The organism is Streptomyces griseus, assembly GCF_900460065.1.
Lineage (GTDB): Bacteria > Actinomycetota > Actinomycetes > Streptomycetales > Streptomycetaceae > Streptomyces > Streptomyces griseus.
In genome coordinates this window covers 57672-115342 of the sequence record NZ_UAVD01000052.1, presented here as the reverse complement: position 1 = coordinate 115342, position 57671 = coordinate 57672, and the positions used below count along the sequence as shown (strand labels likewise).

48 protein-coding genes and 6 pseudogenes (1 of these 54 only partly in view) are annotated in these 57671 nt (G+C 67.9%); 26 read left to right on the top strand and 28 right to left on the bottom strand.

Features of this window, described 5'->3' with window-relative positions:
* Positions 1 to 26 precede the first annotated feature (26 nt).
* A complete protein-coding gene (locus tag DTB53_RS32595) occupies positions 27 to 893 on the bottom strand; it encodes an IS5 family transposase (RefSeq protein WP_042497977.1) in 867 nt (288 codons plus the stop codon).
* A 170-nt stretch (positions 894 to 1063) separates the two neighbouring features.
* Here DTB53_RS32595 and DTB53_RS32590 point away from each other — a divergent pair, with 170 nt between their 5' ends.
* The 4 genes from DTB53_RS32590 to DTB53_RS32575 all read left to right on the top strand — a co-directional run bounded on the left by DTB53_RS32590 (position 1064) and on the right by DTB53_RS32575 (position 5548).
* Positions 1064 to 1498 (top strand): hypothetical protein, encoded by a 435-nt coding sequence (locus DTB53_RS32590; RefSeq protein WP_012377533.1) that lies wholly within the window; start codon positions 1064 to 1066, stop codon positions 1496 to 1498.
* A 375-nt stretch (positions 1499 to 1873) separates the two neighbouring features.
* Positions 1874 to 3085 (top strand): ABC-three component system protein, encoded by a 1212-nt coding sequence (locus tag DTB53_RS32585; protein WP_042495252.1) that lies wholly within the window; start codon positions 1874 to 1876, stop codon positions 3083 to 3085.
* Positions 3082 to 3567: a three component ABC system middle component gene (locus DTB53_RS32580; protein ID WP_012377531.1), complete on the top strand. Its 486-nt coding sequence runs from the start codon at positions 3082 to 3084 to the stop codon at positions 3565 to 3567. Before DTB53_RS32585 ends, DTB53_RS32580 begins: the two co-directional genes overlap by 4 nt.
* A gap of 31 nt (positions 3568 to 3598) precedes the next feature.
* Positions 3599 to 5548 (top strand): DUF3732 domain-containing protein, encoded by a 1950-nt coding sequence (locus DTB53_RS32575; RefSeq protein ID WP_012377530.1) that lies wholly within the window; start codon positions 3599 to 3601, stop codon positions 5546 to 5548.
* 268 nt (positions 5549 to 5816) lie between these two features.
* Here DTB53_RS32575 and DTB53_RS32570 read toward each other — a convergent pair whose 3' ends face one another.
* The 12 genes from DTB53_RS32570 to DTB53_RS32515 form a co-directional block, all read right to left on the bottom strand.
* Positions 5817 to 9485, bottom strand: coding sequence for an AAA family ATPase (locus DTB53_RS32570; protein WP_236586289.1), 3669 nt, complete (start codon positions 9483 to 9485; stop codon positions 5817 to 5819).
* A 578-nt stretch (positions 9486 to 10063) separates the two neighbouring features.
* The gene (locus DTB53_RS32565) at positions 10064 to 10798 is read right to left on the bottom strand and encodes a hypothetical protein (RefSeq protein ID WP_012377527.1); all 735 of its coding nucleotides are present in this window, start codon (positions 10796 to 10798) and stop codon (positions 10064 to 10066) included.
* On the bottom strand, positions 10795 to 13089 hold the full coding sequence (locus tag DTB53_RS32560) for a hypothetical protein (protein ID WP_141727086.1): 2295 nt from the start codon (positions 13087 to 13089) through the stop codon (positions 10795 to 10797). Before DTB53_RS32560 ends, DTB53_RS32565 begins: the two co-directional genes overlap by 4 nt.
* A 57-nt stretch (positions 13090 to 13146) precedes the next feature.
* Positions 13147 to 13689, bottom strand: coding sequence for a hypothetical protein (locus tag DTB53_RS36715; RefSeq protein WP_042495246.1), 543 nt, complete (start codon positions 13687 to 13689; stop codon positions 13147 to 13149).
* A 421-nt stretch (positions 13690 to 14110) separates the two neighbouring features.
* Complete coding sequence (locus DTB53_RS32550) at positions 14111 to 15103, bottom strand: hypothetical protein (protein ID WP_012377524.1); 993 nt, start codon at positions 15101 to 15103, stop codon at positions 14111 to 14113.
* Between the two features lie 227 nt (positions 15104 to 15330).
* On the bottom strand, positions 15331 to 16515 hold the full coding sequence (locus tag DTB53_RS32545; protein WP_012377523.1) for an endonuclease domain-containing protein: 1185 nt from the start codon (positions 16513 to 16515) through the stop codon (positions 15331 to 15333).
* 259 nt (positions 16516 to 16774) lie between these two features.
* On the bottom strand, positions 16775 to 17890 hold the full coding sequence (locus DTB53_RS32540; RefSeq protein ID WP_042495240.1) for a TniQ family protein: 1116 nt from the start codon (positions 17888 to 17890) through the stop codon (positions 16775 to 16777).
* A gap of 181 nt (positions 17891 to 18071) precedes the next feature.
* A complete protein-coding gene (locus tag DTB53_RS32535) occupies positions 18072 to 19109 on the bottom strand; it encodes a TniB family NTP-binding protein (RefSeq protein ID WP_236586281.1) in 1038 nt (345 codons plus the stop codon).
* A complete protein-coding gene (locus DTB53_RS32530) occupies positions 19097 to 21169 on the bottom strand; it encodes a TnsB C-terminal domain-containing protein (protein ID WP_106431659.1) in 2073 nt (690 codons plus the stop codon). Before DTB53_RS32530 ends, DTB53_RS32535 begins: the two co-directional genes overlap by 13 nt.
* A gap of 56 nt (positions 21170 to 21225) precedes the next feature.
* Positions 21226 to 22008 carry a TnsA-like heteromeric transposase endonuclease subunit gene (locus DTB53_RS32525; RefSeq protein WP_106431746.1) on the bottom strand — a complete coding sequence of 261 codons (783 nt, stop codon included), beginning with the start codon at positions 22006 to 22008 and terminating at the stop codon, positions 21226 to 21228.
* A gap of 448 nt (positions 22009 to 22456) precedes the next feature.
* On the bottom strand, positions 22457 to 23134 hold the full coding sequence (locus tag DTB53_RS32520) for a hypothetical protein (protein WP_042495233.1): 678 nt from the start codon (positions 23132 to 23134) through the stop codon (positions 22457 to 22459).
* Positions 23135 to 23362: 228 nt separating this feature from the next.
* Positions 23363 to 23863, bottom strand: a complete 501-nt coding sequence (locus DTB53_RS32515; RefSeq protein ID WP_012377515.1) for a hypothetical protein — start codon at positions 23861 to 23863, stop codon at positions 23363 to 23365.
* A 642-nt stretch (positions 23864 to 24505) separates the two neighbouring features.
* On the opposite strand from DTB53_RS32515, the gene DTB53_RS32510 reads away from it, so the two are divergent.
* From DTB53_RS32510 to DTB53_RS32500, 3 genes are all read left to right on the top strand, one after another.
* Positions 24506 to 27019, top strand: coding sequence for a type II toxin-antitoxin system prevent-host-death family antitoxin (locus DTB53_RS32510; protein ID WP_012377514.1), 2514 nt, complete (start codon positions 24506 to 24508; stop codon positions 27017 to 27019).
* Complete coding sequence (locus DTB53_RS32505) at positions 27019 to 27576, top strand: hypothetical protein (protein ID WP_012377513.1); 558 nt, start codon at positions 27019 to 27021, stop codon at positions 27574 to 27576. The genes DTB53_RS32510 and DTB53_RS32505 overlap by 1 nt, the downstream gene beginning before the upstream one ends.
* Before the next feature lie 329 nt (positions 27577 to 27905).
* Positions 27906 to 28481 carry a hypothetical protein gene (locus DTB53_RS32500; protein WP_012377512.1) on the top strand — a complete coding sequence of 192 codons (576 nt, stop codon included), beginning with the start codon at positions 27906 to 27908 and terminating at the stop codon, positions 28479 to 28481.
* Between the two features lie 115 nt (positions 28482 to 28596).
* Here the strand turns inward: DTB53_RS32500 and DTB53_RS32495 are convergent, their stop codons facing one another.
* Positions 28597 to 29106 (bottom strand): ATP-binding protein, encoded by a 510-nt coding sequence (locus DTB53_RS32495; RefSeq protein WP_012377511.1) that lies wholly within the window; start codon positions 29104 to 29106, stop codon positions 28597 to 28599.
* 179 nt (positions 29107 to 29285) lie between these two features.
* Between DTB53_RS32495 and DTB53_RS32490 the strand changes: the two genes are divergently transcribed.
* Together DTB53_RS32490 and DTB53_RS32485 are read left to right on the top strand one after the other, a co-directional pair.
* Positions 29286 to 29519 carry a DUF397 domain-containing protein gene (locus DTB53_RS32490; RefSeq protein ID WP_012377510.1) on the top strand — a complete coding sequence of 78 codons (234 nt, stop codon included), beginning with the start codon at positions 29286 to 29288 and terminating at the stop codon, positions 29517 to 29519.
* Positions 29520 to 29611: 92 nt separating this feature from the next.
* Positions 29612 to 30541 carry a helix-turn-helix domain-containing protein gene (locus DTB53_RS32485; protein WP_012377509.1) on the top strand — a complete coding sequence of 310 codons (930 nt, stop codon included), beginning with the start codon at positions 29612 to 29614 and terminating at the stop codon, positions 30539 to 30541.
* An 18-nt stretch (positions 30542 to 30559) separates the two neighbouring features.
* On the opposite strand, the gene DTB53_RS32480 is transcribed toward DTB53_RS32485, so the two are convergent.
* The 3 genes from DTB53_RS32480 to DTB53_RS37700 form a co-directional block, all read right to left on the bottom strand.
* A complete protein-coding gene (locus DTB53_RS32480; RefSeq protein WP_012377508.1) occupies positions 30560 to 31381 on the bottom strand; it encodes an SAM-dependent methyltransferase in 822 nt (273 codons plus the stop codon).
* Positions 31382 to 31506: 125 nt separating this feature from the next.
* On the bottom strand, positions 31507 to 31911 hold the full coding sequence (locus tag DTB53_RS32475) for a hypothetical protein (RefSeq protein WP_042495230.1): 405 nt from the start codon (positions 31909 to 31911) through the stop codon (positions 31507 to 31509).
* A 93-nt stretch (positions 31912 to 32004) separates the two neighbouring features.
* Positions 32005 to 32550 (bottom strand): helix-turn-helix domain-containing protein, encoded by a 546-nt coding sequence (locus DTB53_RS37700; RefSeq protein WP_012377506.1) that lies wholly within the window; start codon positions 32548 to 32550, stop codon positions 32005 to 32007.
* 1880 nt (positions 32551 to 34430) lie between these two features.
* On the opposite strand from DTB53_RS37700, the pseudogene DTB53_RS32460 reads away from it, so the two are divergent.
* From DTB53_RS32460 to DTB53_RS32440, 5 genes and pseudogenes are all read left to right on the top strand, one after another.
* Positions 34431 to 35242: pseudogene (locus DTB53_RS32460) on the top strand (IS5 family transposase).
* Positions 35243 to 35338: 96 nt separating this feature from the next.
* Positions 35339 to 35794, top strand: a complete 456-nt coding sequence (locus DTB53_RS32455) for a hypothetical protein (RefSeq protein WP_012377501.1) — start codon at positions 35339 to 35341, stop codon at positions 35792 to 35794.
* A 187-nt stretch (positions 35795 to 35981) separates the two neighbouring features.
* Positions 35982 to 36653, top strand: a complete 672-nt coding sequence (locus DTB53_RS32450; protein ID WP_012377500.1) for an HNH endonuclease family protein — start codon at positions 35982 to 35984, stop codon at positions 36651 to 36653.
* Positions 36654 to 36812: 159 nt separating this feature from the next.
* The gene (locus DTB53_RS32445) at positions 36813 to 37070 is read left to right on the top strand and encodes a hypothetical protein (RefSeq protein ID WP_042495220.1); all 258 of its coding nucleotides are present in this window, start codon (positions 36813 to 36815) and stop codon (positions 37068 to 37070) included.
* Positions 37071 to 37267: 197 nt separating this feature from the next.
* Positions 37268 to 37888, top strand: a complete 621-nt coding sequence (locus DTB53_RS32440) for a hypothetical protein (protein ID WP_012377498.1) — start codon at positions 37268 to 37270, stop codon at positions 37886 to 37888.
* 90 nt (positions 37889 to 37978) lie between these two features.
* Here the strand turns inward: DTB53_RS32440 and DTB53_RS32435 are convergent, their stop codons facing one another.
* The 3 genes from DTB53_RS32435 to DTB53_RS37695 form a co-directional block, all read right to left on the bottom strand.
* Positions 37979 to 38272: a hypothetical protein gene (locus tag DTB53_RS32435; protein WP_012377497.1), complete on the bottom strand. Its 294-nt coding sequence runs from the start codon at positions 38270 to 38272 to the stop codon at positions 37979 to 37981.
* An 831-nt stretch (positions 38273 to 39103) separates the two neighbouring features.
* Positions 39104 to 39448 (bottom strand): RapZ C-terminal domain-containing protein, encoded by a 345-nt coding sequence (locus tag DTB53_RS32430; protein WP_106431657.1) that lies wholly within the window; start codon positions 39446 to 39448, stop codon positions 39104 to 39106.
* An 86-nt stretch (positions 39449 to 39534) separates the two neighbouring features.
* Positions 39535 to 40116 (bottom strand): winged helix-turn-helix domain-containing protein, encoded by a 582-nt coding sequence (locus DTB53_RS37695; RefSeq protein ID WP_236586303.1) that lies wholly within the window; start codon positions 40114 to 40116, stop codon positions 39535 to 39537.
* Between the two features lie 823 nt (positions 40117 to 40939).
* Here DTB53_RS37695 and DTB53_RS32420 point away from each other — a divergent pair.
* Positions 40940 to 41140, top strand: coding sequence for a hypothetical protein (locus tag DTB53_RS32420; protein ID WP_042495214.1), 201 nt, complete (start codon positions 40940 to 40942; stop codon positions 41138 to 41140).
* 598 nt (positions 41141 to 41738) lie between these two features.
* Here the strand turns inward: DTB53_RS32420 and DTB53_RS32415 are convergent.
* Entirely contained in the window at positions 41739 to 41849 is a 111-nt protein-coding gene (locus tag DTB53_RS32415) for a hypothetical protein (protein WP_236586302.1), read from the bottom strand.
* A gap of 191 nt (positions 41850 to 42040) precedes the next feature.
* Here DTB53_RS32415 and DTB53_RS32410 point away from each other — a divergent pair, with 191 nt between their 5' ends.
* Entirely contained in the window at positions 42041 to 43669 is a 1629-nt protein-coding gene (locus DTB53_RS32410) for a pentapeptide repeat-containing protein (RefSeq protein WP_012377493.1), read from the top strand.
* 12 nt (positions 43670 to 43681) lie between these two features.
* Here DTB53_RS32410 and DTB53_RS37165 read toward each other — a convergent pair whose 3' ends face one another.
* Entirely contained in the window at positions 43682 to 43852 is a 171-nt protein-coding gene (locus tag DTB53_RS37165; RefSeq protein ID WP_218106903.1) for a hypothetical protein, read from the bottom strand.
* A gap of 210 nt (positions 43853 to 44062) precedes the next feature.
* Between DTB53_RS37165 and DTB53_RS37020 the strand changes: the two genes are divergently transcribed.
* A complete protein-coding gene (locus DTB53_RS37020) occupies positions 44063 to 44227 on the top strand; it encodes a hypothetical protein (RefSeq protein WP_159402413.1) in 165 nt (54 codons plus the stop codon).
* Positions 44224 to 45027 (top strand): RNA polymerase sigma factor, encoded by an 804-nt coding sequence (locus DTB53_RS32400; RefSeq protein ID WP_042495211.1) that lies wholly within the window; start codon positions 44224 to 44226, stop codon positions 45025 to 45027. The genes DTB53_RS37020 and DTB53_RS32400 overlap by 4 nt, the downstream gene beginning before the upstream one ends.
* Before the next feature lie 209 nt (positions 45028 to 45236).
* On the opposite strand, the gene DTB53_RS32395 is transcribed toward DTB53_RS32400, so the two are convergent.
* Positions 45237 to 45596: a hypothetical protein gene (locus DTB53_RS32395; protein ID WP_012377489.1), complete on the bottom strand. Its 360-nt coding sequence runs from the start codon at positions 45594 to 45596 to the stop codon at positions 45237 to 45239.
* 121 nt (positions 45597 to 45717) lie between these two features.
* Positions 45718 to 45996, bottom strand: coding sequence for a hypothetical protein (locus tag DTB53_RS32390; protein ID WP_012377488.1), 279 nt, complete (start codon positions 45994 to 45996; stop codon positions 45718 to 45720).
* 98 nt (positions 45997 to 46094) lie between these two features.
* Between DTB53_RS32390 and DTB53_RS32385 the strand changes: the two genes are divergently transcribed.
* The 4 genes and pseudogenes from DTB53_RS32385 to DTB53_RS32365 form a co-directional block, all read left to right on the top strand.
* Positions 46095 to 46679 carry an NADPH-dependent FMN reductase gene (locus DTB53_RS32385; protein WP_012377487.1) on the top strand — a complete coding sequence of 195 codons (585 nt, stop codon included), beginning with the start codon at positions 46095 to 46097 and terminating at the stop codon, positions 46677 to 46679.
* A gap of 100 nt (positions 46680 to 46779) precedes the next feature.
* On the top strand, positions 46780 to 48366 hold the full coding sequence (locus DTB53_RS32380) for an MFS transporter (RefSeq protein ID WP_012377486.1): 1587 nt from the start codon (positions 46780 to 46782) through the stop codon (positions 48364 to 48366).
* Positions 48367 to 48603: 237 nt separating this feature from the next.
* A complete protein-coding gene (locus DTB53_RS32375; RefSeq protein ID WP_012377485.1) occupies positions 48604 to 51873 on the top strand; it encodes an ATP-binding protein in 3270 nt (1089 codons plus the stop codon).
* 608 nt (positions 51874 to 52481) lie between these two features.
* Positions 52482 to 52921, top strand: a pseudogene (locus DTB53_RS32365) (SDR family oxidoreductase); the annotation flags it as partial.
* Positions 52922 to 53104: 183 nt separating this feature from the next.
* Here DTB53_RS32365 and DTB53_RS32360 read toward each other — a convergent pair.
* Positions 53105 to 53389, bottom strand: a complete 285-nt coding sequence (locus DTB53_RS32360) for a hypothetical protein (RefSeq protein WP_012377482.1) — start codon at positions 53387 to 53389, stop codon at positions 53105 to 53107.
* Positions 53390 to 53589: 200 nt separating this feature from the next.
* Between DTB53_RS32360 and DTB53_RS32355 the strand changes: the two are divergent.
* Positions 53590 to 54132 (top strand): annotated as a pseudogene (locus tag DTB53_RS32355) (SMP-30/gluconolactonase/LRE family protein); the annotation flags it as partial.
* A gap of 101 nt (positions 54133 to 54233) precedes the next feature.
* Here the strand turns inward: DTB53_RS32355 and DTB53_RS32350 are convergent.
* A pseudogene (locus DTB53_RS32350) lies at positions 54234 to 54443 on the bottom strand (transposase); the annotation flags it as partial.
* Positions 54436 to 54540: pseudogene (locus tag DTB53_RS38060) on the bottom strand (IS5/IS1182 family transposase); the annotation flags it as partial. The pseudogenes DTB53_RS38060 and DTB53_RS32350, both read right to left, overlap by 8 nt.
* A 426-nt stretch (positions 54541 to 54966) precedes the next feature.
* Here DTB53_RS38060 and DTB53_RS32345 point away from each other — a divergent pair.
* Positions 54967 to 56055 (top strand): Dyp-type peroxidase, encoded by a 1089-nt coding sequence (locus DTB53_RS32345; protein WP_236586449.1) that lies wholly within the window; start codon positions 54967 to 54969, stop codon positions 56053 to 56055.
* A 128-nt stretch (positions 56056 to 56183) separates the two neighbouring features.
* A pseudogene (locus tag DTB53_RS32340) lies at positions 56184 to 56440 on the top strand (SRPBCC family protein); the annotation flags it as partial.
* A 227-nt stretch (positions 56441 to 56667) separates the two neighbouring features.
* On the opposite strand, the gene DTB53_RS32335 reads toward DTB53_RS32340, so the two are convergent.
* Positions 56668 to 56976 carry a hypothetical protein gene (locus DTB53_RS32335; protein WP_236586448.1) on the bottom strand — a complete coding sequence of 103 codons (309 nt, stop codon included), beginning with the start codon at positions 56974 to 56976 and terminating at the stop codon, positions 56668 to 56670.
* 402 nt (positions 56977 to 57378) lie between these two features.
* Here DTB53_RS32335 and DTB53_RS32330 point away from each other — a divergent pair, with 402 nt between their 5' ends.
* On the top strand, positions 57379 to 57671 hold the 5' end (the start) of the coding sequence (locus tag DTB53_RS32330; RefSeq protein ID WP_012377476.1) for a polyprenyl synthetase family protein. 916 nt of this gene lie beyond the right edge of the window; only the first 293 of its 1209 coding nucleotides appear in the window; it begins with the start codon at positions 57379 to 57381; its stop codon lies off the right edge, out of view.

The following is a 57671-nucleotide window of genomic DNA, read 5'->3' as shown; positions in this document are numbered from 1 at the left end:
AGTCGACGCCGCGTCCAGGCCCTGATTCAGTCATGCCCTGACGAGCAGTCGTCCTCGGCTTTCCGTGGTCGCGTCCAGATCAGGATGGCTGCGAGGTGAAGTGCACCCTCGTAGGCGATGGCGAGCTTGTCCGTTCGCATAGCGAGGCCGCGCCACTGCTTCATGCGGTTGATGCACCGCTCGACGGTGTTGCGTTGCTTGTATGCCTCGGTGTCGAAACTGGGCGGACGACCGCCGGCCCGGCCTCGCCGAAGACGGTGCCCGACCTGGTCAGAGGGCTGCGGAATGACGGCCTGAATGCCTCGGCGGCGAAGATGCCGACGGATTGCCCGAGATGAATAGGCCCGGTCTGCAAGGACGACGTCGGGCCGCGTTCGTGGCCTGCCCAGGCCAGCGCGCGGGACCCTGATGCGGGCCATGACCGTCTCGAAGGCCGGCGCGTCGCCAGCCTGGCCCGCAGTGACATGCAAGGCCAATGGCCGTCCATGACCGTCAGCGGCGAGGTGAACCTTCGTGCTCAAGCCGCCCCGTGAGCGTCCGAGTGCGTGATCGGCGGGCTCAATCTCGTCGAGTGCCCCCCTTTTCCTGGCCCCGGCCGCGTGCTGGTGAGCCCGACAGACAGTGGAGTCCACCGACACGGCCCATCCCACCTCGTCAGCAGCGTCCGCCTGGGCGAGGACGGCAGCGAAGATCCGTCGCCAGGTGCCGTCGGCAGCCCACCTGATCAGGCGTTTGTGAGCGGTCTGGAACGCACCGAACTCGTGGGGCAGGTCCCGCCAGGGTGAGCACGTGCGGTACTTCCACGCGATGGCCTCCAGGGTCTGGCGGTGGTCAGCCCACCGCCTTCCACGGACCGGATCGGCCGGCGTCAGCGGCTCGATCCGGTCCCACATCGCATCAGTGATCACTAACCGGACAGACACATTCGATCAACTGATCAGCCCATCAAGGAGACACGCCCTAGCCGAGCGACTGCCGCACACCGCATACGCGGATCGTCGTTACACCCCACGGCTGCTTTGTACGGAACGGGCCAAAGGTACAGGCGAGGAGAGGATGGGACGTGAAGGCACGGACGGGTAGCGCTGTCAGGGTCGATCCCTGGGCTGTGTGCGACTGGGTGGTCTGGAAGCTTGAGGTCGATGATCCCGAGCAGAGGATCAGCGAGTCCTATCACGAGGCCGGTATGGGGCTTCTCCTGGCGGCGGACAGCCGAGAAACGATGGTGGGCTTTGCCTCCCGGCTCGGGTGCGTTTATGAGGGCTGTAAGGACGACGGAAGCTATGGAAGCGACAACGATTCCTGCTACGCCTGGTGGATCCGGGTGCCGCAGGCTGCACACACCCAGCGCACCGCCCGCGGGTGGCCCCTTGTCGTGGAGGAGTGCCGGCAACAACTCGACCGCATGTTCGCTGACGGCCATCACTGGCACGGATGGGTCGACGAGGGCCGCACCCGGGCTCTGTCGACGGGGGAGATGATGCCACCGCTGCTGTAACCGGGCAGCGGGCACACTCATGGCGCAGCCGTGGGACTACGCGCAGGAAGCCCGCAGTGACTTGCCGAGCCAAGCCGACCTCAACGAGAGGCGACAGAACGGGTCAAGGCCGGCCGGCGGACCAGCACTGCCGGCCGCCACGCCAACTGGCCCCAGAGATCACTGACAGCGATCCTCCCGGGGCTGACGGTGATGGCTGGGTAGGTGCTACGTTGTGGCCCAGGGGAGCGGAACAGCGCATCGCACCAGACCGAGCAGCCTAGAGCTGCATTCCTGGTACGGCCGGTCGCAGGGGTGGGACTTGCGCCGCTCAGGCCAGCACGATCAGTAGTGGGGAACGTGGCGCGAGCAAGGTCGCATTCGGCGGCAGGGCAGATGACCGGATATCTCTACCAGGGCGAGCTGGCCCTGCTCGAGCTCGCCCGCCGCAGTTGGCAGGACCCCACCGTCGAGGTCCGCATGGAACTTCTCGACGACATCGAGTTCCTCGACCCGGACAAGACCCCACGCGAACTGCTGCAGGCCAAACACCGTGAAGCGGCCGGCCCGCTGAGCGAGACCGGCAAGGACTTCTGGCGTTCCGTCGCGTCCTGGATCGATGCCCTGAAGAAACTCTCCGACCCCGCAGATGCCGCCATGCCCATCCTGCGCCTGGTCTCGACCCAGACCGCACCGCCAGGCACGTTCTTCCAGTACCTCAGCGACGGCCCGGACCGGGACGAGACCAAGGCGCTGGAGCGTATGGAGGAGACCGCCGACGACGCGGACGGGCCGGTCACCACCGCCGAAGACCGTGAGCTGTTCATGCAGCTCGCCCCGGCCCGGCGCCAGCAGCTTGTCCGCGCCATCACCGTCAATGACGCGGCCCCCCTGATGTCAGACCTGGACTCTAGTCTCGCCAAGGAACTGGGGATCACGCCGAGCGACCACGCGCAGGCAGCCCTCGACGAGATCAAGGGGTGGTGGTACGGCATGGCGGTCAAACTGCTGGAACGCAAGAACCCCCAGCACATGCGAGCCTCCGTCAGCGCCCAGGAACTCATGTGCCGACGGGACGAAGTCACCGGCCGCTACATCGGCAAGAACCTGCCGATCACCGAGACACTGCGCCACCTCACCCAGGCAGAGATCGCCGACTACAACGACCGCCTGGTCGTCACCCAGATGCGGTGGATCGGCCTGCCCGACGACGAAGTGGCGATGCACCTGCGTGACTACCACTACGCACGGGCACAGCGCTCCGAATGGCTGCGCACCTTCAAGATCACCCCGGAACGGCTCGACGAATACGAAGGTGAACTTCACTACGAGTGGGAGACAGCCTTCCGCCGCCGTACGCGCCGCATCCGAGACGACATGAGTGAAGAGCAACGCCAGGACATCGGTCAGGAAATCCTGGACGCCACCATGGACCGGGTTGCTGACACCCAACTGCGACCCGGCAGCGTCACCGCCCCCTGGATCGGCACCGGAAGCGCCCACGGCCTGTCCGACCAGGCCGACACCGCGGAGCCCGACCGGCAACTCGGCTGGCACCCCAACTACCAAGACCTCTGTCAGAGCCCCGACGAATCGCAGGAACAGTGACGACCGACTCCCACCGCAACGTGTCGGAGGTACAGGCGCTGTTCAACCCCGCCTTCGGCGCCTACCTCCTGGCCAGTGCCGTCAACACCGCCACGAAGAAGGCGGAGCGGCCACTGCCCTGGCCCAGCGCGTTCCTGATCCTTCCTCTCGTGCTGCCCGCAGACACCCGCGACTCTCTCCCCGGCAAGTCCACCGTCACGCTCACAGCCTGGGCACACGAACACCCGCGCCTGCAGGCCGCATTCGCCGAACGCGCCGCAACACTGACCAACTACACCCGCACCAGCCTGCGTACCGCCATGCGCCACCAGGCCATAGACGTCACCCCCGGCGGACTCGTATGCCCCCGCACCCCCAAGCCTGCTTCCGCCGCCCCCGGCGAAGAGGTCGCCGACTGTGCCCGCGCAGCCGCACTGGTCGGCCGCTGGCTCGCCGTGACCGACCCCACCCGCGCCTTCACCACCCTCGGCGTCCGGCCCTGATCCGCCCTCATCAAGGAGTTCCAGAACCGTCATGCAACTGCTCGCCCTGGCCCTCTACCACCGAGACGGCAGGAAGCCCCCAAGGATCCTGCGGTTTCGCCCCGGGGCGCTCAACATCCTCACCGGCGAGTCAGAGACCGGCAAGTCCGAGGTCCTCACCATCGTCGACTACTGCCTCGGGCGCCGCGCACCCAACCTGCCTGACGACCTGATCGACCAGACCGTCGGCTGGTACGCCCTCCTGGTCACGTTCGCCGACAACTCACGCATGGTCCTGGCCCGGCCCAGGCCGGCAGGAGCCTCCACCCAGCACGCGTACACCCGCACCGGCGGCGCCGGCCTGGACATCCCACGATCCGACGAACTCGTCAGCAACTCCAACGTCGCAGCGCTGCGCAGCGAGCTCAGCGCCCGCCTCGGCATCGAGGACTTCCACTTCCAGCCACCCACCGGCGCTGCCCGCAACGCCTTCGATGTCTCCATCGCCCAGGCGGCTCTGCTCTGCTTCCAGAGCCAGAACGAGATCGCCGACCAGACAGCCCTGTTTCACCGACAAACCGAATCCGGCATGGTCCAGGCGCTCAAGGACACCCTGCCGTACTTTCTCGGCGCCGCCGGCCCCGAGCAGGCACTGCGCCGCCACCGGCTCGGCGAATCCCAGCGCGCCCAGCGCGCGGCACAACGCAAGCTCGACGACGCACTGCGCCATCAGCAGGCCATGGATGCCAACGGCCTCGCCCTCGTACGCCTGGCGGAAGCCGAAGGCCTCCTGACTGAGGTGCCCGCAGCACCCGACACCACCCAGGTCCTCGACCTACTCCACCAGGCCCTGGCCGCAGCCCCGGAAACCGCCGCACCACTCGAACTGCGTGACAGGCGCCAGGAACTCAACGACGAACGCCGCGCCCTGCGTGAACAACTGCAGGAATTCGACGAGGCCCTGGCCGCGGTCGACCGTTGGCAGCAGCAGGGACGAGCTTTCACCGGCGAACTCCACCTCCAGCTCGACCGCCTCAAAACCCTCGACCTCCTCGGCCCCGAGCGCCGGCACGACACCAGCGTGTGCCCCATGTGCACCCAGCCCCTGGAACACCCGGACCCCAGCGCACACGACATCACCGAACTGACCGGGCACCTCGCAAGCGAACTCGCCAAGGCACAGACACTCCAGCCCGTCCGCGAGGAACACCGACGAGCCCTTCAGACCGGACGCACCGACGTCACCGAGCGCCTCAGGCTCAACGGCGCCCAGCTCAAAGAACTCCTGGCAAGCGACGAGCGCCTGCGCAACCTGCAAGAACAGAACCTACGAGTCGCCCACATCCAGGGCCGAGTCTCCGAAGCACTAACCCGCACAGGCACAGACAGCGACATTGCCCGGCTGCGCCAGAACCTCGTCCTCGCCCAGGACCAAGCAGCCACACTGGAACAGCTCGTCGATGAAGACGACGTCGCGGCCGAGACGGAGCGCCGGCTCGCCGACATCGCCGTCGGTATGACGGCCTGGGCCAAGCGACTCAACCTCGGAGGAGCAGCCGACGCCACCGAGGTAGCCATCAGTCTCAAGCTCCTCAACGTCGTCCTCAGGCGACCCTCCGGACGGCTGCCCCTCACCCGCATCGGCAGTGCCAAGAACCACATCGGCTATCACTTGGTCGCCCACCTCGCGCTGCACACCTACCTGCGACGCAACAACCGACCCGTCCCAGGCTTCCTGATGCTCGACCAGCCCACCCAGGCATTCTTCCCGGAAAAGCCCCGTGACGCATCCACCATCCAGGACGCCGACTGGGCCACCGTCACCGCCTACTTCCAACTCCTCAACGACGTGGTACAGCTCAACCAGGGAGCTTTCCAGATCATCGTCTGCGACCACGCGAACCTGCCCGAAGGCTGGTTCCAGGAAGCCGTGATCGGCAACTGGCGTCCCGATGCCGACGGCAGGCGCACCGCTCTGATTCCCCTGGACTGGCTCGGCTAACGACACCACAGTGGGCGGCGCGCCGACGCCAACCAGGCACTGCCGGCTCCGTGAGAACGTCCAAGCGTGTGGCACAGGCGGCGTCGACGGGCACCCGCCCCTGGACCCTGCTGGCAGAGGTGAAGGGCGCCGGGCCCCGCTGTGCTTGGTCTAGCGCCGGACCCAGGTGCCGGAGCGTTGGCGGTCGGTAGGGGCGGCGGCGATGCCCACCTCGGACCCTTGACGCAGTGGGTCGTGCAGCCTCGGCAGGCCCTGGCGGTCTTAGCGGTCACGGCGATCCGCGCCTTCGGCCGATGGATCGAGGCCTGATGCTCGCGGTGGAGCCGAAGGCCTTCCGGAACGTGGCTTCCCACTCCTGCTCCTTCACTCCGTTGCGGTCGTCCGTGATCAGCAGGAGTCCGTTGGGGCCGCCTGTGTCGCCGGGCAGGATGCCCTGCGCGGCGTACCAGTCCTTCTTCCTCTCCCAGGTCTCCCGGTACCGGGGGCTGTCGAGCATGCCGAGGTGCTCCCAGTAGATGGGTCTATCGGGATCGTCGGTCGTGATGGTGAAGTCGGGGAACTTCGTCTTTCCGTCCCTGCCGGTCAGCGGTTGTTCGTACTCGAATCGCCCGCGCGCCAAGCGGTGCAGCAGGTCGGCGATGATGACTTCGTTCTTGCTACTCACCGGGAGCCCGAAGTGGGTGATGTGGATCAGGTTGGCATCGAAGCAGCCGATGCGGCGTCCCTGGCGGTCGTGCACCACGACGGGCTCAGGCGGCCTGGTGAGGTCGGTCAGTCGGCGCGCGGTGTCGGATGCGGTGGGCTGGGCCAGCTCACGCAAGTCTTCCAAGGGCCCTTCGTGGCAGATGATGACCTTCCGGGTCTGGCGGGTCAGAGCGGTGTAGAGCAGTTCACGGGAGATGCCCGAAACGTGGGCGGGAAGCATGAGGACGACGGTGCCGAACTCGCTGCCCTGGCTCTTGTGTACGGTCAACGCCCAGGCGAGCTCAAGGCCCGGGTCATCGTCCAGACCTCGCTGGGCAGCGAAGCGCAGATCGGGCTGGGAGGAGAACTCCACCTGAGTCTGCCAGGGGGCGCCGGTCATCTTCTTGGACTTCAGCTGGCCTGTGACCACGCCCAGTTCGCCATTGGCGACGTAGCTCCTGTCCTCGGTTTTCCCGGTGGACGGACGGTAGGCACGCAAGTACTGGTTGCGGGTGTTGACGACTTTGTCGCCCACGACGATCTGCTCGGGGCCCAGGGGCTGGGGGACACGTCGCCGGGACTTGATGAGCTGAGCGTCGGCAAGGGCCCTACGCCGGTAGGTCTGCTTGAGGTACCGATTGAGTTCGACGGTGCCATGTGTCTGGCCGCGGGTGGGGGACAGTGCCTGCCAGCGGTCGCAGGAGCCAGACGCGTGAGTGTAGTTCGGGTACTCGTTGCCCTTGGCATCTGTCCTGGTGGTGGCTCCGTAGGAGTGGGTGAAAGACAGCTCGTCCGTAACGGTGAACTCTTCCCGCAGGACGTCGTCCAGGACGCGTGCGGCGGGGCGACCGTTCCAGTGAACGGCCTTCAGGGTTGCCATAGGGGCCCGGGTGCGCAGTTTCTCCCACACCTCCTCGGCGTCGTCGGAGCGTTTGTCTCCGCTGTACCAGTGCGCGAGGGCGAGGTCGTCCCGCGTGTGGCCTTGCTGCCGGTGCAGCACGGTCAGTTCGGCCCAGCCCGGTGCCACTCTGGGCCAGTTGCTGTGGTCGGGACGCCGGCGGCGTTCGAGATCGACGAAGGGCCGCCCGGCGCCGATGGGGGGGAGCTGCCGCGGGTCACCGACCAGGATGAGCCGTTCGGTGATCTCCACAGCGTCCAGGAGCGCGGCGAGCATGTCCTCAGTGAGCATGGATGCCTCGTCGACGACCACAGTGCCCACAGAGATACGGCGTCCGTCCGGGAGGGTGAGGTAGCGGCCGTGCACGTCGTCGTATCGATCGGAGTGACGCAGGAACTGGGCGAGCGTGAGGGCCTGGTAGCCGACCTTCTGCTCCAGCTGTACCCGCGCCTTGCCCGTGGGTGCGAGCAGGAGCAGCCCTCGGCGTGTGACCTCAGAACGCTTGGCCAAGGCCTGAATCAGCGTTGTCTTGCCCGTACCGGCCGGCCCGTTGACGATGGTCACACGCCGGTGGAAGATCTCACTGAACGCTGCGGCCTTCTCCACGCGGGCCCGGGCCTCGAGGTCCGAGTCCGCCGCAGCGACCAGTCCTGAAAGAGCCGTGTCCAGGGTTTTCGCCAGGTCAGCTGGGACGCAGTGAGGCTTGCCGTCCCGTAGCTGGTTGAGACGCTCCCGGATGAAATCACGGCGTAAGGCAGCGGAAGCAAGCTTGTAGGCTGCCTTGCCGCTGGCGAGGTCCACGCGCCGCAGCTGGCTCCATACCTCGGGTTCATCGTGGCTGTCGGAGTCAAGCAGGGCTTCGGGGGCCAGGCCCAGAGGCCTGAGGATCGTCTCATCGGTGGCCAGCGGAACAGCAACGGTCAGCTGGCCGAGCCGCTCTGCCATCTGCTCGACGGGGAGGAGCGTGTGTCCCTCTTCCTGGGCACGAAGGAGCACGGCCGTCATCGCCGCATCGATACGGCGCCGGTCATTTGCGTCGTCGAAGGGCTGCGTCAACGGCAGGGGATGATGTTCGGTGAGCTGAAGGTCGGGGAAGCACCCACGATCCACGGTCTCGAAGGCGATCGGCTCACCGTCGTCGACGGTGCAGGTCACCAGATCGTAGGGGTTGGCGAGCAGCTCATCGTGTCCGACAGGGACGCTTGTACCGCCGCTCAGCACACCCGAAACCGCCTCGGGCGTCAGATCGAACCGGCTCAGTACGCGCAAGGCCTGCCGCTCCTGCGGGCCCGTCCCGGCCCAGATCCGGCGGCGCGTCTGGGTGGCGAGCGCAGAGAGCTCGGCGGAAGCGGTTTCGCTCTCGAGAATGTTTTCCAGCACAGGCCAGGGATCGGCCTTCTCCCCTGCCGCAGAGATGATTGTTTGCGCGGCGAAGGTGGGGTGGCGGAAGCCGAGCTGGGCCAGGACAGCCGGGAGGCCGGGGCACGGGCCCCGGCGCTTCCAGGCCCGGTGCAGCTGGTCGTCCAACCACTGCAGAGACTCCTCCGGGATCCCGATCGCAGGGTCGCCCAGGGCCGTGGCTGCTTGCGCGGCACGGCGCAGCTCCATGAGGGAGGCCACCGTACTGTCGGATGAGACATGCTCGGTGGCGTAGGAAAAGTTCCGGCCGACCTCGGGGGCCCGTGCCAGCGCCGACGCTACGTCCATGCCACGGGCCGCGGCCGCCGCCAGCGCCTGCACCGGAAGAAGAATGCCGCCCGTGCCGCCGGGCCGCAGACTATGTCGCAGCGTGGTCTCCCACATGTGGCTGGGGAAGGCGCTGTCGGCCGACCCGGGCCACGGCGGTGGCGGTTGCTTTCCCGAGACGCATGCGGCTCCTACCAGCATGCGCCGCGGCTGGTTCTCGAAAGGGGAGTGCTTGAGATAGAAGAAGACCAGCGACTGCTCCGGCACGACATCGCGGAAGAACGTCTTCATGATCGCTTGCTGATTTTCACCGTGCATCACCCACGGCAGCCTGCTGTCGAGCATCGCTGCGATCCGGTCCTCGGCCTCGGGGTTGTATCCGGAGACTGGCCGTTCCTGGAGGACTACTTCCTCAGCGTTGCTCCGGTTCATCCAGAAGTAGGGGATTGCGTGGACCGAGAACGCCGGAACCTCAAGCCGCGCCGGCCCCAGGTCCTTGAGGAACCAGCCATAAGGATGCGTTCGTCGCACCGCGTGATCAGAGCTGCTCATGAACCCGCCGCGTTCGACAACGCACGGCGGCAGCACCTGCCCAAGCTTGCTCCACGGCGCGCCGGCGTGAGCGGCTTCCCGCCGCACGTCACGATCCTTGGCGATGTTGCCCAACATCACACATGCGTGATTGGCCCCCGGGTCGGCGCAGACGGTCCCTGCCCACCCCGTGTCATGCCATGGGACCCGCACCGACAGGTGCTGTACATAGGCCATCGCTCGTCTCCCCAACAACGCGCGTTCATCTGTGATGACGCTCAGCTTAGACACCAGCACAGACAGCACACCGCACGGATGGCGGGAGGCGGCATACGCCGACGCCCGACCGTGTTCCCGAAGCAGACACGCACCAACTGGCATTTGGCTGACGACCAAAAGTCGCAGCCGACGGCTCAAGAACGCCGCCTTTCCTGTGTCTGCGCGACCGGGGAAGGGCGCGCATGCTTGCCCGCCTCCTCTATGCCGTGGTGGTCGGCTTGTCCGCAGCGTCCTCTGTCGGCGGTTGGGGGCTGTCGTGTCCGGCCGCTCGATACCCGGCCTCGTCAGGGTGGAGCTGGACCCGGGCCGAGCGCCAGGCGGCATCGAACGACACTGTGCCACCGCTGGCCCGAACAACGCGCCAGGCCTGCCAGCTGGTCCGCGGCGCCAGCACAGCGCGTAAGAGGGGCAGCTTCATCAGCACGTCTCCGTATGTCTCAAGAGCCGGGGGCCTGCGAGGGCGGTGTCGCCGGAGCAGGGACCTGGGCAGCCAGATCCGGTTCTCCGAAGTCGTGGAACAGCGAGCGCAGCGTGACCAGCAGAGCGTCGGCATCCGGTTCGGAGAGGCGGTCGATGAAGGTGTGGACGAGCTGCGCGACCACGACCCACCGCGACTGCGGGTTCCACCTCTGGATCTCCTGCACCACCCCGTCCACGTCCAGCCCGGGCGGCAGCACACCCAGACGGGCAGAGTTCTCGAGCATCAGATAGATCCGGGCCGAGGCAGGGGTGCGGAGGATTTCCTCGTGCATGAACCTCATGCGTGCCTGTACCTGGCGCTGGGCCAGCGCATCGAGTTCCAGTTCCCGGCGGGCCTGGGCGATCTGCTCCGCGTACGTGCGGACCTCCACAGCGACCGACACACTGACGCACGCCCAGCTGACCTCGAGTTCATCTGTCCGTAGCGGCAGCGAGCGTGCGAGCAGACGGTTGATTTCCTGCTCCGCTGCGGTCGGCCGCAGCACCGTGTGCCGCGCTGCGACCTGTTCGGCCAGTACCCGAACGGTGCGGCTGGCCTCCCCGGACGGAAGACGCGGCACGGGCGTCGAGCGAGGAGCACGCCACTCGGTGCGAAACGCCATGGTGAAGTCCAGACCCGACTGCGAGCTGGTTACCTGGTCCTCGAACAGCTCCGGCTGCTGGTCGCGAAGCCCCCATCTGAGCCAGCTCATGGCGTCGGTCCACCACGGCCCATGCGCACGGGCCGGTACAGGGCCACTGATCGGCTGCGGTCGTGATCCAGGAGGTCGACCAGTTCGTGACGCAGCCGGACCCGTTCTGGATCGGCATCGACAGCGGGGACGGGCTGCCACAGGTACAGAAGGTCACGTAGCCGGTGGCGTGGATGGCTGCCGCCTGCCCGCCCTGCGGTGTCCACCGCGCCGCGCAGCACGTTGAACACGACCGGCCGCTGGTCCGGGTACTCCACCGCTGCGTCCATCCAGAGTCCGACCGCCCGCGCGCTGTCGTCGGCCACCGAGCCTGAGTCCAGCAAGGTGCGCCATCCGGAGATCAAATCCGCCGTCGGGAAGTCCGGCTGGTCCTCGCCGGTGCTCAACAGCACCGGCAAGCCGCGGTCCTCCTTTGAGAGCAGTGTCGCCAGAGCCAGAAAGGAACGACGGCCGGCCTCGGCCCGTGACGGGTCCGCCGAGCACCACTCCACCACGGAGCTGAACAGCGTCGGACGGGCCGATGCGTCCGCCCACAGGTTCCGGACCGCCTCGTACAACGAGGTCTGTACGTCATCGTGCACGGTCTCGGCGGCATGGCGAAGCCGCCGCAGCGCTTTGCCCGTGTGCCGACGGCCGAACTCGCCGGCACAGACCTCCACGGAGATCTTCTGCAGCGCTGCCCTGTCCGCGCCGGCGTTCTTCGACCAGCGCAACAACACGGCATGCACAAAACGGCTCATGGTCGGGTGCAGCGCCGCCGCGGAGATGAGGTCGACCGCTGCCGCCCACAGCGCGTCGTCCTTGCGCCATGCGATAACGACGTCTTCCAATGGATTGGCCTTTCCGTGCCGCACAGCCCACCGCACGGCGAACGCGCCGACCCGGTTGGCGAGCAGAAGGCGGTCCTCCGGAGTGAACGTCTCCAGGAATTTCGTCGTCCTGGCGAGCGGAGCCTTCGCCATCCAGGCGAGAAACTCTGTGCGCGCCATGGGCCGGTCGACCCAGAAGTAGTTGAGTACCGCGTCGTCCCAGCCGGGCTTGGAGAACTGGACCGTGTCGTCCGCAGCCAGCTCCGCATCGATCGAATCGACCATCTCGATCACGCCGGGCGAACCCTGCCCTTCCAGAGCCACCGCCTCCCGCTTGCTGAGCTGCTCCGACAACTCCGCAGTCTGTGCGTATACGTGCGCTACCGGCGCGTTCCTGAACATGGCCGCTACCAGCAGGAAGTTCCGCTGGAAACTGGTCCTGCCCTCCTTGCTGTGCCACTGCAATAGACTGGAACGCCAGTTGTTGCGAGCCGCCACGACATCCAGGACCTGCTGAGTGAACGCATCGGTGGTCGCGCTCGTCGAGGTGCTCCGGCGCCGGCCCCTGGTGGCGTTGATAATCAGGCTGACTACCTGCAGGACATCGCCGGGAGCCTGGTTACGCAGAAGGCCCGCGATCCGGTCGTCCTGCACCCACTTGGAGGCGTCCAGCTCAGGAGCCTCGGCACGAAGCCATGCAACGGCGATCTTTGCAGGATCGGGCTGCCCCAGCAGGGGCACCACGCCGGGTGGCGCACCCCGACAGATCCTCGCCCACTGCTCCGGTGCCGTGAGAACGACCAGACGCGAGTTCCGCTTGCCCAGGGTGTACTGAATCCTGCCCAACACCGCACCGAAGTCCTCTGCGACCTCGAACTTTTCCTCGTCCGCGGGCAGTTCCAGCAAATACGCAACGTTCTCTTCCAGCGGCAGCCGACGCACCGGGAACCGGCTACCGCCCCCGAAACTCAGCGGCCCGACTCTCGCCCCTGTGCGCTGACGCAGATCAGCGAGCAGTGCCTGTGCCGCGAACGAACGGCCCGCACCGGGCTCACGCAGGAGCACGACGACCGCCCCCGGCTCCATGAGCTGCCTCAAAGCCGCCGCGTAGCCTTCTGGCGGTGCGAACACGGCCCGAACCGTGTCCAGATAGGCATCAGGCAGCTCGGAGTGCTCCAGCATCTGCTCCAGGACCGCTGTCAGCTTCACCCCGGTCATCTCACCGAAGTTGAACAGGGCCTCCTGCCGGAGATCCGCGACTGCCCTGGCCAGGGCCAGCGCCTGCCTCGCACCAGGATCGAAGCCACCGCCGGCATCGATGCCCCCCAGCGGCAACCCCGGATACGCCGCAGGGCCTGGAACCGCACCGTCTCCACGGCCGGTCACAACTTCCCGCCGCATTCCGCTTTCATGGTTCTCCGCACCAGAAGGTGCGCCAGAAAATGGCAGGGGTAAGTCTTCTCCGGGCTCAGCGAAAGTCATGAAGAAACTCTCCGTCAATACACCTTGCTGCGGACGCGGGCTACCTGTACCGAACCGTCAGCGAATTTCATCGATCTCAGCACCGATGATCTCCGCACCCTCGCGGACGGTTCCCGCCCTCTGCCGCACGCTGACATCCGCCGAATCAGCGACACGGCGTACCTTCAGCGCTGCAGCCCTGCCGTGAACCTCATCGAGTACCTGCTCGATGCGGACCCCGCTTGCCGGCCTGTCCTCCCCGGTGAACGTCAGCCTCTGCCCCTCGACTTCCTCCAGAGCGGCGCGCAACCCACCAAGGCTATAACGCAGCCGATCGTCATCAGACCTGATCAGCTCCCTGTGATCGTGATAGACGCCCAGGACTCCCAGCAGAGACTCGATCCGCTGCACACGCTCCGGCGTCAACGCCACAGCATCAAAGACAGGCGGCCCAGGTTCACCGACCACCACCGCAGGAGCTGCTTCCAGCCCACCGGGCCCCGCCTCCTCACGCCGCAGGGACCGTCGGTCCAGAACCGCACCGGCCCGCGCGTAGAGAAAACCGAAAGCCTGCGTCAGCGCGGATGCCGCCAGCACAGGAAATGTGAACGCGTCACTCAAATCAAGCCCCTCCCCTGGAGCACACCGAAATACCCCCTGATGCTCACACCTCGCAGAGTATGGCCGCCGTGGAGCCGCACGGCACAAGAATCAGAAGGGATGACCGAAACCCCGCCATCCCGAAAAAATCGAACCCGATACGAACACTCTCAAGATCGATTCTCGCGAAAAGGTGACGTTCCCCAGCGCACCCGCCCTGCGGGGCTGCATTCGTCGGGGTTCACTCAAGACACGAGGAGAGGTGCAGTTGCAGGCGGAGAGGCTGAAAAGTTCCCGCGCCACCGGCACGAACCCAGTCCACTCAGTCAGCCAACGGAGAGCGAAGCTCCTACCACGGTTCGGGTCTCCCCGACTCGTAGGTGAGGACGGCATCGCATATCAGGCCCGTCGACTGGCGGGCCTGATACGGGGCTCGGCTGTGTCAGAGATCGGTGAACAGTGTGTCCTGTTCACCCCGGAGCTGGCGCGGCATCACCGACGGCGGGGCCTCATCAGGAACCGACAACGCTCGCCGACATGCTTCCCGCAGCTCGGGTAGTGAGCGGCGAGCTCCCAGGAGACGCAGAAACTCCTCGGTGCTCCAGCCGATCAGTCTGCCCTGGCGGGCCAGGTACAGACTGACCTGATCGACCTTGAAGCTGTCGTCGTAGTCAAGGAGCAGATATCCCGCGAGCTGGTAGAGCTGCGGCCTACCGATCCGCTTGGGATGAATCGTGGCCTTGCAGTCGATGAGGTGGCCCGACGCGATAAAGTCGGCGTCCGCACCGCCGACATGGCCGCTGCCGGCGAAGACGGGACCGCACAGACGCTGCTCGGCGGGAAGCCGGAGGACCCACTGCAGGGCTTCGGGGCGGTCGGCGAGGGAGGCCATCGCGGTGATGTCACCGGGCACGTAGCCCGGGACCTGGTTGAGCAGACCGTCGAGTCCGCGCGAGAGGTCGGCTTGCAGGAGAGGGCTGCCGGCGTGCAGCGCACTGCGGTAGACCTCTTCGAACCAGCCGGCAGTGAAGCACATGCGGGCGAGATGATCCTCGTCGGCGGGCTCGTGCAGCATCGCACCGGGGGAGGCCGGACGTTGTGCTTCGAGCAGCCGGAGAAGTTCCTGCCCTGCTTCGGCGACGGCCCGGCCTGCCTCAGGAGATCTGGCCTCGGTCATATCCATGGCCGTGAGCGTGACACCGGACGTCAGCGCCGATCCCACAGGTGTGCCGAACGCGATCCGCAGTCGCAGATCGATGGCCTGCCCCAGGGTGCCGTAGCTGAAGGGGCCTGGCGGAGAAGGGCTGACGGTGTCCGGACACAGCGGCAGGCGGGATCGGAGGTCGCCGATCAGACAAGCAACCGCGGGTAGTTCCAGGCTCAGAAACCGGGAGATGGGGGAGTGGACGGTTGCGAGATTGCTGGTGAGGCTCATCCCAGCACCGCCCCGTGCGGCGCGAGTGGAAGCGAAGAGTGGGTGATCACGAAAGGCTCGTTTCTGTGCGGCCCGGGAAGTGTTGTGGGCCGTGCTTGTACGGCGCATATGTGTGTGCCCTGCGGGGTCTCGCCCGCAGCTGGCTCATGCAGAGCCCGCCGCCCAAGGGGAAGGATGCGGCCGATCGCTTGGTATGGCCGGGGGCGACAGACTGCTGGGCTGCGAAGTCAGGCGGGCGGGTCTTCCGACGCGCCTTCGATGAGGCTCCGTAGCAGGCTCTGGACGCGTTGGGCGGGCACGACGAAGGACAAGCCCTCGGCCGCAGGCAGCGATCTGTCTTGGCAGCAGTCGAGTTCGAACCTCACTGAGCCGTCCTCCTGGATGCGTCCCCACCGAGGCCGGGGTACCTGGCCGCAGTCCGGGTGCGGTTCGAAGTCGATCATGTTCCGGATGGCCCGCGCGTGGTGGTGGGGAGGCAAGGTGCCTGTCCGGCTACAGCCGGCACAGCGGAGAAGGTGTCGTACTCCATGGGGGCGGTCGGTGAAGCTCCAGCCCCCAGCTTCCGTCGTGTTGCAGCTGGCGCATACCGGCCCACGGACAAAACCGTGTTCATGACAGTGGTCCCAGTACAGGGCTCGCCGCGGTGCCGGGCACACACAGCACAAGAACGCATCGGCGTTGGACCTTTTCGACAGCGAGGCGTAGACGACGCCGGCGAGGTGGCCCGGGTACGGGCGAGCAGTTGCGGCCGCGCACGAAGTGCACAGCGTGGTGAACCCCGTTGCGCTGGAGGTGCGATGCTCCCAGACATCCACTTCGATCCCACAGCCGCTGCACAGGCTTGCTTGGCCAGCCAGTTGCCGTTCAAGCTTCTCCGAACGGTCCAGCAGAGCCGCGTAGGCTGCGGGCACCATCCACTGTCTGCCGGACCAGGTGAGCAAGTGCAGCGGATTCGTTCCGGCGATGACGTGGTGACCGCAGCGTTCCGCGAACCCTTCCCACGTCAGTCCGCAGCCGAGTCCTTCCGCGTTCGATTCGCTGAGATCACACCGGCCGGAACCCTCGCAGGAACAGCCCCTCTCGGCCTGTTCCACGTATGCGGCTTGGTCCATCCAGGAGGCGATGCGCGAGCGCCACGATGCTCCGGCCGCAGGTCCGGGGCAGGCTGTGACCAGGTCTTCCAGATCGACGTCGAGGCTGGCCAACTGGTGGGCCGCTCGCTCGATCTCACGGAGGTCCAGCCGCCAGCGTTGCTTGTGCTTGTAGCCGCGTACAGCTGTGTCACCGATCACCACATGGTTACTGCTCTGGAACGCATACCGCGACAGATTGAGATCCGGGGCCACGCGCACCAGACAGTTGGCGGTTCGCTCCGTCAGGATCCGGCGTGCCTCCTGTGGCGAGATCAGCATGAGGGACCGGTGGTTGTGACAGCGTCGGCTCGCACCGGTACTGCGACAGGCGGTTCGATAGTGAGGAAATGCAAGGACACGATGTCTCTCCTGAATCTGATGGAAAGCATGGAAACGCTGTGGAACGGGGGCGTGATGAGTGGAGGAGGGCTACGGGCCCGGGCCACCTCATGAGTCCGCCAAACAGATGGGGACGGCGGCCGAGCCGGCTGCACCAGGAGGCTCGCGGGCATGACGCCGATCTCGATGAGCGGACTGATCAAGTGGGCTCCCACCCACCAGTCAGAAATGCTCTGCCGGCTTCCTCGTTGGCTTCACGGGAACTTGATTCAATGAGGTAGCTGGTGCGCTCGCCGTACCCCACCGGGCGCCGCGCCGGGCGGGGAACCGCCCACAAGCCCTCACCAGCACGGTGCCCCGCGCCGTCCGCTCCGCTCAGGCGCGCTACCCACTGCTCCAGTACGTTGCCGGCGCCCACTCCCGGCCGGCTCCCGGCCCGGGAACAGGCCGCCATCCAGTCACCTAGCCACAGGCGACGCGTGCGGCGGCCGACCTCCTCCAGTAGCACCTGCGTCGCGGCCGGTGTCCCCGACGCTGTGGCCGTCTCCCGTAGACGCGCCTGCCAGCTCTGATCCGCCAGGAGCCGGGCGACGGTGACCGTATCGGGATAGGCGATCAGCGTGTGAGCAGCGACGGCGGACGGTGCACAACCCGTCAGTGAAGCCAGGAGGCTGGTGGGGGAGTGCCATCCGGCCTTCTGCTGCCAGCCCTGTACCTGCCACGACCACACGGCCGCCGCAGCAAGTTTCATCACTGCCCGCGCTTCAGGGTGAGAGCGCACCAGGGCCGCGTGCCGCCGGTGGGCCAGAAGAACCTCGGGCAGAGGCCGAAGATCGATCGCGGACGCCTGCTGGCAGTTGGCGAGCAGCCACCGGTGATGACGCTGGCAGACATGACCGGCCGCTTCCGGGTAGACCAGGACAGGCTGGTGACGCGACCAGGAGCGGCCGGAACACGGCGGGCAGGCCGCCACCCAAGCCTTCCGGGGCGCCCACCACGCAGCCCGGGCCACAGCGTCCTCCTCGAGCCTCTCGTGCGAGAAGGCAAACCCGGGAAGCCGGGCGGCGAGCTCATTGAGCGGGATACCGCTGAAACGGGCGAATGCTGCGCGCGCCGGCCCGTTGAGGTACAGCTCCCGGCCGCTGCGCGCTGCACCGGTGATCCGGGTGCCCTCCGGCCTGGAGATGACACCGCGGACCAAGTCCTGAACAGGCATGCCGTAGCCCAGGGCGAGCCGCCGGCTCCAGGAACTGGTCAGCTCTCCGGCAACAGGTGGCACCTGAACCAGGGCACGCGGGGGGCAGGAGACTTCCACAGGCAGGTTCCTTAAGGGAAACGTCGGACCACGACGACGGGCGGGGGACGGCTCGGGCCAGGGAGACGAAGCAGAGTCCGAAGCCAGAGGGGTGGTGCACCCTGCTCGGGCGGCTCCACCGGGCATTGGAGAAAGCCTGCACAGGCCAGGCCCTCGGCCAAGCCGCAGTTGCAGGTGCTGCTCAGCTCGCGCCGCTCCCGCGGGAAGGGCGCGACCCCTTTGTTGCCTGCACATCGAGGACGATCCCGGAGAGGGATTTCTTTGTGATCGCCTGGCTGCCGTCCAGAACGGCGCAGATCGCGGCCTCGCGTACGAGCTGCGACAGGCTGGCCATCACGCCTCCTGTACGCAGATGGATGTAGTCGGCGTGGCGTTCCAGCGTCCCGGTCCGGTGGTGGCTGAGCCGCAGCGCCGCCTCCATCTCGTTCAGGAGGTATCGCCATTCCAGTTTCTGCTGCTTGGTGCCATTGAGCAGCGGAAGAGTGCGCAGGAGCTTGAACCTGGCCGCGAGTTGCGCACCGCGGGGACCCGTCAGCAAGGGTGACGTCTCTACGTCCACACCGGCCAGAACGAACGTCGCGGGGATCCGCTCAGCCAGTGACTTCAATTGGTCGGACGTGTCCGCCCCCGGTCGCGTCCTGGTGTTGAGGAGGTGCACATCATCAATGAAAACGATCCGTGTGCCTCGCTCGCACAGAACGGCGCACACCGCGTCGGTGATCGTGTTCTCGGTCATCCTGTCGTGCACTGGGAGACACAGGAACCGTGCCAGCGCCCTCACCAGGGCCTTAGGCGAGTAGGACGGAGGGATGCCCACGAAGGCGACCGGCAGCGTATCGGCGCGGTCCGGGTGCCGGCGGCGGTAGCTGAGCTCGAAACTCCTGGCCATTTCCATCAGCGTGGTGGACTTTCCGGCCCCGGGGGGCCCGGAAACAATCAGCCCACGTCGCGCAGTGCCCTCCTGGCAGTGATTGAGGGCCAGGAGCAGCCTCAGCTGCCGCAGGCACTGTTCCATGGAGGCGGTTCTCAGTGTCACGAACTCGGAGTGATAGTCGAGCTGGGAGCGTTTCGTCCACACCGGATCACCCACCGGCGGCGCACTCAGACGCTGCTGCGCAAGGTAGGACCTCCACAGGGTGTAGGTGACAATCGGACTGCAAACCGGCCCCCGGTCTCCGGAGCTTCCGTCGTCCGCAACGCCCGCCGCTACAGCAGCCACTGGTCCTCCTGTGCGCTCGAGTCCGTGCGGACCAAGATCCCCGGTACCACCGAGACGCCTGCCTGAGCGGGCCCATCCAGGTCAGCCAGGACGTCGTCGTCCTCGTCCGGAACGGTCTCGTCGTCGATATCCGGCGCGTCGTACACGCCGGCCAGCCCGAACGACAGCGTCGGGGCGCTCAGCACGTCAAGTTCCGCTGCCGGCACAGCCAGCGTCTGGGCCGCCCGGGACTTGGCCACCACTCGCTGCTCGCGGCGCGTCAGATGTCCATGGCCCGACGCCCGCTTGAGGAAGTCATCCAGCGCCAAGGCAAGCTGGGCCTCGTGCTCGTCACGCGCCCCGGTGCGCTCGACGACCTTGCACAGGTGCTCCCAGACGTGATGAGTGAACGGCTGGCTCACCTGGGTGGCATGGATCCACGGCACCTCCCTGAACCCTTTAGGAAGGCGCACCCAGATCCGCGTCACGTCGTAGGGGTTGTAATGAACCTCCCACCGGCCCTGCTGCCCCGCCACACCGGAGCTCTCGCCACGGAATCCGTTAAGACACGCGTGATCGTACGTGCGGTAGTCGAACCTGATCCCGTTGTCCGTGATCGCCTGCCAGCGCACCGGCAGCAGCTCCACATAGTCGTCCGCTTTCAACGGCACCGGCACATACCCCACCACCGGCAACAGTGCCGCCCACATCTCACACGGAGTCAGAGCCTTCTTCGGCATCAGCGGATGACGCAGACCCTCGTGCGGCCGGTGATGCCACAGCACCAACTGCTCGTCCAGAAGCTCCTGCAACTCCCGCATGTGCAGCAGCGGTTCCTCACCCACTTTGGATCCGCGTTCGGAGAGGTTCGACCCGATATAGCCGGGAACCCACTGCCAGTACAACGAGTTCAGCGAGCCGAACGTCCGCTCCACATGCCCCTTAGCCGGCCCGTTAGCAGGCGGGACGGGCTGCAGCGAGATGCCCAGGCTCTCGCACGCGGCCCGCGTGGCAGGGGAGACAAATACCTTGCCCTGATCGACCACGATCGTCTCGGGCACGATCACCGGACGGGCCGCCGCTTCCTCGAGCCGGTCGTCCAGGCTGACCAACCGTTCATGCGGGATGACCGACGCGGACATCCGCAAAGCCTCATCCCAGCCCGGCTGCATCACCTTCGGCGTCATCATCTGTGCCAACAGCACCGCAATGTCTGTCAGTTTGCTTCCCGGCGGTCGCAGAATTCCCCACAACCCTCCGATCGCCACATCCAGGGCCGTGGTCAACTCCGGACGGCCCACCACCCCGTCATCCAGCACCACCAGCACATCCAGCGGCGAGCTGTCCATCATCACCAGCTCACCCGGGCGCAGCGCCACCGTCCGAGCGAACGGCGGAGCGGGCCGCGACGCCCGCGAACGCCTCTGCGCCACCGTCCCGTCCAGCCCCAGCTCCTTCTCCAGCCTGCGCAGGAGCTTGTTGAACGTGGACTGTGCCGGCGCCTCCACCACACCCGCACCGTGTGCCTCGTCCAGCCTCCACTGCGTCTGCCGGTGCATCCGCTTCATCCAGCCACGCGAACGGGAGCGAAGCGCCTCCTGCCGCAGCAGCCCTTCCATCACCTCCAGCACCCGCTGGTCAGTCCGAGATGAAAGCGTCGAGCCACGCCGCTGCCGCACCAGCCCCCACACGCCGCCCTTGCCGTACCGCCCACGCCACCTGCGCACCGTGGCCCGGCTGACCTTCCAGCCCGAGGCGGTCAACTCAGCCGCCTTCGCGGTCTCCCGCTGCTCCAACGTCGTACTGTGCGGGTCATACATCGGGCGCACCGGCCCTCGACCGCCCGGCACCGGCCGCCCGGTCTCAACCTCGCGGACATGCCGTTCCATGGAGAACGCACGCTCCCGGACCTCCTCCGGCAAAGTCGCCAGCAGGCCGTACTGCGGTGCTTTCAGGGGCGGCGGACCCCCGACCACCTCGAACCCCGGACTGTTCAACAGCGCAGACAGCCCGAACACCGCCATCACACTCGCGCCGCCCTGCTCAGTCAGCCAGACGCGCCCGGCCTCGAGCCCGCTCACAGCCCACCGGCGACCGTCAAACCGCACTTCCCCTCCGACCGCCACCACCGGCCGGGTCACAGATGGGCCCCCGCACCGGGATATGCCGAAACCGTCAGGGCCCGTTCGTGCAGGGGCCTGTGGAGAGGCGTACTCAGTACGCCTCTCCACAGAGCATGGAAGACAGCAGGCCACACCGCGATCGGGTCACCCAGCAGACGCACACCTTCCACCAGAGGCCTCGGCATGCGGAAGCACTCCGAGACGGAGGACAATCCGCTCGAGGCACACCGCGGATGCCGGTACCCGGCAAGCCAGCGGACGTTGGCCTCGACAGCCGGCGTCGGAGCACCCACCACCCGGTAGTGCCATCCAGCCGCCTCGGCTGCGGCCTCGACATGGACGGCCCGCTGGATTAGACGCCGGCCAGCACCACGCGCACCCGCACAGTCGATGAGCACACCACTGCCATCGGCAAGCCTTGCCATCAGATGCGGCGCATGCGACACGACCTTCCCACCCCGGCCCCGCCACATCAGTTCCACCGGTCGGCAGGCCAGAGCGGTCACCTGCGGATCCCTGTCCAGCAGCATCACCTGGGTCCGCATCGCCCCGAACCCGTAGTGGACATGACGCCCGGACGTCGCCGCCCACCACCAACCCGGCGCAACCCGACGCCCCTTCAGCACCGGGAACCGCTGCACAGGAACGCACTCCTCCAGCGGACTCTCCGCAGCCGCATGAAGCCACGGAACCTGATGCTCCTGACCGGCGCCATCCACAAACCGGGCCTCCACCACCGCGGGATCTACCCGACGGAATCTGCAGCGAGGCAAGGAACCTGCGGCAGACGGCAGCATTTCCTGCTTCTTGGAAAAGGGGATCACGGGATCGAAGAACCTTCCTCGGAAGAGAGGCATTAGGGGCATCCAGCGGGTGTCGCTCGACTGTCCTCAGCAGCGGGGGCAGGCCCTGCACAGACGGTCGCGGCGACGTATGACGGCAGGCCGAAGTCACGCCGCGCGCCCGGACCACATCAAGCCGGGCAGAGCCCATAGGCCCACCAGAGCCTGCATGCAGGCGGACACAACGGATCGCGGGAGCACTGAACAGGGCATGGGAGAGGAAGCCGGCGCCAGAACGCGCACAGCCTGGAAGAACACCTGCCGACGGACCTGCAGGTGTGTAAGCGTCAAGAGGGAGCGGCCACAGAACTCGAACTTTGGTTTCCTGCCCTGAGAGCAGGGGACACTACGACGACTCCGCGACCGAATCCCGGTAGCGCACAGCGCTCACGCGGAGTTCTCGTCAGGCAGGGTCGAGCGCTACGAGCGCCGCCAGCTGGTCGAGCACGGCGATGTACTTCCGAGGCGGAAGCGACCTCAGCTCATCGCGGGTCATGCCCATCAACGTCCCCTGCTCCGCCATTCGCTGCGGTTCCGGGCCAGACGCTGTGGCGGACCTGCGGCCCGATGCGAGCAGCGCCGCGGACGGGGAGATCCGCATGGCGGAATCCCGTTGGACGATCAGTGCCCGTACCAGCCACTCGATCAGATAGAGCCCTCGCCTGGACTTGCCCGGGAGGTCCTTGTGCAGACGACGCCCGAGTGTCTTCTGATCCACCGGCGCATCGTGCAGACATTCGAGAGTGCTGGCCGCCGGCCAGTGCTCCAGGAACTGCGCCTGGAGCAGCAGACGCGCCTGGGTCTCATCCTGCTTGTGCATCTCAGCAATCGCCCAGCCAGCAGATGTCAGGGCGTAGTTCCCGCGGGCCCCTCGCAGAAGACCGACTGCCTGCAGGAAGCCCGCCACCGCGCCGACCGTGTCATTGCGCAGTTGCACCTCCGCGGCGAGCTGCGACACGGAGATGACCTCCAGGTCGGGTCCGCTGAGGTTGGCGGCGACCAGGAAGATCTCCCATTGTCTGCCGGGCGTGGTCCTGTCAGAGGGGGTCGGGCAACTGTTCGGCCCAGAGGCGGAACTCATCGCATGCCTCCCTGGCCCGTGGCGAAGGAGGACGCCTGAAGGGCGGGAGACGAAGGGGCGCCGTACATAGTCGTGAGGCCTCATTTCTTACACGTGGGAATGACGCAGGGCGCACCACATCGGAACGTCTGGATATAGTGGCTGCGCGCGTGAGGCCTAACCATGCGCAAGCACACTCACCGCCAGGCGCACCCTGGTGGTGTTTGTGCATGGTCAGACCGTTTTTGTTTAGGAGTTCATTGGTTCGTCCTGGGTGCCAGCGAGTCGGTACACGCCGAGCCGAGGGCGTACCAGAAGCCCCCGGTTAACCAACCGGCCCAGGTCCCGAGCACAGTTCTCCGCGACGACGTCCGGACGCATCCGCCGCACCTGGTTCGTGATCTCACCGTAGGTCGCCTCGCTCTGGTTGCGGAGGAAGGAGAGAATCACGCCGGCGACGCTGCTCGGGGCATGAGGCGCCGGATTCTCCTGCTGGCGCTCGGCAGCACCCGGGTCAGCATCGGCTTCCCCGGAGTCGGGGAGAGACCTTCGAATCTGCTCAGTGACCATCGCGAGGGCATTGCGTGAACTTCTCGCTTTGTCAGCGGCGATGTCCGCGTCCTCCTGAGCAGCCTCCATCAGGCGTGCGGCCGCGTCCAGGCGCTGCGCCGCCTCGCACTCCTGCGCTGCATCCTCGGCGACTAACACCTTCAGCTCGTTTGCCCAGCCTTCGAGCCTCGCAGTGTTCATCAGGTCCCTCCCCTCACTGGTCGTTCGCGCGGAATGAAGCAGACTCTAGGCGCTGGCAGACGTCTGCCCTTGCCTGCTCGCAGCGCCGCAGGAGGCAACGCGCAGCCGCTGAAGCCAGCGGCACCTGACGGAGCCGTGCGGCGCCTGCCTTCCATGCACGCAGACGCGTCTACCCGTTCGGGTGCCTCCGCAAGTGGCAGCAGGTTGACGCTCGTGCGGCGGCGTAGTGGTCGCCCGCCCGCTCCGGGCGGCTATCTCTGGTACTGCAAAGGGGAGTTGAGGGTGAGCGCCTCGGGTGAAACGTCTTCCGGAGCAAGCTCGGAGGATGGCGCAGGGGAGGTTCGGCAGGCGCTTCCACTCCATTTCCGCGGCTGCCCGGCGCAGGGCAGGAACGTCGAGCAGCGGCTGCATCTACGAGCTGACTGCACCGCCGGAGAAGGCCGCCCCCAGGTTGGGCCCGGGGGGCTGTATCCGCGGCGATCACATGTCGACGCTGCAACCAGACTGGGAGGTGCTCGAAGCAATCAGAAGACACGCTAAAGCTTATGAAAGAAGGGATGAAACTTATTGATAGGAGGCAATTGCGTCTGGAAGTGGTACGTTGCTTGAAATCCTGAGCTAGTACGGTGTCGAGGAGCCACGGTGAACCAGGAAGATCCCAGGCGATCGGCCGCGCCCGAAGCCCTGACGGTGGAGCAGGCCCGCGCCTCCTTGCACGCCCGAGTGAAGGCTGCCGAGGAAGGCCAGGCCACCTACGTCCGCCGACGCCACGACGAGGCGGTGCTCGCTCCACTGGAGCATCTGCCCGCAGCGCGGGACGCTGCATCGGGTCTGGCTGCACACACCCTGACCAGCGCGCAGAGAGACCTGGGCGACCTAGTGAAAGCTGCTGCAGCAGGAAACCCCCAAGTCCTCCTGCGCCGCTCGGTCCCGGTGGCCGTCCTCCTGCCCGCCCGCTCCCAAACGCCGGGCCCTTCCAACCCGGCAACCGAGGCGGAACCGTCGACCGACCACCCCGGGAGCCCGACTGCTCCCACGCAGGTGGAGGGCATCGCTCAAGAGACCTCGTCAGCCACGAACGCCACCCCGCGCAGACTCGCCGCCTTGGGCGACGTCATGGGCGAAGTCCGCACCTCTGCAGCACCCGCCGCCCCACAGTTCGGGCTCACGGTCCTGGACGCCGCAGTCGGCGGCCTTCAGCCCGGCTGCTTCGTCCTCGTTGCCGCCGCCCCGGGAGCGGGCGGAAGCCTCCTCGCCCTGGCCGCAGCGCGCCACACCGCACTCGTCGCCAACCAACGCGTGCTCTACGCGGCTTCCGGCCTGACCCGAGCAGACGTCGCACGCCGGATCGTGGCAGCAGAGACCGGCACCGACTACCGCCGACTTGCCACCAATACCCTCACCGAGCACGAACACACCGCAGTCCAAAAGGCCGACGCCCGCCTCACCCAGGCCCCGCTTCTCATCGACGACGGCAGCGCACTGACCGCGGAGGCGATCGCCCAGACCGCCCCCTACGTCAACGACCTGGCACTGATTGTCGTGGACCGCCTCCAATGCGCACCGGCCGCCCACATTCCCCTGTCGGGAGACCAGCTCCCTGCGGCCGCTCGTACGCTGGCGCACCTCGCCCGGCAGTCCGGCCTTCCCGTGCTCGCAGTCATCGACACCGACGATCCGCTCCTCATCCAACGGCTGGACCCGGACGTCACCATCCACCTCACGCTCCACAAGAACGACGGCACCGCCGAAATCACGGTCGCTGAGCGGGACTTCGGGCCACTGGCCACCGCCCGCCTCAACGAGGACCTGGCCCACGCCCGCTTCACCGACCTCCACCACCCCCCGGCCCACAATGTCGAGGACCAGCTCCTGCGCGCCGCTCTGCCCTTCACCTCCGGCGCCCGCCAAGGCCTGCCCGCCCCCGCCCACCAGATCCTGGCCGCATTCCGGGACGCGAAGAACCAAGGCGACGAAGGACTGCTGTCAACGCTGCGCGACTCCGTGGCCGAACTGGCAGCCAACCCCCCAGCGCTGAACGACGGCCCGCTGGAACAGCACCTGCGCACCGCGCTGAACGCCTACGCCACCGCGCCGTCATCGCCCCTTCCGCGCTCCGGCGAACCGGAACAGACCGCCTCATCAGCACCCCGCACCGCTGCGGCGACGACGGTCGCCCCCCAGCGGGAGGACCCTGAGCCGGAGGAAAAGGTGATGGAGCTGCAGCCGGGCGACGAGCACGAGCCGAAGGACACGGTCTTCCCCGGCCTGAGCATCCTGAGGGAAAGCATCAGCCGCTCCAAGATGCACCCCCTCCCGGCAGTCCGCGCCGACCAGCGTGAAAACGTGCCGTGGACGCTGTTCCGCGAGTTCATGGACGGTGAACCACGCTGGGTCCACCCGGAGGCCGAGCGCGTCCGCAACGGCGCAGGCAAGCGCGACACCCTCATCGTTCCCGACAGCTTCGCTCCCGGCGCCCTGTGCACCATCGACCGCAACGGCTCCTATCCGTCGGCCTGCTCCGCTGTTCCCCTCGCCCCCAACAAACTCCTCCACACCGGAGCTCTGGCCGAACGCACCCGCGACCAGGCCGGAATCTTCTACATCGACGTCCCCTCCTGGACCCACACCCAGATGCCCCACCCGCTGGGACGACTCGCCGACCGGGCCGACGCCCATGGCCGGGTATGGGCCGTCACCTCCCACATCCAGCTCATCGAACGCCTCATCAAAGCCGGGCACATCACCGAACCCCTGTGTATCCACGACTCCTGGACCGGGCGTGCCAACGAGAGCCTCTTCCAGCACTTCTACAAGGAAGCCCGGCGCGCCCGAACCGAACTCGTCGACGCCGGCGCACCCTACGACCAGTACAAACGCCGGCTGTCCATCGCGCTGCGTCTGCTGTGGCCCAAGGGCGACACGGTGAAGTCCCCCTTCTGGCGGCCAGACTGGCGCATGAGTGTCGTCGCGGAAGCATCCGTCCGGCACTGGGTCACCGCGTGGAAGGCAGTCCAGGCCGGGCACACCCTGATCGCCCTGCGCAACGTCGACGAGGCGGTCTTCCACACCCCTGACGGCACAGCGCCCGACACCTACAAGGTCGGCACCGGCTTCGGCGAGGTCAAGGTCAAGCACGGTCAGGAGAGCTCCTGATGGCTCAGGGAGCCACCCTCGGCGAAGCCCTCAGCCACCTGGTGCGTGACCACGGAGCCCGACCGGCGGGCCGCCTCAAGACCTACCGGGCAAAGCAGTGGCACGCTCAGCTCGTCCAACTGACAGCAACCCGCCACGGCTACGAAGCCCTCGAACGCGCAGGCCTCACCGTCACAGCCCGGACTCTGATCCACTGGCTGTCGGAACCCGAATACGCCGTACGCCGCAGCTACCAGGAACAGATCAGATCCGCCTACGAGGAAGCGGCCACCACCCGCCCCACCCCGTTGCCCTCGGACTTCCAGATCCACCAATTCCGCATTACCGGCACCGTCCAGATCGCACGCGACATCCGGGATCGCGGGACTCATGGCGAAGCCCCGCTGCGCATCGACGGCCGCAACGGCGCCTGGGCCAGAATCGAGCAGGCATGGCTCACCGGTCAGCTGACCGATGAAGTATTTGAGGAGTACTTCATCGACGACATCCTCGTGGAGGACATCGGCGACGGGACCGACGGCTGGCAGTTCCCCGGGGACCGGTACGTAGTGAACTGAGCTGCGACGCAGCCGTCATGGACAAAGGCCTTCTGGCCAGCCGCCTGACCGCGGGCTGCGGCTGTGGGAGCGGTGGGCGCACCGCCCCCACCGCCAGCCGGTGTTGTCATCGATTGCGGTAGTGATCAATGAGTGTGATCGATGACGGCCCAGCTACCCCGGAGGGCGCGAGCATGAGTGAGCGGTGCATAAGCACCTCACTTCGGGGTGGGGAACGGTTCAGATGGCTGCCATGCACTAATGGCACCAGGCGCACCGGCAGGTTGGCTTGATCTATGTGGGTACGATCGTCGCTACACGCCCCCCACATTGAGAGCCCGAGGACTTACATGTCTGGAAACCTTCCCGCTCAGAGTGTCACGGCCGACTATGCGCAGCGGGTCGCTGATGACCTGGCGGCGAACCGGAGTGATCAGGAGCGCGTGCGTACCGAACTGGCACGGTTGCAGGATGAGCTTGTGCGTCTGGAGGACAGTGAGCAGGTCCTGACGAAGATGCAGGATGTGCTCGGCGGCATGCCCAAGCAGACCGCGAAGCAGCGCAAGGACCGCAAGGGGGCCTCGGTTCCCGCGGCGCGGGGCTCCAACCGTAAGACAGCAGCAGGGAAGCCGGCTGCCGCCGCCGGGCGCAAGGCGTCCAAGAAGACTGTTTCGCCCAAGAAGGCGGGCGAGCCGACATGGCTGGAGCTGACCACCGCTTACCTGGGAGGACAGAGCGAGCCGCGGTCCGCGGCTGAAGTGGCGGCCTCGCTCACTGAGGCGCACCCTGAGCGCACGGTCCAGGTGACGGTCGTGCGGAACTCTCTGGAACAGGGGGTCGCCCAGGGTCTGCTGGAGCGTTCCAAGCAGGGACGTTCCGTCTTCTACAGCCCCACCGCCCCTGCCTCAGCCCCGTCCGGTTCCTAGCCAGTATCGGTTGCTTCAGACGGGTAGTCGGTAAGCCCGTTCATACATCGAGGAGCCCTGACCGACTGCTGCGGCTGCTTCTCCCTCCAGCCCGCAGGATGATGTCCAGGTCTCCTCAGGGCCTTCTGCGGGCCGGAGCGGGAGGTAACGCCAGGCGCGCCCAGACGGCTTTGCCGGTGGCGCCGGAGGGTTTCCACCCCCACCCCTCACTGAGTGCCTCGACGATGGGCAGTCCGCGGTGGTCCTCGGCCAGGGGAGCGGGGGGTGTGAGGCGGGGCCTGCGTTGGCTGGGGTCGTACACCACGCAGAGCAGGCTGTGCGGGCGCCGGGTCAGGGCCAGCCATACGACGGGGCGGCTGCCGTCGGGCAGGGGAGTGCGGCGCCGGCCGTGGCGTACCGCGTTGGCGACGAGCTCGGATGCGATCTGCACAGCGTCCTCGCGCACGGGGTTCAGGTTCCAGCGGCGGACGACGTCGGAGGTGAATTTCCGTGCGTCTCTCAGACACAGGGTGTCCGTGCTGATGCGGTGGGCGGCGAAAGGCGGTGCCGCGAGCGCGAGATGGGACACGATCCCGGAGTGGCCGCTGGCACCTCTGTGCTGGCGCTGATGTGTTCGGTTTTCCATGAGCGGTTTCCCCGTAAGTGAGCGTGTCGGCGGCTCACTGCATCTTGTCGCGCTACCTGCCGCGCTAATGCTCGTTCCTGAAAGGACGGCTGAAATTTCAGCGGCTCAGGTCGCACGAACGTTCCCGCTGATGGGTGTGGACGACTGTGGCCGAGGGGTCGACAGGAGGCGGATTTTCGATGACAGTGCAGCTCAACGGCGTGAGTGCTGAGACGATCACGGGGGCGGTCTGGCGGAAGAGCGCGCGGAGCAACGCGGCCGGAAACTGTGTGGAAGTCGCCCGACTGGAGGGGGGAGAAATTGCCATGCGCAACTCCCGCTTCCCCGAAGGGCCGGCGCTGGTCTATACCCCGGCCGAGATGGAATCGTTTCTCCTCGGCGTGAAGGACGGCGAGTTCGACTTCGCCCTGTAACGTTTCGTGTTGCTCTGGCCAGCGCATGCCTCTTCTTTGTCAGGCTGACATACTGGCGCCCCGAACAAGGGGGCTCAGGGGAGGCATTCGGAATGACTGGCCAGCACGGGGACAACCGTTCCATACGCGGTTTCGCGCCCCGGCCCCACCTCGGTGCGGCAGCCCACCGCAGAGCCCTCGGCGAGCACCTGCGACGCTGCCGCACCGGCATCGGGATGACGGGGAAAGCCGCGGCCCGCCACATCGGAACATCCGGGCCGACGGTGAGCCGACTGGAAAAGGGCGAACGGACCGAGAACACCGGCCAGCACGCCACCGCCCTGCTGCGTCTGTGCGGAGTCACCGACCGCCAGGAACTATCCCACGCGCTGTCGATCGCGGCTCAGGGCGAGAAGCCGGATGCCTGGGAGGCGTACGGCAACTCCATCGCCCGCTGGGTGCAGCCGCTGCTCGCTCTCGAACCGGCCGCCCAGCGGATCATGGCCTACGAACCACAGCTCGTCCCCGGCTGGCTGCAGACCACCGAATACGCCCAACTCGTCATCCGTGCAGGCTTCCCGGACCTGTCCCAGGCAGAGGTCGAAGCCCGCGCACGGGCCCGGACCAACCGGTTGAGCATGTTCCACCGGGACCAGGACCCGCCGGCCATGGTCGCGATCATGGATGAAGACGTGCTGCGCCGCCCGGTGGGCAGCCCCGGCGTGCTGTACCGGCAGATCGAGCACCTGATCCAGCTGCTCAAGAGCGACCTGCGGCACCGCATCAACCTCCACATCGCTCCGCTCTCGATGGGGATGACAGGCGCTGTAGGGCATCCGATCGTGCACCTGAGGTTCGCCGACGCCCTGCTGTCCGATTTCGTCTACCTCGAGCAGAGCGAAGGCGCCCGCTGCGTCGAGGGCGAAGGCGAGGCGGAACGCTACCTGTCGCGCGTCACCACCCTCTCCGGCATGGCCAACCCCGCCGCCCTCACCCTGACTCAGCTGGAGGACCGGCTCGACGAGCTGGCCACCGGCCGCTAGCGAACCCACGGGGCCGGTTCAGGGAACCAGGCCGGCCCCGCCGAACTCCTCCCACTCAAAGCTCTGCTGGGGTGGAGCAGCAGGCACATCGGCAGGGCGCCACCGGGAGACCTCGACCAGGCCCGGCTCGACAACCGACAGTCCGTTGTCCTCGAAGTAGCTCTCGACGTCAGCCCGGGTGCGCACGCGGCCCCAGTGCCCCCGGGTCTCACGGTCCATGAACGCAGACACCTCATCACGGACCTGCTCGCTCTCGCTGACCAACTGGCAGATGACCATCACACTGCCGCTGGCCAGCCGGCTCCGCACCCTGCGGATTAGGTCAACGGGCCGGTCCGCATCGGGAATGCAGTGCAGAACCGAAACGAACAGCGCACCGACCGGCTCCCGGAAATCAATCAGCCGCCGCACCGGCTCACTGTCGAAGATCTCCTGAGTGTCACGCATGTCCGCCTGCAGGACAGCGGTCCGGTCATCGGTCTCCAGAAGAGCCCCGCCCACACTGCGCACGATCGGATCGCTGTCCACGTACACGACCCTGGAGGCACCGTCGACGCGCTGCGCGATCTGGTGCACGTTGTCCTGCGTCGGCAGCCCTGACCCGTGGTCGATGAACTGACGGATGCCGTACTCCCGGGCGAGAGTCCGCACTACCCGCTGAAGAAAGGCCCGGTTGTTCAGGGCGAGGTCCTTCATGCTCGGGACCTGTTGTAAGAGGTGGTCGCACGCAGCACGATCGGCGGAGAAATTGTCCTTGCCGTCCAGAAGATGGTCGTACATCCGCGCGACGCTCGGAGTCCTCACGTCCACACCGTACGGAAGCTGATTCTCGGCCGTCATCGCATCCCCCGGAAACTTCATGGCGTGGCCGGATCGGCCCGCACCGGAAGAGAGACAGCGTAGTGAAATTTCAGAAAGCGCACGAGACCACGATCGGCTGAAAAGCAGCCGCACCACGCCCCTTTTCAGGCGGCGTCGCAGGACTGCTGGGCCCCGCAGCAAGCATCCGCCGGGCAGCCGGCCGAGTGCAGCGCGACGAGGAACTCGCCACGCGTCAGCCCCATGAGGTCGGAAGCCCGGCCGATATCCATCCTGAGATGGTCCCGCAGCACATGCGCGTCGCCGCTGCAGACCCGGCCCCCGGGGCAGCAAGCTGGTGAACCGTCCGCGTCATCCACGCAGGCGGCCAGCAGACGCCAGGCCGCCGCAGCAGGGTGGGAACAGCCCAGCGTGGCGGACCAGCGGACCGCGAGCGCAGTGAGGGAATCCTCCACCACCCGCTCCGCCAACTCGCGCGTGCCCAGCCTCGCCGTGGCATAGGCGACATAGCCCGTCCTGTACAAGTCACGAAAGGCACGGAAAGCGATCACCGCGGTGCGGTCACCACCAGCCTCGTGCAAAGAAGGGGCGCTCGATGCGACTGCGGGCCGCTGAGGTGTCATCATCCTGGGCCGTCCCCGCCCTCAACCGGTCGTCTCGCTGACCAGATCACTGACACAGGGGTCATCCGTCATCAGGAAGCTGTAATGGATCGCCTCCCACAGCGGCTTGAAATCCGCAGCCTGCCCACCCAACGCGGTGACCAGCGCCCCGACAACCTCCCACTCCGGAACCGCATCCCCCCGTAGAACCTGGGCAACGACCTGCACAGGCACCAGCCCATGACTGCGCCGGTGAATCTCGTCAGGGGTCGGCCGCGCAGCGGCCAGGTGCAGCCCCCGCAACGCAGCCTTCAACGCAGCGATGTACTCCGTCACCGTCTGCCGCGGAGGCTGCTCGATGCCATGAGCCGCCTCGCACAACAGCCTCAACTCCCCAGGCTCGTGCCCCAGGATGCTGCACAGATGACACACCAGATCCCACGAGGGAAGCCGTTCTCCCGACAGGATCCTGGAGATGAAGGAAGGAGAGAGCATCGTTCGGTCCGCGATCACTCGGATGCTGAGACCGCTCTTTCGCTGCAGGTAGGACAGGGCCGCAGCCAGCCTCTGACGCGCAGTGGCCGCCATCGGCCTCACCGGCTTCTGCCCCTCACCCTGTTGAAGCGAGGACACAGACCGAGGCGAGGGAAGCGGCGCTGCTCTCTGAGCGATAGCACGGTGATCCAGCAGCCGCCGCACCCGGTCCGGACTCCACTTGGTGCGGGCCGTCTCAGCAGTGACATTCACCGCCTTGGCAATGTCCTCCCACCTGGCACCACGGTCCCGATCCGCCCCGACCTCAGCCGCGAGAAAGTAGTCAATCTCCTGCTGGACAGCCCGAGCACGCTGCACCAGTTCCCCCAGACCCTCACCCGCGTACGTCGCCTCCAACAGAAGGCCAGCCAGCCGATGAGCCTCAGCCGCAATCTCATGCCCCGGAGACGTCCCGGCGTGACCGGCGGCAGGCCTCTCCCGTTCCCGCCGCCTCTGCGCCTGACGCCGATGCCCCTCGTCACAATAGGAACGGCGCCTCCCCGGGCCGCTGGCGGCAGGAAGCGACGCCCCACAGAAACCACAGACACGACTCGCAGCATCCCTTGTCACCGCATCCTCCTTCGCGCTGATCGCCGTCACCGGCATCCCCGCTGAAGACCTGCCGCCGGACTCGATTACTCCTCTCCTAGAGAGGCACCATTCGCTGCGCCGACCGTGACTCCTGCCTGTCTGGCACCACGGCCGGCGCCCCGGGCCGGGCGGCCTTCAGTCGGCGCGAGCCCACAGCCAGGAGAACCGCGAATCACGGCACGCCCAAGCGATCACTCCGGACCCTCCCAGCGCATACGCCGCCGCCCAGGCCTCCTCGGCCGGGTCGAAAAGGAGAGCCGCCAGGGCCAGGACTCCTCCGAGATTCAGCGTGACAACGCAGGCACGCAGCCGTGCGAAACCCGCCTTGCCGGCGCTACCGTTAGCACCACCCCGAGACGCCACGGCGCCACGGAACGCATATCGAGAAGGCATGAGATTCCTCCAAGGAAACTCGTAACTGAACGAATGCGGTAGGGGGCTTGGTTCTAGGTTTGCGGCCGGGCCCAGGCCCCCTCCTGACCGCGACACTAGCCCGGTCGAAGCCCCGAGCGCCACGCACTCATGCCGTAATCCGATATATCTGCCCGCCCCCAAGCTGAGAAACGCTCACCGATTCGATTCTGGCACTCCATTGCCAATCGAGCTGCCAATACGGGCCCTCAGATGCGCGAAATGCGACAGAGCGTGCCTTCTGTTGATCGCAACTGATCGGGGGTGGGAAACCTGCAGCAGCAACAGGTTCTCTGGAATTTCAGTTCGACGCCAGCCTTCAGTCAGCAGAACACCAGGCTGACCAACAGGCCGCGTCCGGTGACCTCGCGGCTCCTTGCGACTGCTGGCGAGCTTTCCGGGCCCCCGGCCTGCCAGGACAGACCCCAGACCTGGTGGTGATGCCGGTCTCGCCCGGCAGCCAGAGGCTGCTGCACAGCGAGCGCGACGGACCGCAACACAGATCCGGCCCGCTTCGTGTCCGACGCACCGAGCGTAAAGACCTCGACCAGCCTCCCCACGCGCGAAGCAGGCTGCAGATGTGGGTAAAGGATCGTCGGCTGCGAACACAGCACGGCCATCCGTACGACCGGCCTGATCCGCACCGTGCTCGGCACAGCCGCCAGGACCCGCCGCGAAACGGCTCCTCCACCGCCTCGCCGCCAGCCACCCGAGTTGCCAACCCCCGCCCGTGCATCGGAATAACCAGGTGCGGAAGCGTTCCTGCGGTGAACCCTCTCCCCCGTGCGAGTGAGCACAGGGGTGCCCAGCTTCGCCAAGGACCGGTTTGGCCGGTAGAACACCGTGGTGATCAAGAACTTTGTGCGCGGAGCCAGCGCGCTTTCCCTCGGCCTAGGGAGTGTCTTTCCGATCATCGGATCGTTGGTCCGGTTATGAGGGATGGGGAGATTTCTGACGCTGCCTGGGCGGTGATGGTGCCGCTGCTGCCGCCTGCGGGTCGGGCTCGTGGCCGGTGGCGGGATCACCGTCAGGTGCTTGAGGGCATCGTGTTCAAGTTCCGTACCGGTCTGCCCTGGAGGGACCTGCCTGATCGGTTCGGCCCGTGGCAGACCGTGCACGGACGGTTCGCCCGCTGGGCGGCCGACGGCACCTTCGACCGCCTCCTGGCCGCCGCTCAGGGCCGGGCGGAGGTGGACTGGCTGGTCGCGATCGACTCCACAACCGTGCGGGCCCACCAGCACACTGCCGCCAAAGGGGGCTTGAGGAACGCGGACTGGGACGCTCCCGCGGCGGGCTGACCAGCAAAGTCCACCTGGCCTGCGACGGCGCGGGCAGACCGCTGGCCTTCCTGCTCACCGGCGGCAACCGCAACGACTGCACCCAGGCCGAAGCCGTCATCGGCCGCATCCGCGTGGCCGGGCCGGGACCGGGACGACCACGGACCCGGCCCGATCGCATCGTCGCGGACAAGGGCTACTCCGCCCGCGCCTTCCGGAGCTACCTGCGACGGCGGGGGATCAAGGCCACGATTCCCGAACGCACCGACCAGCTCGCCGGCCGCAGACGACGCCGGGAACGGCCCTGCGGATTCGACCGGGCCTCCTACCGGCGACGCAACGTCGTCGAACGCTGCTTCCACCGCCTCAAACAATGGCGCGGCATCGCCACCCGCTACGACAAACGCCCCGACCGCTACCTCGCCGCCATCACCCTCGCCAGCACACTCATCTGGCTCGACACATGATCGACAAAACGCCCCCTAGGCCGAGCAGATCCCGCCAGGGCACCCCCAGTCCGAATCCTGTTGCCCTGGCGTCCGCAGGGCGGGCACGCTTCCGGCATGCGATTCCCCGCCGAAGCCCGCCGCGACGTCCACGTCCGCTACACCCGGCCCAGCTGCATGGGCGGCTTCGCGGTATTTACCGTGGACTTCGAGCCGCTCCCGGACCGGCGGCTCGGCTTCGAATTCGTCAACCCGCTCGGTCCCGACGACATCGACGCCGAGTGCGCGCAGGAGGTGAGCAACGGGATACTGCTGTGGCTGATCGGAGCAGGACCGCAGAACGTCTACATCGACCGCCCGCCCCTCCCCACGGCGAAGGAGCTCGCTGCGGGAGTACCCGTCCGACCGGACGCCGGCCCGGGGCTCATCGCCCTTCGCGCGGTACTCCTACACTCACGCCACCACCCCATCGACTCCCTGCCCTGGACCCATGCGCGCGCCGGGTGGCGAGCCGCCGACAAGACCTGGCGGGGCACAGAGGCAGCCGGTGACCCGATGGACCTCGCACCATAGAACCGTCAGTGTCGGCAGCCTGATTGCACAGGGCAGTCCGGTTCGAGCTGACGTCTGAGAGGACGGGGCTGCTGAGTGTGGAGCGGCGGGCTGCGGAAGCGTTCCTGCGGTGAACCTTCTCCCCCGCGCGGGTGACGTGAGGTTCTGCGGCTTCGTGGAGAGCGGGTGGGGCCGGTAGAACGCGTTGGTGATCAAGAACCTTGTGCGCGGTTTCAGCGCGCTTTCCCTCGCCCTTGTCCCGTTTCTCTCCGCTCCCGCCGCTCAGGCCGCTCCTGCGGCTGAGGTGACGACGCTGGCCGACGCGGTCGGTCTGGTGCAGGTCACAGAGGAGGACCGCACCGGCTACACCCGCTCGTCCTTCAAGCACTGGAACTCCGGCGACAACGCTTCGGACGGGTGCAACACCCGCGCTGAGGTCCTCATCTCCGAAGCGGTCGTCGCCCCGGCCGTGGGGGCCGGCTGCAAGCTGACCGGCGGCACCTGGATCAGCTATTACGACGGCCAGGAGGTCACCAGCGCCGGGTCTCTGGACATCGACCACATGGTGCCGCTGGCCGAAGCGTGGGACTCCGGCGCCTCCGCCTGGACGGCGGCGCGGCGGGAGGCGTACGCGAACGACCAGGGGGCGCACGTCTCGCTCGTCGCGGTGACGGCCCGCTCCAACCGGCAGAAGTCGGATCAGGACCCGGCGGACTGGATGCCGCCGTCCCCGGACGCCGAGTGCCGGTACGTCGCGGAGTGGGTGTCGACCAAGCTCCGCTGGCAGCTCACCGCGGATGACCGCGAGCTCGAAGCGCTGAAGGTCTACGCCGACGGCCCGTGCGAGGACACCATCGTCCGCTACACCCCGGCCGCCTGACCCGCTCGCACTCGCGAGCGCCCGCTCCGCCGGGCCGCCCTCCGGGGCGACCGCGTCCGCCCGGCACCGCAGGTGCCGGGCGGGATTGTCAGTCCCCGCTCGTACGGTCGAAGACAGGTGCCGGGGCGGCCGGGGCCGGTAAGCGAGCGGAGCGGGCACATGGGCGAGATCAACGTGAGCAGCCGGGATCTGGGGCGGCTCCTCACCGACCGCACCGGCACCCCGGCGCGCCCCTACCAGGAGGCGTTCGCCAAGCTGGCCGACACCTACCGGGGAAAGCCGGTCCCGGAGATCCTGCCGCTGCTGCGCCAGGCCGCGGATGAAGCGCTGCTCGGGTTCACCGACGCGGATCTGCGGGAGCAGGCGGAGGCGATCCGGTCCGGCGCACGGTACGTGCTGCGAGTCCGCGTCACGTAGAGGCCCGGGCGGCGGGGTGCGGGGAAGTGGTCGGCCCGTCCGGTCGACGTGCGAAGGGCGCCCGGACGGGCTCCGCTCTCCACCCTGTACCCTCCCGCCGCCGGAGCGCCCGCCTACATGCCGGGCGTCCCTGCTCTGGCCGGTCAGCCGCCGGACCCGTACGCGACGAGGCCTGCACCCTTTCCTATGCTGCCTCCATGGGTATGGACCTCACGGTGTTCATGGTGGACTGGGGGCAGTTGGGCACCGTCCCTGTCGAGCACCGGATCGGACGGCTTGAGGACTTGGCTTGGCCGGGCGAGCTGAGCGACGTGTACGACGGCGGGGCCGAGCGGGCCCACGGCTGGCTCTGGCCTCCTGGACAAGCACCGGCGTGGTGCGCCGTATACAGGTTCCTCACCACCACCGGCGCCCACATGCCGCATGTCCGCGCGGGTGCCGCATGGGCTGACATGCGTCCGCTCGTCGGCCCGCCCGTGCGTGAGGTGATGGACAGCTTCCTCGAAGGTCTGATCTGGGACGGGGACCAGGCCGACGCTCCGGCGCCGGTCGGCGTCGGAGCTTTCCCGGCTGCCGCCGACCGCTGGCACCCGAATGTCCTTCTGGTCTGTCTGCCGGAGGCGGTGGCGGGGAAGGCTCGGGCCTGGGAACGGATGGAGCTGTACCTGGAGAAGTTGAGCGGCCCGTTCGCTGTCGAGTGCGAGGGCTGGGCGGGCCGCCCGGACACCTTCGAGGGCTTCGTTGCCCTTCTGCGGGAATGGGGCGCGGTGGTCACGGAGGCCGCTCGCCGTGGGTGGGGCCTCGTGGGGCTGCCCTGAGTTTCAGCGCCGACCGGGCGCATCGCCCGTCATCAGAACTCCGCCAAGGGACGCCGGGCTGTCTCCGCAGTGCATCCCTGGAGCTCGCTGTCACGCCCCCAGCATCCCCGCCACCGACGTCACGATGGCCAGCGCGGGCTGGGTGATATCGGCCCCGGCGGTGAGAAGTTCGCGAAGCCGCTGGAGGCGGGTGCGGGCGGTGGCGGTATCCGGCTCCGGCCCGGCAGTGATGCGGGCCAGGTCGTGGACCGCGCCGGCCGCCTCCTCGCGGTCGGCATCGGGGAGGTCCCGGCTGTTCAGAACAAGGGTGAGCAGGCGGGCCAGGTCTTCCTGTGCGGGGGCTTGTGCGTAGGTATTCTGGAAGTCGCGTACGACGGTGTCCACGATGCCCGGCGGGCGGCTGCCCGGCGGTCGGCGGTGCCCCCTCGTCCCCGGTCTCCGGGTCGCGGGCCCGGCGGGGCGACGTCGGGCTCAGGTTCCGTGCAACCAGGTCCTGGCCGCAGTACCGGCACTCGTAGCGGCCGCAGATCCTGCCCGCGACGCCGTACGGGCCGCGGGCGAGACCGGTCTCCATCTCGGCCCCCTTGCGGGGGTGTTCGATGAGCTGCTGCTTCTTCCTGTCCCAGGCCCTGCCGCTCATCCCGTGATCATGCCGGTACGTTCCGTATCCATCAAGCGCGGCGCCGGAAGCCGGTCCGCTCGGATTCCCGCGCCGGGGCGCCGCAGGGACGCCCGAGGAACGGCCGGTCCTCCCGGCCGATGCCGACGGCCTGGCCCTCTCCCAGAGGGACCGGACCGCATCGAACGGAAGAGCGGGAAGGCAGATCTCGGCGGGCCGATCGGCAGGGCCGTCAGCGATCCCGGCGAGGCAAGACCCTCTCCGACACCATGAATTTCGGCGGATTTTCCTGCCAGGTTGCAATTATCAAGCCTTTTCGGCTCGCACTTTTGTGTCTACCGGAGAATGCGTAGCCGCTCTTTTCTGAATTTCGTGGGGCTGACCGGGTCGCACTGTTCATCGGGTGGAAGCGCGGCCGGGTTCGCGGGTGGAGGTGGCGGGCCCGCCATGACTCGCTCCCGGCCTGGCGGCCCAGGGCACGCCCGTGCAGGGCGGCGCAGCGCTGGGATCCCGCCCTGCGGAAAACAGTTTCTGGCCCAGGTGCCCGGGCCCCGAACTCCGGAGGACCGGTGAACCCCGGCGCGGGCGGGAGGGGGTCAGCTGCTCGGCCGTTCCAGAAGACCGAGCTCCCCGCCGAGAGCGACAGCGTGCGCGAGCGTCCGTGCCCGGAGAACGATCCGTGTCCGGTGCAGCAGGCGCCCCACCGTCTCCGGACTGATCCTCAAGTCCTCGGCGATCTCCACTTGCCTGCGGCCCCGGGCGAAGAGGCGGAGCACGGCGAGTTCGTGATCGCTCAGCAGCCCTCCTGCCACGCCGGGCAGGATCGGCCGGTCGATGTGCCGGTGCTCGGTCTCCACGCCGACATCGGCGTCGCGCAGCCGGTCGGCGAGTTCCTCGGCCACGGCCACCGACCGGTGCCGGCCGCCACTCCTCTCGCCCATTGCGAATTGTTGCTTCCAACCGGCCAACGGACACGTAGCGCCCAGCGTGGGGCACGGAGCGCCAGGGAGTGCCGATAAGAGCCGTGTCACCGATCCTGCTGGCTTATTCCGTGCCTGGCGGGGGCTGGTGGCTCGTTGGTCGGGGCAGCAGCGGCCGTCTTGGCGTTCCCGGTCACAAGGAGGCTGGTTCCCAAACGGGTAACGGTGTGCCGCACGGTGTTGGCGTACCGAAGGCTGGTGACCAAGCCGACGGCCCGCAGTGCAGAGGCGTGCTCAGACGCGGAGGCCGGGGAGATGCCCAGGCGAAGGGCTAGTTGTTTGGTGGTATGGCCGGCCGGGTCTGCGAGGGCATGCAGGACGGCTGCCCGGGTGCGACCTAGAAGTGCCTCCAGAGCCGCTGGCGAGCACTTGGTGTCGGAGGATCGCTCTGCTGCCAGCTCCCCGATCTGGAGACTCCGGACGGGTGAATACACCAGGACGGGAGTGTCGACGTTATTGAGCAGGGCTCGGGGCTGCGGGCCACAGAAGACGTGGGCACACAGGAGGAGTCCGCGGCCCTCTAGATGGAAGTCGACCTCGCCTCGTCCAGGGAGCTCTAACACCGGTTCCCGCCAGCGAACCTGCGGATGCAGCCCAGCCAGAACCGCACCGACGCCAGCGCGGGCCATGGTGTGCACCCGCTGGACGCGATCCGCGTCCAGTATGGTCCGCATACGATCCGCAACGGGTGTTACAGCGATGTCGTAGTACGCCGCCAGGGCGTCAGAGACCGCATTGAGCGTCTCGCGGTCCCCATCCGCCAGCTGGCCCACCCAGGGTGGTAGGCGACGGTGAGACAGGTGGCGCAGCTCAGGCCCAAGGCGGCTGCGCGGAGTAGCGCGTATTACCTCAAATGCTCCGCCAGCCGGGGACGCGTGATTGCTGGGGGTAAGGAAGTCCGGAATCCATCCGGAGGCCGGTACCAGGCATCCCAACAGTGATGCCTGGGCTGGCAGATGATCAAGAACGTGCCGTCGCCACCCCGGGAGCAGCAGGCCTGAGCCGCGCCGCAACACCTGCAGACTCATAACCGCCTCGCTCACTGGCAGGGCGTCGTTGTGCGCGAGCACTACTCGTGCGAGATCCTGCGCAGTGAAGTGGATACGTAACATACGACCCCCGATGCCCTTTTCCGGAGCGCAACGCTTGGCAACCAGGGACATTCGGCTACACCCGATGGTCGTTGTCGAGGTGGTTCACGGACAGAGACCCTTGGCGTGGCTGGAAGCCGGAGCTTCCCTTCCGGGCATCCGGAAAAGCTAACAAACCCGCTCAGAACCTATCGCGAAGTCATGCGTGCTGAGCGGGGCGCGTACACCGACCAAACCACTGAAAGGGATACGAAGAATGCCTCTCTCTCGCGCTACCCTGACGACCCTCGCCCTGACACTCGCAGCTGGCGCCCTTGCGGCGACCGGAACCACCCCTGCGGCTGCTGCCCCCGCCGCACCGATGGCCGGATGTGCATCGCTCGTCTCCAACAGCCCCGGCGCGGCGAAGATCAAGAACATATGCAACTACACGATCCAGGCCACCGTCGACGTCGACGGCTGGTTCAATGACCCCACCTGCATCACGATCAACGCGGGTTCTTCGCGCAACATCTACTGGGACGCGGGCAAGGGCCGGGCGAACTACGCCTACGAATGCTGATCAACACCACACCCCTCGCCGTTCTGAACGTCCGCCGGGACCGACACGCCTACAGACCAAGCAAGGCGTACCTGCGGCGCGCGGCGTGGATGTGACCGACGAGAGCTGAACAGGCCTAATCTCGAAGCCGCCGGGGGGCTGCGCCCGGCGGCTTCTTCCATCGCTTGAGTTCCGCTCGCACCTCACGTGCCGCGAACAGGTCCCGGGTGACGGCTTGGTCACCAGCCTTCGGTACGCCAACACCGGGCGGCACTGGCCGACATGGGCCTGCGCCTGGTACGCCACATCACCCGCACCACGGCAGCCACCCAGCACCGCGACCCCGTCGTCCTGGAGCTCTCCGGCGCCCCCGAGCAAGATCACTGAATGACCTCCCGCACCCTGCGCCGGCTGGGCTACCTCGCCCTGCGGACCCTGCGCGGCACCCTCTCGTCCACCAGCGCGGCACCTGTATGGCTGCACCCCGTCCTGCGGAGAACGGTTCCTGGCCCAGGTGCCCGGGCCCCGAACCCCGGAGGGCCGGTGAAACCAGGCGGGGGCGTTCCCGAGTAGGGGTGACCTGGTGCGGTACAAGGCGCCTGGAGATCGCTTCCCGTTCTCAGACAGATCGTTTCCCGCTCTGTGGCAGATCTTTGGCGGACAGGGCGAGGCGGCGGCGCACGAGGTCGACCTCGACGATCCGTACGGTGATCTTGTCGCCCTCGCTCACGATCTGGCCGGGGTCGTCGACGGGCTCGTCACGGTGGGCTCCACGTCACCGTCCTGCCCGGCGGTCTCGGCATCGTGGGCGAGGAGTTCGCCCGGACTGATCGATGCGCCTCCCGTGTACTCCAGCGGCTTCCCGCCCCGGCACACTGGACTGGCTGCAACCGCCGATCCTCCAGCCGTATCTTCAGCGTCATGACACCCAATCGAAGGCCCCGATCCGCCCCGAATGACCGGGAGTTAAGGCTGTGGAAGGTCGGCCGGGCGCTGACCCTCGCCTTCGCCGCCGCGGTCCTGGTCGCGGGCGGCGTCTTCTACTTCCTGGTAGTCCTGCTGGACGTCCAGGAGATCGGTGCCACCGCGAAGCTCGACGCGAAGACGCTCTTCGACCTGGTGAAGCTCTCCTTCGGAGTGGTCGCCGGTGCCGGTGCACTCGTCGCCCTGGTCGTCGCCTACCGCCGCCAGCGCGTCGACGAAGCCGGCGCTCACCGCGAGGCCACCCGGCTCCACACCGAGCGCTTCTCCCAAGCCGTCGACAAACTCGGCTCCGACTCCCCAGCCGTCCGACTCGGTGGCGTCCACGCACTGGCAGGCCTCGCCGACGACGCCCCCGACAACAGCCTTCGCCAGACCTGCATCGACGTCCTGTGCGCCTACCTCCAGCTCCCTTTCACCCCCGACCCCGGCACCGATCCTGCCCATCAGGAGGAACACCACCGCTACCTGGCCTTCCGCAAGGTGAGGCACACGATCCTGCGCCTCATCGGCGACCACTACCGACGACCCAAGGGAACCCATCGCTCCTGGCAGGGCTGCGATCTGGACCTCACAGGTGTCACCATCGACGGCGACATGGACTTCCGCGGCGCGACGTTCTGCGGCGGCACCGTGTCTTTCAGCGGCGCGACGTTCTCCGGCAGCATCGTGTCCTTCGACGACGCGAGGTTCTCCGGCGGCACCGTGTCTTTCAGCGGCGCGACGTTCTCCGGCGGCATCGTGTCCTTCGACGACGCGAGGTTCTCCGGCGGCACCGTGTCTTTCAGCGGCGCGACGTTCTCCGGCGGCATCGTGTCCTTCGACGACGCGAGGTTCTCCGGCGGCACCGTGTCCTTCCGCCACGCGACGTTCTCCGGCGGCGACGTGTCCTTCGACGAGGCGGTGTTCTCCGGCGACGTGTCCTTCGGCGGCGCGATGTTCTCCGGCGGCACCGTGTCCTTCGGCGACGCGACGTTCTCCGACGGCACGGTGTACTTCCGCAGCGCGACGTTCTCCGGCGGCACCGTGTCCTTCCGCCACGCGACGTTCTCCGGCGGCGACGTGTCCTTCGACGAGGCGGTGTTCTCCGGCGACGTGTCCTTCGGCGGCGCGATGTTCTCCGGCGGCACCGTGTCCTTCGGCGACGCGACGTTCTCCGACGGCACCGTGTCCTTCCGCAGCGCGACGTTCTCCGGCGGCACCGTGTCCTTCCGCCACGCGATGCTCTCCGGCGGTGAGGTGTACTTCCGCAGCGCGACGTTCTCCGGCGGCACCGTGTACATCGACGACGCGATGTTCTCCGGCGGTGAGGTGTCCTTCCGCAGCGCGACGTTCTCCAGTGGCACCGTGTACTTCCGCAACGCGACGTTCTCTGGCGGCACCGTGTCCTTCCGCGGCGCGACGTTCTCCGGCGGCACGGTGTCCTTCCGCAGCGCGACGTTCTCCAGCGGCGACCTGTCCTTCGACGGCGCGATCGGTTCGGCTCCTCAGGGGCTTCTTGCTGCCGTGGGCACACCTCCTCCTTCGGGAGTTACCTTGCCTTCGGCTTGGCTACCGTCGGCTCCGTAGACCCCGTGGGGCTTAAACGGTCCCTCGCACCTCGCTACGGAGGTCATGGCCGAAGTGGCCCGTGGCGCGCGGGATAAGTGAGCCGTCGAACAGCTCGGGGCCCTGCACGCCGACCAGCGCGAGCACGGCGTCCTGGACGAGGACGCCGCCCTGCGCCGGCGGGGCGCTTCGGCCCCTGCGCAACCCGGCGGAGGCTGACCACGACAAGGATCCCGAGGGCAGACCGGCTTGATTCCGCGCACCGCGCGGCCCACAGCTGGAGGACGTCCGGCTCTCGAAAGAATCTTGGATTGGGGGGTAAACGCCGGGGCGCGCACTCGCCACCAACTGGTAGCCGCCAAGGTGTCCCGCCCGGGATCCGCTGAGGGCGGGACATGCGGAAGGTACGCCGCCATGATGGACCTCGTGACCCTGATGCTGCTCAGCACCGCGCCTGTAGTGCTGAAGGTCGCCGACGCTCTCGCCCAGAGTCTGCTGCTGCGCGCCCGCGCCGAACTGGCCCGGGCTCAGGCCGCCGCGCGAGGCCAGGACGACCAGCCCGCCGGCGGCGCGCAGTGACCGAGGAGAACTGCTGCGCCGAGTGCGGCGCCACGGCCACGATGACGTTCGAAAGGGCCTACGAGCTGTACTACCGCCCGCTGATTCTGTCGGTCCGTCAGCGAGGCAGAGCCTGGGGGCTGTCCGAGCAGGACGTCGACGTCGAGGCGCTCGTCCAGGACACCTTCGAGCAGGCCCTGAATGACTGGGACAACATCAGGGTTCCCCGTGCCTGGCTCTACACCGTCGCCCGCCGCCGCCTCGCCCGATGCATCTCGACAGCCGCCCTGCGGGCCGACGGGGATCCGGCGGACCACACCGAGCAGGGAACCGTCGGCTGGAGCAGCCTAGCTCCGTCTGCCAGCACCCAGGACCTCGTCGCTGCCCGGGAGATCGTCGAACTCATCCAGCTGATGCCACAACCGCGCCGTCAGGAAGTCGCATACCTGCGCTACATCGAGGGGTGGGGCTTCAACGAGATCGCCGAGCAGCTCGGCTGCTGCCCGGCCACCGCCCGTGTCCACGCTCTCAACGCACGGGCCCACCTAGTCACCAACTGCAGCGGTAGCAGCATCTATATCGCAGGCCGGGACATGCACATCGCGAGCAACGGATCTGGTTCCGCTTCCGGTTCTGGTTCCGGCTGGCTGGTGGCTCTGCTCGTGCTCGGCTGTGTGCTCGCAACGGGCATTCTGGTCGGCTGGTCTTGGGTGCTGGCCGCGGCGGGGGGCGTTGCCGCCGTCGCCCTGACGGGCTGGGGATGGAACGCATGGCGCGCCAGACAGCATGATTCCCGGCAGGAGCACCGCCGGTTGCGCTGAATACCCCGGTGGGACTGCCTGCCCGGAGGAGGCAGCCCCACCGGGACGCTCCGATGATCGTGGGGAGCGAGGTGGCCATATGAGCGACGATCCGGGCCCGGCGGCATTCGATCTCCCGGGCCTACATGACGGGGGAGGACACCGAACCTCGCCGGACCCGTGATGTGCGCGTCGGCTGCCTCGTCCCGTCGCTGCACGCTGTCGGCAGGTCAGCCGACGGCGTGGAGCGAGCCGCGCCTCCTGGTGGCCGCGGCCTTCTTCGCGGCGGCAGCGGCGGCACGCTTCTTGCGCTGCTCGGCCAGCTGGTCCTGGTACGCGGCGACGGCCCGGTGGTAGTCCGATACGTAGGTCTTGCTGTCGAGCCGGTCGGCCCTCGGCATCGCCTTCACGGCGTCCAACGCGTCCTCGGGGCAGTCGTAGCCCGCCAGCATCGGGTTGATCTGGTAGACGCCGTTACGGACCTTCCTGACGAGCTTGGCCAGCTCCAGCTCCAGCTCCAGCTCCCGCAGAGCAGCGTTCACGCTGGGGCGGCTGAGACCGAGGAGCTTCCCGAGGGTGCCCTGATCCATCGCGATCCGCCCCCGGCCTCGCTCTGCGCACGGATCTTCAACAGCGCCCGGTAAGCGGCGGGCGGCAGGTCCAGATCGGCGAGAAGACCGTCGGCGTTGGTCGCCGACCACTTCAAGGTACTCACTGGGCTGATCCCTCCTCCTGGCGCTGCGCCCGGGCCAATCGGCGTGCAGCGCGGTCCTCGGCCCGCTTCTTCCGCAGTTCCTCGATAGCTTCGCGCATGTGGTCCAGCGACGGGAACCGCACCAGGTCCGGAAGGCTCTCGTCCCTGCGGATCTTCGCGATCGTCTTGTCCTGATCGACCTGCACGTACTCGGCTTCGACGAGCTCCGTGCCCGGGAGGAACTCCGCTACGCGGTACGAGTAGGGCGGGTTGAACTGGTAGACACCGCGGCGCAATCCAGGCCGAAAGGGAACCGAGAGCGGACCGAGAGCGCATCACGAGTGGCACGGCGCACCGTATGGCGTGCAGGTACCGAGCCCGAGGGAGAACCGTGATGCGGGAACGCAGACTGAACCTGGCCGTACTCATCGGCAGCACCCGCGCCGGCCGCTTCGGCCCCGTCCCCGCCCAGTGGATCGCCGCCGAGGCGGCCAAGCGCGACGACTTCGACGTCGATGTGATCGACCTCGCCCAGGTGTGGCTGCCCGACGTGCTGCCGGAGAGCCTCGACCGCCCGCTGCCGCAGGCCGTGACCGACCTCGCCCCCTGGCTGGACAGGGCGGACGCGTTCGTGATCGTCACACCGGAGTACAACCACAGCTTCCCCGCCTCACTGAAGAACGCCATCGACTGGTACGTCAACGTGTGGAAGGCGAAGCCGGTCGCCTTCGTCTCCTACGGCGGCATGGCCGGCGGGCTGCGCGCGGTGGCCGACCTGCGGGGAATCTTCCCCTGTCTGCACAGCGTCACCGTCCGGGACTCCGTCTGCTTCCCGAACTACCAGGAGCACTTCGACGCCGAGGGCCGGCCTGCGGACCCCGAGGGCTGTGCAACGGCGGCCAAGACCATGTTCGACCAACTCGCCTGGTGGGGCCACGTCCTGAGCGACGCCCGCGCCCGGCAGCCGTATCCGGGCTAGGGCATGTCCGGTCCTGATCCGCCGGACACGCCCTGGACCCCGCGGCCATACACGTACGCAACCACGCCTGATCACGTACCAGGCCCAAGAAAGGAAAGCCATGTCATCGAACGCCCCCGAGGCCCCGGTCCGGAAGGCCGGGACGCGGGAATGGGTGGGACTGGCGGCGCTGGCCCTGCCCACCCTGCTGATCTCCCTCGACCAGAGCGTGCTGTACCTGGCCCTGCCCCACCTCGCCGAGGGTCTGAACCCCACCGGTACCCAGACGCTGTGGATCATGGACATATACGGCTTCCTGATCGCCGGCTTCCTGATCACCATGGGCACGCTGGGCGACCGGATCGGCCGCCGCAAGCTGCTGCTGATTGGTGCGACGGCCGTCGGCATCACCTCGATCGCCGCCGCCTACTCCACCAGCGCGGAGGGTCTGATCGCCACCCGCGCCCTGCTCGGCATCGCCGCCGCCACCCTGATGCCGTCCACCCTCGCCCTCATCAGCAACATGTTCGAGGACCCGTACCAGCGTGGTCGCGCCATCGCGGTGTGGGCCAGTTGCTTCATGGGCGGCACCGCGCTCGGGCCGGTCGTCGGCGGCGCGATGCTGGAGTACTTCTGGTGGGGCTCGGTGTTCCTCATCGGGGTGCCCGTCATGGTGGTGCTGCTGACCGTCGCTCCCTTTGTCCTGCCGGAGTACAAGAACCCCAACGCCGGCAAGATCGACCTGCTCAGCGTCCTGCTGTCGCTGGTGTCGATCCTGGCGATCATCTACGGGCTGAAGGAGCTCGCGCGTTATGGCGTCGAGCTGGTGCCGGTCCTCTCGATCGTCCTCGGCCTGGCGGTCGGCGCGGTGTTCCTGTCGCGTCAGGGCAAGCTCGACGATCCGCTGCTGGACCTGAAGCTCTTCAAGATCGGCGCGTTCACCGCCGCACTGCTGATCCTCATGGTCTCCATGCTGGGCACCGGCGGCGGCTACCTGTTCATCACCGGGTTCGTCCAGATGGTGGAGGGCTATTCGCCGCTGGAAGCGGGCCTGTGGATGGTGCCCGCGGCCATCGCGTCGATCCTCGCGGCGCAGCTGGCGCCGATCTTCGCCAAGCAGCACCCTCTCAGCACCGTCATCGGGGTGAGCCTGCTGATCGGCATGATCGGTTACGTGCTCCTCATCTTCATCGGCCCTGTCGGTGGGATGCCGCTGCTGATCACCGGCTTCGTGATCACTTTCATCGGCGTCGGCACCTTCGGGGCGCTCGGCACCAACCTGGTCGTCGGGTCGGTCCCACCGGAGCGGGGCGGCTCCGCGGCGGCACTCTCCTCCATCAGCGGTGATCTGGGCACCGCACTCGGCATCGCCACGCTCGGCAGCCTGGGCACCGCGGTCTACCGCAGCTCGCTCGACGTGCCCGACGGCACACCGTCCGGCGCGGCCGACTCCGCCGAGGGGAGCATGGAGGGCGCGCTCAAGGCAGCTCGCGAACTGCCGTCCGATGCCGCCGACAGCCTGCTGGCTGCCGCATCGGACGCCTACGCCAGCGGGCTGAACGCGATCGGCATCGCGTGCGCCGTCGTCACCGCGATCAGCGCGACGTTCGCGTTCACGCTGCTGCGCAAGAGCCGCGGGGCCGTCCCGTCCGGCAACGCTCCGAAGGAGCGGGAGGAAAAGGGCGAGGACTCGCTCTCGACCACCTGAGCCCCTCCGGCGGGAACGGGTAATCAGGCACCGGGAACCAGAGGGAGAACGCCGGCCCAGGACTCCACGGCCCGGGCCGGCGTCCTCCCGTACATTCCGCGCGGTCCGCCGCGGGCTCGGCCCCTTGCCAGCGGCACCTCGGCGGCACCGAGCGTCGGCGCTCACGGGCCGGGCCCGGCCGCCCGCCGGACCACTATCGTCCTGTCCTTGCCCTCTGCGCTGGGTTAGCGTGATCACATGTATTTCGGGGTTCTCGGTTCGTTAGCGGTATGGACGGGGGACGGACGACCAGTCCGGATCCCGGAGCTCAAAGTCCGCGCTCTGCTGGCCTGCCTTCTGGCCCACCAGGGACGAGCGGTCTCCGCGGACAGGCTGATCGATGACCTATGGACCACGAGGCCGTCCAACAACCCGGCAGGCGCGCTCCAGAACAAGGTGTGGCAGCTGCGGCGGGCGCTTGAGGACGCGGAGCCGGGCGGCCGGGACCTCGTGGTGTCCCACTCGCCGGGATACCAGCTGCGGGCGGGCGCCGACGCGGTGGACGCGGACCGGTTCCGCGACCTGATGACACGGGCGCGGGCGACCGAGGACTCCCGGGTGCGCGCCGCCCTGCTGGCAGACGCGCTGGCGTTGTGGCGGGGGCCCGCCTTCGCCGACTTCGCCGACGAAGAGTTCACCCGGCCAGCGCGGGACCGGCTGGAGGAGCAGCGGCTGACCGCGCTGGAGGAGCAGGCCGAGGCCCGGCTGAACCTCGGTGAACACGCGCTGGTGGCCGACGAACTCGGTGATGTGGTGGACCTGCACCCCCTCAGGGAACGGCTGCGCGCCGCTCATGTGCGGGCGCTCTACCGTGCCGGCCGGCAGAGCGCGGCCCTCAGCAGCTACGCCGACCTGCGTGGACACCTGGCCGAAAACCTGGGTCTGGACCCCAGCCCCGAGCTGACGGCCCTGCACCAGTCGATCCTCACCCAGGACGCGGCGCTGACTGCCGCCCCCGAAAATGACACTGCCGCGGCCAGCCCGCCCACGAACCTGCCAGCCTCCCTCACCGGCCTGATCGGCAGGGCCGAGGCGCTCGGCGAGCTCCGGGAACTGCTGAGCGAAAACAGGCTGGTCACGCTCATCGGTCCGGGCGGGGTGGGCAAGACGCAGCTGGCGCTCACGACCGCCGCGCAGGCCGGAGCCGAGTTCCCCGGCGGCGTACGGCTGGTCGAGTTCGGTGCGCTCGACCCCTCCCCGTCGAGCGCCGACCGGAGGAAGCATGCCGCCGCGCAGGTCGCGGTACACGACTTGCTCGGATCGGTTCTCCGGGTCCGGGACGACACGGCCTCGGGACCGGGGTCCGGGGGCGCGGCACCCTCAATGACCATCCGTGTCGCCCAAGCGCTGGGCGAGCAGCCGGCCCTGCTGGTGTTCGACAACTGCGAGCATGTGGTCGGCCCGGTCGCCGAGATGACCGACCAACTCCTCAAGGCTGCGCCCGCCTTGACAATCATGGCCACCAGTCAGGTGCCCCTGGGCATCACCGGCGAATACCTCCAGGAGGTGCCGCCGCTGCGAGGACCCGAGCCCGCGGCGGAACTCGACCCCGAGTCCGTACGCCGATACAGCGCGGTGGAGCTGTTTGTGGCACGGGCAACCGCGGCGGCCCCGAATTTCGTACTCGCCGCGAGCAACGTCGAGGCGATCGTCTCGATCTGCCGACGCCTCGACGGCATTCCGCTGGCCCTGGAGATGGCCGCCACCCGGGTGCGGGCGCTGGGGGTACATGAGCTGGCGGCGCGCCTGGACGACCGGTTCCACCTGCTCGCGGTGGGCGCGCGCAGCGCCCCTGCGCGGCAACGCACCCTGAGGGCCGTGATCGACTGGAGCTGGGAGCTCCTCGGCGACCAGGAACGGATGGTGCTCGGGCGGCTGGCCATACACGCCGACGGCTGCACCCTCGAGGCCGCCGAGGAGATCTGCGCGGCGGACGACCTGGACCGTACGGAGGTGCTCGACGTCGTCGCCCGGCTGGTGGACTGGTCGCTGGTGGTCATGACCGACGGGACGGACGGGCCCCGGTACCAGCTGCTCGAATCGGTCACCGCATACTGCGTCGAACGCCTCGTGGAGAAAGGCGAGTTCGAGGACCTCCGGCGCAGGCACTGCGACTACTACACCGGTCTCGCCGAGCGCGCCGAGCCGCATCTGCAGGGCCACAGCCAACGACAGTGGCTCCATCGCCTGGACGCCGAAACCGCGAATCTGCGGACCGCGTTCGACTACGCGGCGCAGCTCGGCAACGCCGACTGCGCCCTGCGTCTCGCCAACGCCCTCAGCTGGTACTGGTACCTGCGCGGCCGGAGCAACGAGGCGAAGCGGTCCCTGACCGTGGCGCTGTCCCTCGGTGGGACGGCGCCGGCCGCGGTGGCCAAGGCCACGGCCCTGCTGGGCGGCTTCAAGCTGGTGCTCGGCGGCGTCGCCGACCCTCTGGCGGAGTACCGCACTGCGCTGCGGCCGTACGAGGAGCTGGACGATCCGGGCGGGCGGGCGCGGGCCCAATGGTTCCTCGGGTCTAGCCTTTACGGGATCGGCGACGTGGGGCCGAGCGAGGAGCTGGTCCACCGGGCACTGGCCACCTTCCGGTCGCTCGACGACCGCTGGGGTATGGCGGCTGCCCTGGGCAGCCGGACCTTCCACGCGAATCAGCGGGGCGACCTCAACACGTTGCGGCGGGACGGTGAGCAGAGCCTCGCGCTCTTCCGTGAGCTGGGCGACCAGTGGGGGCAGCTCCAAGCATCGGTGCCGCTCGGGACGCTGGCCGAAATCGTGGGCGACTACCAGCGGGCCGGACGGCTGTACCGGGAGGGCCTGCGGATGGCGGAAGACCTGGGGCTCTGGCCGCAGGCGTCTTTCCAGCTCTCAGGCCTCGGCCGGGTCGCCCTGCTGACCGGGGACCTGCCTCGGGCCAAGAAGTTCCATGAGCGCGCGGCACGGCTCTCTGCCGGGCAGTCGGAGAGCTTCGGGGAGCAGTACGCCGAGATCGGCCTCGCCCTCGGGGCGCGCCGGGCGGGAGACCTCGACGCGGCCGAGCGCCATCTGACCCGGGTGCTCGACCTGCACCGCCAGATGAGTTACGAGCCGGCAAGGCCCTCGGTGATCCTGGCCGAGCTGGGCTTCGTCGCGGAGGCCCGGGGCGACGCCCCGGCAGCCCTGGCTCTGCAACTGGAATCCCACGCCGCCGCCCGCGACACCGGGAACCCGCGGGCGGTGGCGCTGGCCCTGGAAGGCCTGGCCGGGGCCCAGTCGCTGGCAGGTCACTCCGAGCACGCGGCCCGCCTCCTCGGGGCGGCCACGGTGGCCAGGCAGTCGGTCCAGGCACCCCTGCGGGGCGGCGAGCGCTTCGACGTGGACCGCATCACCACCCGGGTCAGGGCTGCGCTGGACGAGGCCCGCTACCAGGCCGAGTTCGAGCGGGGCAGCACACTGGCCCCGGAGGAGCATCTGAAGGACCCACTTTTCTGACCTGGGAACGGAAGGCGCGCCGACTCTCTCTGGCCCATCCCCGCGCGCAACCCATCTGCGGAGACGGCCGCCCCCGCAGCCCGTCAACCCTCGGAAGCGGCCCGCCCCGTACGCCAGCAGTCCGCAGAGCCGGCTCGCCTCCCCACAATCACCCAACACGGGCCGCCGCCCCGGCAGCTGGGCCTCCCCGGCTGCCTCGGCCTTCGCGTCGCTCGCTGCGGCGGCGGCCTGCTTGGCGGCCTCGTCAGCGGCCGCAACGGCGTCCAGCGCGAGCGCCGGGTCCATTTCCAGCTCCGGAGCCCGCCCTCAACCTCCGACGGGCCCTCGCGGGCTTCCTCCTCAGGCTGTAGACGGGGACGCCCCACGAGTCCTGGGACCGACGGGAGCTTGGCGAGCAGGGGCATCAGCCGGGTGACGTCGTTACGCTTTCCGCCGATCAGGGACATCGCCAGCAAAATGCCTTGGCCGTCGACGAGGATCAGCCCTTCCAGGCCAAGGAGATCCCGAGGGGCAAGGAGTTCCACGGTTCGGTCCCTGCGTTCAGTCTCTCCGTGAAAGAGCAGGTCAGGCACCATGTAACCCCGGAACAGGGACTGAAGGGACTCAAGTTGAGGGTTACCACGCGACTACGTGGCGCAACGGGCATTGGCCGGGCGACCGTCCGGCTCTTCGCGGAGCAGGGCGAGACAGTGATCGTCACCGGTCGCCGCCCCGGTCCGCTCCATGAACTGGCAGCGGAGTCCGGCGTCCGCACGCTGGTATGCGACCACACTGACCCCCGGGCGCTCACGTCGCCCTCCTGCCGGAGCTGCCGGACCGGATCGACGTCCTTGTGAACAACGCGGGCGGGAACACCGACTGCGACAGCGACGGAGCCACGGACCTGGCCGCATACACCCGGGACTTCCACGCCAATCTGGACGCGAACCTCGTGAGTGCCGCACTGACCACGAAGGCGCTGGACGACCGGCTCGCCCCCGGCGGCGCGGTCGTCCACATCGGCTCGATCGCCGCCGACCAGGGCGCCGGCTCCTACGGGGCCGCCAAACTGTACGGGTGACGCCCGCTGCCGAGCGTGGCTCCGCCCTGCTCCCGCCCGTTACCGGAGTGCCGCCCCGGTCCGCCACCGGACCACTCCCGGGCCCCGGGCCCGGCCCGGGGCGCTCGCGCTGACCGTACGAGGGAGCCCTCCCCGTGACCACCCCGCCCTTGCCCCCGCTCCCGCCCAGCTTCAGGGCGAGCCGTTCCCCGATGCCCTGTCCGGAGCGGCGCAGGCCACCGGGATGCCCGTCCGGCTGATCCTCACGATCGCCGACTCCGGCCGTGCCAACGCCTTCCACTCCCACCCCACCCCGGTGCCGGCTCCGGCCGCCATCGCGTCCACGCCTTCCGCGCGCGCCTCGGCCGCCGCGCTGCCCGCTCCCGGCACCGGGCGGACGCCCGGTCCGTGGGCCGCCCCTGCTGTGAGCGCCGACGCGAAGCGCTCCTGGGGCCCGCTGACCGAGAACCTCAGCATTCCGCGCGACCTCGACCTCCGAGACCGGTCCCGCGCCCTTCAACAGCTCAGGATCAGCGAGGCCGCCCACACGTACTTCGTGGCGCAGCTCCGCGAGCACCTGCCCGAGCGGGAGGCGGCCGTCCTGGTGAGCTCCCGTCAGTGGCCGCTCCTCGCCGCGACTTTCGGCCCGGTCATTTTCCGCGCTCGCCACCATCGGCATGCTGTTCCTCACCGGCTGCGGCACGCAGAGCGGCGCCCCCCGGGGAGAGGCGGCGTCGGACTCCGGGGGCAGGACCATCCGGGCGCAGAAGGTGATGCAGCTGACGCAGGTGCACGGCGAGACCGGGATGACCTTGCTGGAGGGGCCCGTGTTCGCGGAGGACGGCGGCCTGTTCGTCGTCGACGTCACCGCACCCGAGGGCAAACCCAAGGTGATACGCGTCGACGTGGAGAGGAAGACGTCCCGGGCGGTCCACACCGACGGCACAGGGGCCTACACCTCGGCGCAGTTCAGCCCGTACGACGGACGGCTCTACCTCAGCGACTTCGCACACGGCGAGATTGTGAGTCTGGCCCCCGGCGGCGGCGATGTGCGGACCTTCTTCTCCGGCGAGGTCGGCGGAGCCCGGATGAACCCCGACGACATCGCCTTCGACCGGGAGGGCAACCTGTACATCAGCGACTCCCGCGGCCTGTCCGTGCACCTCGTTCGAGTCGGATGCGCCGGGCGTGCCGTTGCCCTGCGTCGTGGGACTGAAGCCGGAAGCCACCTGCTGGGCCGTCGAGGATTGCCGAGGGGGCCGCCGAAGATGTTCCCGAGCGTGGAGTGCATCCGGCCATACGGGTCAACTAACTGATCATTTCAAAATGAGGTTCGTAGGCGTCGCAAGCAGATGATGCTGCGGGCGAGTTGGAGCAGGCCGAGGTGGAGGTCGGCGCGTATCCCGTAGCGGATGCGGAGGCGTTTGAACTGGTGGAGCCAGGCGAAGGTCCGCTCGACGACCCAACGCGTCTTGCCCGGCCCGGTGCCGTTCGGGACATCACGTCGGGGCGATCTTGGGGGTGTCCGCCGGCAACCGCCCGGGGTACCGATGACGCCGCGGCGGCCGGGACGGCAGCAGCGGGGCGATGCGTTCCCACAGGTCATCAGGCACAAGATCATCCGACACCTGCACCACTCTGACGCCACGAGACCCGGCCGCCACGCCCTCACACCGAACTCATTTTGAAACGATCAGTTACCCGGACCGGCACACAAGCCCGAAAGAGGCCCGCAGGCGCCATCAAGGCATTCACTTCTCGCGGCACAACCGCCGTGCAAACCGGCTGGAGCAAGACCACATGACCTCGCTCCCCCTCCGTACGCCAAACGGATACGGGAGGAGTAGTCCTTGCCCAGCTACTGCTCGAGCCGGGTAGGAGTGACAAAGACAGAGTGGGTCATATCCCCGGAAAAGAGAATGGTCATGACGGAACACGAGCCTACCCGAGCACCGTATCCCGGCCGCCGTGCCCTGGTACGAGGCGCTGCTGGCCTCGTGGGGGCCGGAGGCCTGGCCGCAACGGTGACCGTCAGCTCTGCGTCGAGCATCCCGATGAGCGCCTCCACCGATGGCCGGGTGCCGTTCCACGGTGCACACCAGGCAGGGATTCTCACCCGGCAGCAGCCGTTCGGCGGCTTCGTCGCCTTCGACGTGCTCGCGCGCGACCGGGCAGAGTTGCAGGCCCTTTTCACGAAACTCACCGCACGGTGCCGCGCCCTGACAGCCGGTGTTACACCGAAGAATCCGGAGGTAGCGGCGCTGCGCGACCCGCAAGATCGGTTGACCATCACCGTCGGCGTAGGTGCCTCGCTTTTCGACGAGCGGTACGGACTGCAAGGAGCGCGGCCACCAGGGCTCGTGAACATGCCACTGTTCCCCGGAGACCGGTTAGAACCCGACCGCTCTCACGGTGATCTTTCCGTGCAGATCTGCGCCCAGCACCCCGACGCCGTCCTCCACGTCGTACGCGATCTGGCCCGGGAGACCACTGGGCTGCTGCGAACGCGGTGGCGGGCTGACGGCTTCCTGAACCCACCCCGCCCCGAGGGCGCTCCACGGTCGTTCATCGGCTTCAAGGACGGCACCGCACACCCGGACACCGCGTCGAAGCGCGAAATGAACCGACTCGTCTGGGTCGGCCACGAGGGACCGGCATGGGCACGCGGCGGAAGCTACCAGGTCCTGCGTATCATCGGAATTCATGCGGAGAAATGGGACCGGGTTCCGGTGGCCAAGCAAGAACAGATCTTCGGCCGACGCAAAGCGACCGGCGCACCGCTCGACGGACGTAAGGAAAGCGACCTGCCCGACTACGGACGGGACCAGGAGGGCCGCATTACGCCGCTGGACTCCCATATCCGCCGCGCCAATCCGCGCACCCCGGAAAGCGAGAACTCGATCTTGCTGCGCCGAAGCTACAACACTGACCGGGGTCTTACGCCCGACGGAACGCTCGACGTAGGCTTGATTTTCTGCTGCTACCAGCGGGATATCGCCCGGCAGTTCGCAACGGTGCAAAAACGGCTGGAAGGCGAGAGGTTCGCGGACTTCAGCGTCACCACGGGCGGAGGCTATTTTCTCGCGCTGCCTGGAGTGGCCGACGGCTCGGACTCCTACGCCTCCGCTCTGCTCGGCCAGTGACCTCAAAGAATCACTGCTAGTGCTCCAGCGCGCTTTCGCGGTCTACCCGCCGACTGCGCGGGCGAGCGGTCGTCGGTGGTTCCTGCGCCGGGGTCCTGGCATGGCGGTACACGAGGTTGCGCCGGCCCCAGATCCCCGACGAACGGGTGGCCTGGACCACGGTGGCGGGCGAGGTCCGTCAGGCAGGTGTGGTCACCTTCCACCGCCTGGACGACACGCACACCAAGGTCATGCTCCAGCTCGACCACGCCCCTCAGGGAATCGCCGACACGGTGGGGGCAAGCTCGGCTTCGTCCGCCGGCAGGCCAAGAGCGACCTGAAGAACTTCAAGGAGTTCATCGAAGCCCGCGGTACCGCGACCGGCGCCTGGCGGGACACCGCCTGAGCCTTCACCCGTTCGCGGTGCCGCACCGCTGGGTGCCGCACCGCGAGGATGCCTGTACAGCGAGGAATGCCACAGACCTGACTCAGTGACCTGCGAAGTACGAGACCAGGGCCCCTCGTTTGGATCATGCCGGACCCCGCGAGTCGGTCTACGCCAATCGAGGGGCCAGGCAGGCCGATCGACGTCCGGCGTGGCCCTGTTGAGAACGCCGCTCCTCACGCGGGCCCCTACAGGCCAGGGGAGATGACGTCCAGAGCGGCGTGCGGCCTCGCCAGACCGATGGCGACCAGGGCCGCGGCCATGACGAGGGACAGCAGGCAGACACAGCCGGCGAAGACCAGAGTTCCCGTGGTGCCGCGGCCGATCCGGGCCGTGTCCCCATCCGGGGCGGGATCGTGGAGGATCTCCACTCGCTCGCCGCACGTGTAGTCGTCGGTGAGGCGGCGGGCGCGCCCCTCGGCGTCGGTGAACTCATAGGTCCGGGCGCACACGCGGCGTCCCTCGACGAGGACGCCTTGGGGGTGCGCAGCCGCCACGCCTCCAGGCCCATCTCCCCTCCCGCGCGCACCGCGTGCCCGACCGGCACCGCGATGGAGCCGACCAGGCAGCATCCCAGCGCGACGTACCATTCGCGCGCGCCGAGCAGGCCGGTCGTCAGCATCAGCGTGGCCGCCAGCAGGTAAACCCCGCAGACAGCCGAAGCACCGTACGGCTCCGGCCCCGTGACGGCTTCTTCGGCGGGGCCGGTGGGGCCGCCACGCCAGCCTCGGCAGCATCTGCAGGCGTCACGTCCGATGCCATGCGGGCAGTCCAGAGCTTGATCCAAACGGAAGCCCTAGCTGTCACGCGGGTGGCCTCGATAGGAATGTGACCGGTGGGGTACGAGATGCAGCGGATGGCGAGGCATTCGTCGTCACCTTCGACGGAAAGGGCCTGAGATGGGCCGTCTGCCTCCTCCGGACCACGCGTTCGCCAACCCAGTGCCACCTCACGTCGGCCTGCCGGAGTGCTGGCACCTCGGGCCCCGGCAGGTGGCGCAGACCGTCGACGAAGATGTGGTCGGGGCCTTCCAGCGGACGGCCGATTCCGTGTTGGCGGAGTGTGTGGCCGAAGCGACCCTCCACGACTCCGAGTTTTCCGACGAGGTGGCGCACCGGGTTGCTGACTTTGCCCTGCGTGGCGGCAAGCGGATGCGGCCCCTCTTGCTGTGGTGGGCCATGCGCGCCTGCAG

Bases quoted from the DNA above. Each gene is read 5' to 3' on its own strand.
- DTB53_RS32595 (WP_042497977.1), bottom strand. From the start codon at position 893: ATGTGGGACCGGATCGAGCCGCTGACGCCGGCCGATCCGGTCCGTGGA.
- DTB53_RS32585 (WP_042495252.1), top strand. From the start codon at position 1,874: ATGACCGGATATCTCTACCAGGGCGAGCTGGCCCTGCTCGAGCTCGCC.
- DTB53_RS32575 (WP_012377530.1), top strand. From the start codon at position 3,599: ATGCAACTGCTCGCCCTGGCCCTCTACCACCGAGACGGCAGGAAGCCC.
- DTB53_RS32570 (WP_236586289.1), bottom strand. From the start codon at position 9,485: ATGTTGGGCAACATCGCCAAGGATCGTGACGTGCGGCGGGAAGCCGCT.
- DTB53_RS32565 (WP_012377527.1), bottom strand. From the start codon at position 10,798: ATGAGCTGGCTCAGATGGGGGCTTCGCGACCAGCAGCCGGAGCTGTTC.
- DTB53_RS32560 (WP_141727086.1), bottom strand. From the start codon at position 13,089: ATGACTTTCGCTGAGCCCGGAGAAGACTTACCCCTGCCATTTTCTGGC.
- DTB53_RS32550 (WP_012377524.1), bottom strand. From the start codon at position 15,103: ATGAGCCTCACCAGCAATCTCGCAACCGTCCACTCCCCCATCTCCCGG.
- DTB53_RS32545 (WP_012377523.1), bottom strand. From the start codon at position 16,515: ATGCTGATCTCGCCACAGGAGGCACGCCGGATCCTGACGGAGCGAACC.
- DTB53_RS32525 (WP_106431746.1), bottom strand. From the start codon at position 22,008: ATGCTGCCGTCTGCCGCAGGTTCCTTGCCTCGCTGCAGATTCCGTCGG.
- DTB53_RS32520 (WP_042495233.1), bottom strand. From the start codon at position 23,134: ATGAGTTCCGCCTCTGGGCCGAACAGTTGCCCGACCCCCTCTGACAGG.
- DTB53_RS32515 (WP_012377515.1), bottom strand. From the start codon at position 23,863: ATGAACACTGCGAGGCTCGAAGGCTGGGCAAACGAGCTGAAGGTGTTA.
- DTB53_RS32505 (WP_012377513.1), top strand. From the start codon at position 27,019: ATGGCTCAGGGAGCCACCCTCGGCGAAGCCCTCAGCCACCTGGTGCGT.
- DTB53_RS32500 (WP_012377512.1), top strand. From the start codon at position 27,906: ATGTCTGGAAACCTTCCCGCTCAGAGTGTCACGGCCGACTATGCGCAG.
- DTB53_RS32495 (WP_012377511.1), bottom strand. From the start codon at position 29,106: ATGGAAAACCGAACACATCAGCGCCAGCACAGAGGTGCCAGCGGCCAC.
- DTB53_RS32490 (WP_012377510.1), top strand. From the start codon at position 29,286: ATGACAGTGCAGCTCAACGGCGTGAGTGCTGAGACGATCACGGGGGCG.
- DTB53_RS32485 (WP_012377509.1), top strand. From the start codon at position 29,612: ATGACTGGCCAGCACGGGGACAACCGTTCCATACGCGGTTTCGCGCCC.
- DTB53_RS32480 (WP_012377508.1), bottom strand. From the start codon at position 31,381: ATGACGGCCGAGAATCAGCTTCCGTACGGTGTGGACGTGAGGACTCCG.
- DTB53_RS37700 (WP_012377506.1), bottom strand. From the start codon at position 32,550: ATGGCGGCCACTGCGCGTCAGAGGCTGGCTGCGGCCCTGTCCTACCTG.
- DTB53_RS32455 (WP_012377501.1), top strand. From the start codon at position 35,339: ATGCGATTCCCCGCCGAAGCCCGCCGCGACGTCCACGTCCGCTACACC.
- DTB53_RS32445 (WP_042495220.1), top strand. From the start codon at position 36,813: ATGGGCGAGATCAACGTGAGCAGCCGGGATCTGGGGCGGCTCCTCACC.
- DTB53_RS32440 (WP_012377498.1), top strand. From the start codon at position 37,268: ATGGGTATGGACCTCACGGTGTTCATGGTGGACTGGGGGCAGTTGGGC.
- DTB53_RS32430 (WP_106431657.1), bottom strand. From the start codon at position 39,448: ATGGGCGAGAGGAGTGGCGGCCGGCACCGGTCGGTGGCCGTGGCCGAG.
- DTB53_RS37695 (WP_236586303.1), bottom strand. From the start codon at position 40,116: ATGGCCCGCGCTGGCGTCGGTGCGGTTCTGGCTGGGCTGCATCCGCAG.
- DTB53_RS32420 (WP_042495214.1), top strand. From the start codon at position 40,940: ATGGCCGGATGTGCATCGCTCGTCTCCAACAGCCCCGGCGCGGCGAAG.
- DTB53_RS32410 (WP_012377493.1), top strand. From the start codon at position 42,041: ATGACACCCAATCGAAGGCCCCGATCCGCCCCGAATGACCGGGAGTTA.
- DTB53_RS37020 (WP_159402413.1), top strand. From the start codon at position 44,063: ATGATGGACCTCGTGACCCTGATGCTGCTCAGCACCGCGCCTGTAGTG.
- DTB53_RS32395 (WP_012377489.1), bottom strand. From the start codon at position 45,596: ATGGATCAGGGCACCCTCGGGAAGCTCCTCGGTCTCAGCCGCCCCAGC.
- DTB53_RS32385 (WP_012377487.1), top strand. From the start codon at position 46,095: ATGCGGGAACGCAGACTGAACCTGGCCGTACTCATCGGCAGCACCCGC.
- DTB53_RS32380 (WP_012377486.1), top strand. From the start codon at position 46,780: ATGTCATCGAACGCCCCCGAGGCCCCGGTCCGGAAGGCCGGGACGCGG.
- DTB53_RS32375 (WP_012377485.1), top strand. From the start codon at position 48,604: ATGTATTTCGGGGTTCTCGGTTCGTTAGCGGTATGGACGGGGGACGGA.
- DTB53_RS32360 (WP_012377482.1), bottom strand. From the start codon at position 53,389: ATGCTGAGGTTCTCGGTCAGCGGGCCCCAGGAGCGCTTCGCGTCGGCG.
- DTB53_RS32345 (WP_236586449.1), top strand. From the start codon at position 54,967: ATGAGCGCCTCCACCGATGGCCGGGTGCCGTTCCACGGTGCACACCAG.